Consider the following 56,300-nt stretch of genomic DNA (forward strand, 5'->3'; position numbering starts at 1 on the left):
TCTTTTGACTCTGGTGTGGTCTGGCCGAGACTATGTCCTCCGAAGGCGGATATAGTCTCGGCCAGACCAGACCAGAGTCCTGCGCCGAAGGCGCAGCTCAGGGGGTGTGGTGGAGGACAAGAGGACTCGAAATTTGGGAGAACCTTTGGTCCGGGCACTGTCCGGGCACTCTCCGAGCACTGTCCGGGCAGAAATCACGCTGCCGAGAGCAGTTCGGACAGCTGCGCGATGATGGCGGCAGGGGCTTGGGCGGCAAGAACTGCGGCCTTGGCTGGCCGGTTCGCAAAAGCTATGCAGGGTACGTCCGCGGCACGGGCAGCTATGACGTCAGAGGCTGAGTCGCCCAAGAAGACGCTATCTTTCGGTTTCGACTGAAGGGCGCTAAGGGCATCAAGAAGCAGGTGCGGTTGAGGCTTTAGCCGTGACACGTCGCCGCTCTCGCGCCCGAATACCCCTTGGACGCAGTCGATGAGCTCATGCTGGGTCAAGTACTGACGGACGGCTGCCGATGAGTTATTGCTGACGATCGCGATGCGCCGGCCGCTCTGTGCCGAACTGCGTATCAGCTCTTCGGAACCGGCGGTCGGGCGGGCGGACTGGACTGCTTCGACCTCGATCTGTCGAAACTGTAGATCGGTGGCGTTGGCCTGGTCTGGTCCCAGTGTCGCTGCGAACTGAAGAACATCGAAGGGGTCGTGTGTCGCCAGTACATCGTCAGGGATGCTGTGATCGAGATTGATCAATAGTCGTTGTGCCGCTTCACGGTTAGTGATTCCTGAGAACACGGCGCAGATCGGTCCATCGAAATCGAGCAGAAGAGTGTGCGCCTGTTGGAGGATGTCCGCGGCCCCGGTCACCGCTCGTAGTCCCGCGCGACCGTTGTCCAGATGCTGTTGAACCACATCTGAGACTCTTCGGCGAACTGACTGTCCTTGTTGTCTGGATGCTCTGCGTCCTTGCCGAACTCGAACAGGGTGGCGTCCTTGCCCATGAGATCCCAGATCGCAGTAGATTCGCCGTCGAGCTGAAGCTTGTGCTCACGGACCGGGTAGTAGCCGAAGAACGCGCGTGACCCGTTCAGCACGTAGAGCTTGAACAGGGGGACAGCAGGATAGGTCCGGACTTGTGCTGACGCGCTTGCCACGAGATCAAGTTCAGCAAGCTCGTTGACGGCATCCACAATCGCTAGAGCGTGTCGCTCCATGATGCGGGTCGCGCGACTCCTGAAGGCAGGGCTATCACTCAAGTCCTCGACCTTCGACGGAAGCGACCAGGGGATCGAGGCGTCAGGTACGAGCAATCGGACGGTCAGCGATTCGGGTCGTAGCCGTCCATGCCGGATCTTATCGATCGGTTCGGCGATAGCTCCGTGCAGCGTCTCACCGGAGAACCCTGCGAAATCGATTGTGACAGCGGCCTCTTCGAACGCACGCTCGATGTGAGGACGAAGTCCTACCGGTCGTTCAGTGCGTTCCCGGACATAGACGCCACTGCCCTGTCGTGAGACGACCAACCCCTCATCGCGAAGCACACGAATTGCCTGCTGCACGGTCATCCGGGCGACGCCGTACCGCTCGGCCAGATGAGGCCCCGATGGCAGTTTGTCGCCGGGGTTTAGCTTCCGAGTCAGGATGGCCGCACGCAGTATGTTCGCCACCTGAAGGTACGGCGGGCGGGGGTCATCGGGGTCGAGTGTGTCCATGGACCACACGATATATGCAGGCTACGCAACTTACCTAGCCAACCTAGTTCGATTTACTACTTTGAGCGGGTTGGTGCGCTACAGTGAACTTGGCTAGGCAAGCTAGGAAGCCTGGTCAAGTTGAGACTCCCCATCAGTTGGAGCTGACGGGGAGTCGGTACCGAAGCAGTGTCCGCTGCTTCGGCTTTCACTTCAGGCTCTGAAAGGCCACTGAAGCATGTCCAGTGTAGAACGCTGTGCCCTGGTGCCGAACCGGGCGCTATCAGCGGTGATATCGAATCCTGCGCCGTCTGTGCGCGCTCGTCGGGAACGGGGGTGGGTCCGGTGAGGATCAACGGGAAGCAGGTCGGGCCGCTGTCGAATGTCATTCAGTTTCCCGTCCCCGCGCAACCGCTCCCGGGGCCGGACGACCGGCGTCGCGCGGAGGTTGATGCTCAGCCGAAACCACAACGGAGGGAGCTGGTTCCGAACGAGCAGCTGTCGCTGTTGATGGAGTCGCTCGGGATCACCCCCACGGGCCTGGCGCATCGCATGCGCGCGGTGAGCGAGAGTGACGGCGGCCGCCCGGTGCATCTCAAGCACACCAATATCGTCGGGTATCGGGACGGGTTGCATGATCCGAAGCCGCGGACCCTCGATGTGATGCTGACGGCACTGTCGCTGAAAGCAGGTCGCCAGATCACTGCCGAGCAGATCGGTTACGCCGCACCGACACCGGCGGAGCTGCGGTCGAACACCTGGAAGCAACTCGACGAGTTCACGGTAGACGAACCGCATGTCGAAACACTCCGAACCAGGGCAATGGTTGCCGAGTCCGCCGCGCCGCGTCCAGGGCCGACGGCTGATCGGGAATCGGATGCGGCTAGGGCGGATCGGCTGCGGTTGATGCTTGCCATGGCTGAGGCCAGTGCCCCGCTGAAGGAGCGCGACATCCACGGCGATGGCGTTCGCGGCCTTTCGGTTGAGGCGCCGGCGCGTCCGGCGGTGGATCGGAGGCGGTCACGGTGAACGGCGACGCTGCCCGCGACACTGATGGCGGGACGGAGTTGAAACGGCTTCTGCGGGAGAAGCATTGGGATACGCACAAGGTGTTTCAGCGCGAGTACAACAGGGCTGCGAGGAAGATCAATCGCAACATGGGAGGGTTGGACGGTCCCGCGAAGGCGCAGTTCTACAAATGGCTCGCCGGTGACCTGAAAGGGCTGCCGCGGCCGGATCATTGCGCGGTCCTGGAAGCGATGTTGCCCGGCCATACCGCAGAGGATCTGTTCGCGCCCGCTGCTCCATCGCTCGGTGTCCAGAAAACTGGACAGAACCTGCCTGTCGCGCCGGAACGCCCGGTGTCGGTCGAAGCGATCGAAACACCCGCTACCGCACGATCTTTGGATCGAGAACTGCGGATCGCGGACCGCGTAGGTGTTCCAAATGGATCACCTGACCGATTGGTCGGTTCGACCGGTGATTCAAATGAATCACCTGACTCGGTGGTCGGTTCTGGTCGTGCCCGCGACCAGCAGGAAGTGACGGCCGCGATCGATGCGCGGGTGCGGTCACTGATGTCCTGGATCGGGGCCGATACCGCGCCCCTGAAGGAACGCGACATCCACCGCGACAACGTTCGCGGCCTTTCGGTTGACGCGCCGGCGCGTCCGGTCGTCGATCGGCGGCGGTCGCGATGAGCCACGACGAGGACCGCACCGGTGCGGACGCGTCGGGTCGGACGCGTCGATTGGGTCCGGGTACGGAGCTGAGAGCGCTTCTGAAGAAACGGCATTGGCAGACCCACAGCACGTTCCTGCGTGAGTACGACAAGGCAGCCGCGCGGCTCGACCCTGATTTGGTCGGGCGTGGTCCACTCAAGGCCCAGTTCTACCGGTGGCTGTCCGGTGAAATCAAAAGCCTTCCGTTCCCTGATCATTGCCGGGTTCTGGAGGAGATGCTGCCCGGCTACACCGTGGACGAACTGTTCGCACCCGCCACCCCGTTGGTCAGTGTCCAGAAAACTGGACAGCACCTGCCGGACGATCGGCGGCAGGTGGTTCACAGTGAACCACCTGAGCCATCCGACTCACGTGACTCGGTAGTCGGTTCTGCAGGTGAGTCAAATGAATCACCTGACCCGGTGGTCGGTTTCCGGGCGAGGTTGTCGCAGCAGGAAAAGACGGCGGCGATCGATGAGCGGCTCCGCTCGCTCATGAGCTGGATCGGGGATACCGCGCCTATCAAGGAGCGCGATCAGCACGCGCGACCCGTGCAACGTGACCGCCGAATGGTGGATCGGCGGATGTCGCGGTAGGGCACGCGCCCCGCACGAAGGGGGCGCACGCCCTGCCTGTGTGTGTGCCCCCCGTGTGCGAAATGTGCCCCCATATGTGCCCTGTTGTGCCCAGCACTGCGTGAGTTGTGCTGGAGCGCAGCATCTTTCAGTAATCGATCGAAGGGAATACCTGATGAATCGGAACAACGACGGCCCGGGTGGCCGCTACAAGGATCTGTCGGGCGCCGAGCGCGACACCATGATTCGCAGCCTGCGCGAGCTGGGCGAGGACTACCGGCAGATCGCCAAAAGGCTCGGTATCACCGCCCGCCACGTCGAGACCGTGCTCGGTGAAATCGCGGCCCTGCGGTCGGCCGGCCACCCCGATGCCGAGATCGGACGCCGTGTCGGGCTGCCACGCTCGACCGCGCAGCGGCTGCGTGGTGGAACCGAACCGCGGTCGGACCTGCGCAAGGCCACCGCGTTGACGCTGCTGTCCCAGCACGGCGGAATGCAACTCGACCTGCTCGGACAGTTCCTGGGGCAAGGTACGAACCACACCTACGTTCTGGTGCGGCAGTTGCGGGCCGACAATCTCGTTCGACCGCTGGAACAGGTGCAGGCGGGGGACAAATGGGTGGTCGCGACCGCGGCCACCGCGTCCCGGTTCCTGGGCTGGCCGGTGCAGAACTGGCGGCCCACTCTCGGGCGCGTGGAACATCATCGGGCGGTCGCGCAGGCCCGGCTGATGCTGGTCGGCACCGACCTAACGGCGTGGGTTTCCGAACGAGAGCTCTGGCACCGCGCACAGCGGGTATCGCACCAATCACGGTCCAAGAGAGCCGAATTCGAGACAGGTCGTGTGCACGTTCATGACGCCCTGTTCCGTGGGCGGCTCATGGGGACGCAGGGGTGGTGGGCGCTGGAGGTCGAACTCACGCGCAAATCAGCGGCCTCGATGGATCAGGCACTGCGCGGCGCGATCCGTGCGGCCCGCGATATGGAGCCCGAGGAACTGACGGGCCTGCTGTACCTGTGCCGCACCTCCCGCGTGAGTGATGGCGTGCACGCGGCCGCCGAGCGGCTCCCGCCCGAAATCCGAAGCCTCGACCTGGCCCTGGTCGTACGCGACCTCGACGCCGACTGGGGCCGCTACCTCGACAACCGCACGGCGAAAACCACTGCCCCCCAATCCGGTATCTCCTCCTTCAAGGACTTCTCATGATCAGATACTCACGGCTCACCCCGCGTAGCGTTCAAGCGCTGGTCGGGCTCACCGAAATGCGTGCCATGCAAACCGATGTTCTGGCCGAGTTCCTCGGCGTCGGTGTGGCCCAGACCTACCGGCTGGCAAGCCAACTCGCTGACGCCAACGCCGCCGAACGGCTTCCCTCGGTGCGAGGAGAGCCGACGTGGATCGTGCCCACCCGCGCGGCGGCAACCTGGGTGCTGGGGTGGCGACCGGGAGAGTGGCGGCCTCGATCGAATTCCGCTGTGCATTGCCGGGCGGTCGCTCGTACGCGTGTCGCACTCGGTGCGTGTGCGACAGATCAGTGGGTCAGTGACCGCGCGCTGCGACACGAACTGCCGGGTCCGGGCCTCTACCCCTACGACGGCATGTTGCTACGCGCCGCTATGACCCCGGTCGCGGTAAAGGTTGACACCAGCGCGCGCGTCACCGGTGCGCAGCTGACGCGACGGCTCAATCTCGTTGTGCGACAGGCGCGACAAGACGAATGCGCGGAGATCCTCTACGTCTGCGACGGCAACCTGAGCACCGACGACGTTGCGACAGCAGCACAGCAAACCCTCCCGGACATCCCTGACCTGGTTCTGCGCATCACTCGCCTCGGCACCCTCGTCTCCGGCAAACACCCTTACCTGCGGCCTGTTGACAGGTCATGCGACAGCCCGCGACAGCGTGCGACAGGCGGTGCGCACTGATGCGACAACCCACCCACCCCGTACGCACCGTGCGACAGGCCGATGGTGCGCACCGCGACACCTCCAACGCGCCGTGCGACAGCGCGTGCGCACCCTGCGACACCACCTGCGCACCACGCGACGGCGTGCGCACCGATACCCGAACCCGCTCTACCCGAGGAGATTCCATGTCCACCGACCGCTACCTCCAGGCCACCGACTGCGAAGCCATGACCGGTATCCCTGCCGCCACGTGGCGGTACTGGGCCTGGGCAGGCAAGGGCCCGAAAAGCTTCAAGCTCGGTCGCCGGCGCGTCTGGCGCGAGAGCGCCATCCATTCCTGGATCGCCGAGCAGGAAGCCGCGTCCGACCGCGGCGGGGTCTCCTGAAATGGGCGGGCGACGCAACCGCCGCAGTGGGGTAGAAGACCGCTGGTACAAGACCGTCACCACCACCGCCGAGGACGGCGTGAAGACCAGCGAGAGAGTCCCCTCGGCCAACCATGGGCGCGCCAAACGCTGGCGGGCCCGCTACGTCGACGACAACAGCCAAGAACACGCAAAGTCCTTCACCCGCAAAGCTGACGCCCAAGCCTGGCTCGATGATGCGACCAGCGCGCTCGTCACCGGCACCCATGTCGCTCCTTCGGCTGGTCGCGAAACCATCGGCGATCTAGGTCGCCGGTGGCTCAAAACCCAAGCCCATCTGAAGGACACCACGGCATTCAATCGGAGCCACACCTGGGGGCTCTACGTCGAGCCACGTTGGGGCAGCATCGAAATTCGCAACGTCCGAACAAGCGAAGTCCGTGCATGGGTCTCGGAGATGGTGGCTGCCCGGATGGGCGTGCCGACCATTGAGAACGCGGTGGGGGTGCTTCGGATGATCTGCGGGGCCGCCGTCGAAGACCGCCATATCGTCCGTAACCCCTGTGCCGGAGTGAAATTGCCGCGCCGTACGCACCGCGCCCGCGGCTATCTCACTCACGTTCAGGTCGAACAACTTGCGCGTGAGGTCTCCGAGGCACCCACAGCCATACGGCTTTTGGCGTACACCGGTTTGCGATGGGGTGAGATGGCCGCGCTGAAGGTCTCCAGTTTCGACATGCTTCGCCGCCGAGTGAACGTGTTGGAGGCCGTTGCCGAGGTTCAAGGCAGGATCGTTTGGTCAACCACGAAGAACCATGAGCGGCGTTCGGTGCCGTTCCCGAAGCTGTTGGCGGACGAACTTGCCTCGCTCATGAAAGGGAAGGATCGCGATGCACTTGTGTTCACCTCCCCAGAGGGCGCGGTGCTGAGAGTGTCTACCTATCGCAAACGGGTGTTCACGCCGGCGGTTTCTCGCCTCCGGAACCCAGGTCGGCATGTGGGTGGTGTCAGCCAGACTCGGGGCCACCGAGGAGACAGCAGCCCTCGTCTCGCTGTCTCCTTGATTGATGAGGGAGACAGGCAGGGAGACACCCGAGCGACAGAGCGTTTCCCATACATCAGCCCTCACGACCTCAGGCACACGGCAGCATCTCTGGCGATCAGCGCCGGCGCGAACCCAAAGGCGGTGCAGACCATGCTCGGTCACAAGTCCGCTGCGATGACCCTGGACACCTACGCCGACCTGTTTCCAGACGACCTTGAATCTGTTGCGGATGCTCTCGACACTGCCGCGCGGTCCGCACTTGCAAAAGCTGCGGACGCACTGCGGACGGGAACCGACGATCGTCAATCTGAATAGTTCCGAAATCGCAAACCGCCCGTGGTCTCTTCCGAGGTCACGGGCGGTTTTTCGTGATGTGGAGCTAAGGGGAATCGAACCCCTGACCTTCTCGATGCGAACGAGACGCGCTACCAACTGCGCTATAGCCCCGCGGGGACGTTTCCGGCCCGCGCTGGAGAACTTTAGCAGGTGGGTTGGGGAGTCGACGAATCGGCTGGTTGGAGAGGGTTTCTGTGGATGGAGGGGTGGGCAGGTGGCCGGCGGTCGGCTCATCGCCGACCGTTCGGGGCCCGAGGCAGCGCCGAATGGAGCCCTCAGATGGGCTCGCTGTAGGAGTCGAGTACTCGCAGGAACAGGTCGAGGCGGTATTCGCGTACTGCCGGGTTGTCCGGTTCCAGCAGGCACTGGCCCAGCGTGCCGTCGTGCACCGCGACCAGTGCCCGGCCAAGAGCCGCCGGATCCTGTACCCGTCGGCCGTTGCGGCGCATGAGTGCGACCACCACGGGGATGAGTGCGGCGGCGATCGCCTCCTCGCGTGCCACCATCACCTGACGTAACGCGGGATTGCGCAGGGCGTGCGCGGTGAATTCCGAGGTGATTCGAAACCACTTGTCATCCACCGGAACTGCCGTCAGCACCTGCTCGACCGCTCGCCGTGGATCGCCGCCCACTCCGCCGGGCGCATCGAGCACCGCTGCCGCCTCGGCCAGCATCGACGCCGATCGCTGTTCCCACATGGCCAGGAACAATTCCTCCAGCGAGGTGAAATTCGAGTAGAACGCGCCCCGCGTGAATCCGGCCCGCTCGCACACCTGTTCGACCGAACACCGACCGAATCCCTCCTCGGCGAAGGCCTCGAACGCCGCGTCCAGTAGCCGCTGCCGCGTCCCGGCCCGGCTGCGGCGTACCTTCACACCCCCGGCCGCCCCATCGGCAGCCGCCCCCTCCCGGTCGGATTCGTCATCGGCCCTGCTCACGCCCGCATCGTATCCGGTCCGGCGGCCCCGCCACCGAGAGTGCCGTGCCCCTGGCCGCTGCGCCCGCCCGCACTGTCGCCAGCGACCTTCGTGAGGGCCGAGTCCGGACAGTCGAATCGTGTCGCCGGGCTCGGTGACGGCTATCTCGCTGGATGCCGAAGCTGGACAGTCGAATCGTGTCGCCCGGCTCGGTGACTGTGGTCTCTCCGGACGCCGAGTCCGGCCGGCCGAGCCGAGCCGAGGTCGCCCGCTCCGCGACTGGTGACCTCATTGAATGTCAGACGTGAACAGCCGAATCGACCTGCCCGCCGCGGTCGGCCGGGTCTAGGGGCGGTGGACGGGGAGGCCGGCGGCGTGGGCGGCGTCGGTGAGGACCTGCTCGAGCATGGCTGGGGTGAGGCGGCCGGTGAAGGTGTTCTGCTGGGAGGGGTGGTAGGTGCCGAACAGGTGGAGGGGGGCGCGGCCGGGGACGGCTGGGGCCAGCTCGATTCGGGCGCCGTGGGTGAAGCGGGGCTTGGGTTTGGGTATGGCCCAGCCGGATTCGGCCAGGGCGGGCAGGAGGGCTTGCCAGCCCCAGCCGCCGAGGACGACGATCGCGCGGAGAGTGGGTGCCAGCAGGGTCAATTCGGTGGTCAGCCAGTGGCGGCAGGTATCGCGCTCGGTGGGGGTGGGCTTGTTGTCGGGTGGGGCGCAGTGGACCGGGGCGGTGACGCGGGTGCCGAGCAGTCGCAGACCGTCGTCGGCGGAGACGCTGGTGGGCTGGTTGGCGAGACCGGCGGCGTGCATGCAGGCGATGAGGACGTCGCCGCTGCGGTCGCCGGTGAACATGCGGCCGGTGCGATTACCGCCGTGCGCGGCCGGCGCCAGGCCCACGATCAGCAGGCGGGCGTCCGCGGGACCGAAGCCGGGAACAGGCTTGCCCCAGTAATTCTCGTCACTGAAAGCGGCCCGCTTCTCGTGTGCGACCTGCTCGCGCCATGCCACCAGCCGAGGGCAGGCGCGACACGCGGTAAGTTCCGCTTCTAGCTGGGCAATTGTGCGGCACACAGGGCCGACTCAACCACAAAGCCGCTCCGGCCGTGCGGCGGAGTACCGGTGTGGCGGGCCGGGCATACTGTGCGCCGGTAGCCGAAAGTTAGCGATAGGAACGAAAGTGGGCCACACGTGAGTGATCTCGTCGAACTCGGCACCCCTGTCGACGCGGCACAGAGTGTGGGAAACCTGCTGGGCGTGTTCGCATTCGGAGTGTCGGGCGCGCTGCTCGCCGTGCGTCGCCGCTTCGATGTGGTGGGCATCGCGGTGCTCGCGGTCGCCACCGCCACCGGCGGCGGTGTGATCCGCGATCTGGTGATCGGCCGCACCCCGCCGCTGGCCTTCGTCCAGGTGTCCTATGCCGGAGTCGCCTTGCTGGCCGCGGCCGTCATCTTCTTCTGGCATCCGCCGGTACGCCTGGTCCGCACGCCGCTGAATATCGCCGACGCCATCGGCCTCGGCATCTTCTGTGTGACCGGCACCGTGACCGCCTTCCAGCACGGCATGTCGGCGACCTCGGCGGCGGCGCTGGGCCTGGTGACCGCGGTGGGCGGCGGTGTGATCCGCGATGTCCTGGCCGGTGTCACCCCCAGCGTGCTCAGCGACGGCGAGTTGTACGCCGTGCCGGCCCTGCTCGGTTCCGTGGCGACGGCGCTGCTGCTGCACTACGGCCAATACACATATTGGACAGGCGGATTGGCTGGGGCGGGCGCGGTCGGCCTGCGCCTGATCGCGTTGTTCCGGCACTGGCACGCGCCGATGGCCCGCCCGCACCGCCGCCGCGACGGGTGAGCGACGCGCCCGCGCGCGGGGTAGACGAGCACCGCAGTCGTGTCGCCGGGTACGGTCCGGGCTGATTGATAGCATGGCGAAGGCTTGGCCGACTGGCTGTGAATCACACCTCGAGAGAGTTCCAATCAATGCAGTTCGAGATCGTCGAGCGGGACGAGACGTGGGTTGCCGGGTTGCCGGTGCGCAGTCCCAAACGTGCGCTCGGTGAACTGCGCGACCACGATCTGGAAGTGGCCTGGGCGGCGGTCCTGCACCAGGAACTCGGTGGTCCGCTGGCCTCGGCCTACACCGACTACGCGGCCGAGCTCGGCACCTACAACACCCAGATCGTCGGCTACCAGTGCGGCTCGCTCGACGAGGTGACCCGCGGCCACGTGGTGGCCCGCCTGCCGCGCGGCACCTACGCCCGCTTCTCCTCGGTCGGCAACTTCCCCCAGGTGATGACCGATCTGTGGACGCAGATCGCCTACGCGGAGGAACACAAGCAGATCAAGCGCATTCACACCGGCGACTTCGAGACCTACCCGCACGCGTACAAGATCGATTTGTACCTGGCGGTCGAGCCGTCATGACCTATTCGATCGTGGTCCGGCCCGGTGGGGTCTACGGCGGCCTGGTGGTTCCGCGGGTGCGCCCCAGTTTCAAGGTCTCCAACAGCGAGCTCATCGAGTTCCTGCGCGACCGCCTGCGTGACCGGGAGGGCGCCGAGCGCCCGCTGGCCACCGTCTACGTTCCCGACCCCGCCGGCAACTACAACGTGCTGGTCTCCTACGAGTACAAGGGTCCCGACGACGTCCCGGTCGGCGACGTCCTCATCCGCGTCCCCAAGGGCGTCTACGCCCGCTTCCGGCCCAATGGCGATTATCACGATCCGGCCGAGGACGTCTGGGCCCAGGTCGACGACGCGACCGCTTCCGCCGAGATCACCCGCGCCTACCGCGAGGAGATCGAGATCTGGCACGGCACCGCCGCACTGGAGCTTTTCATCTCCATCCTAGTGTGATTGCTGACTGTTAACCCAATGGGTACCAACCGGTCTTGTCGTTGAATTTCATGACTGATAGCAATGGTTTGACCGGGGGGATTACTCGAGCCACCTTTGGGTTTCGGGGCATTTGCCAGTTGCCTGGACAATTTCAGTTGGCTGACGGATACTCCCCTAGGCGCCCGCGTCCGACGGCGGTTGATGCATGACCGTTTCGCCTGGAAAGGCGGCAGTCGCGTGGGTCAGTGTTTAGTGGAGTGGAACTGTATGGCAGACGAACCGATCGTGCACGTCCCGTCGGAAGGTCCTGGTGACGGCATGCTCCGATTTCGGGAACCGCAAACGGGATACGCCATCCTGGCTGGTCCACCGGACGCGGATCCGGGCCTGTGGCGCCGGTACATGGACGGTGCGCTCGAGGCATATCGCCACTTCGGTTCCGAGGAAGCGCTCGATTACGACGAGGTGATCGATGGTCGTTCCACTTCCCTGTTCTTCGTGGTGCTCGATCCGCATGGCCGGGTCGTCGCGGGTGTGCGAGCCGAGGGGCCGCACAAGCATGTCGACGAGATGCGAGCCGTGGCGGGTTGGGCAGGGCAGGAGGGCGGCCCGGCCTTCCGCCATCTGGTCGCGGACCAGATTCCGCACGGTGTGATCGAATGCAAGGCGGGTTGGGCTGCTCGTGAATCCGAACACCGCCATGCCCTCGCCGATTGGATGGCCCGAGCGTGCGTGCATGCCGCATTGCTGCTGGGCGTCCGCTTTGTCAGTAGCCACTCACCTGAGCACGCGTTGCGGCTCTATCGCAGTAGTGGGGCGAATGTGGCCTGGCAGATTCCGCCGTCGTCTTATCCGGACGAGCGTTATCGCACTTTCGCGGTCTGGTGGGATATGGAGACGTACCACCTTGTCGCTACCGGATCGCAGGCACGTTTGCTCGAGGTCGAATTATCGGAATTGCGTGAAAATGATCTGCTGGCACCGGTTTTCTCGACCCCGACCAAAGGGTTCGCCTAATCATGATCGAAAATGGCGTTGCGGCTGGTGATTATCGACCGCTCCTGCTCGACGAATTCAATGTAGAGGATGCCTCGAAATTAGCTGAACTACTGTCGGATCCTTCGATCGAATCCCAAGACATCCGGGATTTGCTTCGGGCCGAGTTCGCGGGCCTGGTCGCTCCGCCGGAATTGTCCGAAGGTCCCGAATCGGACAGATGGGTTTATTACCCTTGGCGCCGCCGGATCATCGCGCTACCCGGCCCGGGGTTGTTGCGTACTGTTCGGCTGGACCGGAATCGCAACAACCTCACCCGCGCGGAACAGGACACCCTCCGTACCCAGGCGATCGGTGTCGTAGGTCAGAGCGTCGGGCACGCGGTTGCCCACATCCTGGCCATGGAGGGCAGCTGTGGTCTGCTGCGGTTGGCGGACTTCGACACCATCGAACTCTCCAATCTCAACCGTATCCCCGGCACATTGTTCGATGTCGGCGTGAATAAGGCCGTAGTCGCCGCCCGCCGGATCGCCGAACTTGACCCATACCTACCGGTGGAACTCTTCCCGGGCGGGCTCGACGACGGAAATATGGATGCCTTCCTTACCGGTCTGGACATCGTTGTCGAGGAATGCGATTCGTTCGACATCAAGCTCGCGGTGCGTGAAGGCGCTCGGCGGCATCGACTGCCGCTGGTCATGCATTCCAGCGACCGCGGCCTGCTGGATGTCGAGCGCTTCGATCTGGAGCCGGGGCGGGAGCCCTTCCACGGCTTGCTCGGTGGTGTCACGGCGGAAGAACTGCGGGGACTGTCCACGCGTGAGAAAGCGCCCTATGCCGTACGGGTTCTGGACGGCCGCAATCTTTCCGCGACGCTTGCAGCGAGCATGGTGGAGATCGGTGAGACCCTCAACAGCTGGCCACAGCTAGCGTCCGATGTACAAAGCGGTGGTTCCAATGTGGCGGCGGCAGTGCGGCGGATCGGGCTGGGGCAGAAGCTCCCATCGGGGCGTACCCGCATCGACATCGAGAAATGTCTGGACGAAATCGTAGATCCAGAGGCACGCGAGGACTTGGTATGGCTGGATGAGCCGGAGGGACCAGGACTGGAATCCGGCATCGCGGCCGTACTTGCGAGCGCGCAGCGGGCACCTTCGGGCGGCAATGCGCAGCCCTGGACATTGCGTGCCGACTCAGCGGAGCTGACGATCACCGTTGCGCCCGAACATTCTTCGATGATGGATATCGGCTACCGGGGAAGTGCGCTCGCGGTAGGGGCCGCGTTGTACAACGCACGTGCCGCCGCTGCTGCACAGGGCCTGCTCGGTGACAATGAATTGCGCGCGGGAGGCGCTGAACTGCTCACCGGTGTGCTGCGGCTGGGTTCGGGCACCGATTCACAACTTTCCAGCGACTATCCGGCGCTGCTCACGCGGCACACCAATCGGGCCGATGGGAACGGCGCGGCCATACCGACCGAGGTGCTGGACATGCTCGGCGAAACCGCGCATCGAGCGGGAGCGGCGCTGCACATGGTCACAGACCGCTGCGGTATCGATACCGCCGCACGGATCCTCGCCGAGTCCGAGCGGATCCGCTATCTGACTCCGGACATGCATAAGGAGATGATTTCCGAACTTCGCTGGCCCGGTGATGATCTACGGACGGGGATGGATCTGCGCACGCTGGGTCTCCAACCCGACGAGCTTGCCAAGCTCGAGATCGCCATACGCCCGGACGTGATGGCTCAGCTGCGGTCGTGGTCGGGAGGCAATGCGCTGGCGGAAGCCACGCGGGAGAAAGTGCGATCCAGCTCGGCGTTGGTTGTCCTGACCTTCCCGGGGCCGCCACTGGACGATCGGTCCGAGCTTGCCGCCTATGCCCGCGCCGGAGAGGCGCTGCAGCGCGTTTGGATCGCTGCCGAACGGAACGATCTCGCGGTTCAACCGGTCTCGCCAGTGTTTCTGTATGCGCGACGCCCCGAGGAGCTACATACGGTTTCCCCGGAGTTCGCCGATACACTAACGTCACTTCAAGGCAGCTTCCTGGAGCTGTTGGAAGTGCCTGGGCACGAAACGATGGCGTCGGTACTGCGTCTTGGGTATGCGGCGGAGCCCACTGTTCGCAGCAGGCGGCGTCCCACACCGGGTGCGAACACGCGCGGCGAGTGAGATCGGAGAGAAAGTGCCACGGCGAACGCTCGACTCACTGGTGACTCAGGTCGCCTCCGAGTTGATGGCGGTCGATGCGTCCACAATGACGGCCGCGAGTGAGCTGGTGCTGTCGTGGCTGGTGGAGCACTTCGATGTCGATTTCAGTTTTCTGCGCTTCACCGACGAGGTTCGGGAGTCGTCAGTACTTATCGCGGAATGGCCGCACCGTGCGATGCCCGCGAACGGAGATCCGCTGCAGGTGGCTCACCTCGACGATCCGCACTCGGTTCTGACGCGGTTCGGCGAAGCCACCGAACCGATCATCATACGGCCGGTCTCTGAATTCGCCGACTATCAGCGCCTGATCCAGCAAGCGTCGGGTATCGAGGCTGTCTCCGCTGCCGCCGTTCCTTTGGTTTCGCGCGGCCAGGCGACAGGGATCCTCGGCTTCATCAAAGAGGGCGACCGCGAGTGGAGTACTCGCGAACTCAATGTCCTCAAGGCGATCGCCGCGCTGTTCGCGCAGTTGCAGGCGCGCGTGGTGGCCGAGGAGCGGCTCCGCTATATCGCCATGCACGACGATCTGACCGGGCTGGCGAATCGGCGGGCGCTGCTCGAGCACATGGAGGAGCGGCTCAGACCCGGGCGGCCGGGGCCGGTGGCGGCGTTCTTCCTGGATCTGGATCGGCTGAAGGCGCTCAACGACTTTCTCGGGCACACGGCCGGGGACAATTTCATTCGTACGCTCGCCACGCGGTTGCGCGAGAATCTGGATCCGGGTGACGTGATCGCCCGCCTGGGTGGCGACGAGTTCGTGATCGTGCCGGCCAAGCCGATGGACGCGGCGGCGGCCGAGCGGGAGGCGAGCCGGATTCAGCAGCTCATCGCGCGGCGGGTGACCGTCGGCGAAGAGACGGTGAGCCGGGGCGCGAGCGTCGGCGTGGCGCTCGGTATTCCGGGCGAGACCACGGTGGCCGATGTGCTGCGGCGCGCGGATCACGCGCTGCTGTCGGCCAAGTCGAGCGGCGGCAACGGGGTCGCGGTGTTCACCGATGCCATGCGCGCGCAGTTCGAGCTGCAGGACGATGTGGAGTTGAATCTGCGCGGCGCGGTGTCGGACGGTTCGCTGGTGCTGCACTATCAGCCCGAGGTGGATCTGCGCACCGGCCGGGTGGTCGCGCTGGAGGCCCTGGTGCGCTGGCAGCATCCGACGCGCGGGCTGCTGCCGCCCGGTGCGTTCGTGGGTGTCGCGGAGGCCACCAACCTGGCGGGGGAGCTGGGTCGCTGGGTGATTCGCACGGCCGCCGAGCAGTTCGCGCAGTGGCGGCGGCGGGGAATGGCGTCGAATGTGGTGATCCGGATCAATGTGTCTCCGGTGCAGCTGGTTTCGCTGGATTTCGTGGAGACCATCGAGGGGATCCTGCGGCGGTACGGCATCGACGGGTCGTCGGTGTGCCTGGAGATCACCGAACATGTTGTGGTGCAGGATCTTGCGCGCACGCAGGTGACCCTGCGCGGGTTGAAGCGGATGGGCGTGCAGATCGCCATCGACGACTTCGGGACAGGGTATTCCTCGCTGTCGCACCTGAAGGCGCTGCCGGTGGACGCGGTGAAGATCGACCGGGGTTTCGTGCAGCGGCTGGGCGCCAGTGCCGATGATCTGGCGATCGTGAAATCGATTGTGGGGCTGGCGGGTTCGTTCGGTCTCGGGGTGGTCGGCGAGGGCGTCGAGACCACCGTGGCGGCGCGCACCCTGGTGGCGCTGGGCTGCTACCGCGCGCAGGGGTTCCTGATCGCGCGGCCCATGCCGGGCGGGGAGGTCGAGGAGCATCTGTCGGCCGGGCGGATCGCGCTGGATCTGGACCTGCCGGGGACCAGCCGGTCGGTGCTGCCGGGGCCGTCCTGAGTCGCGGTCCGGCGGTCCGGGGTCACGGTCCGGCGGTCCGGACGGGCACGACTCCCTAACGTCCCCGCGCCGCGCGCGGAATCCCGGACCAGGGTGCGTGCGCCCAGGAAAATAGGGGCGTAACGGGTAATCGCCCGGCTCGCGAACAGGATTGTTCGCGTAGTAGCGTGCGGTCTGACAGGGCTGTCGAAGTGAGGGATGGATCGACGTGCGTGATCGTAGCCTGAGGGGCAAGAAGACTTTGATTACCGGCGCGGCGAGCGGCATCGGCCGGGCGACGGCACTCGCGGCGGCCCGCAAGGGCGCGCGGCTGGTGCTCACCGACGTCAATGCCGAGGGGCTGGACGCGACCGTCGAAACCATCCGTTCCACCGGCGGCATCGTCGAGGTCGCCACCGCCCTCGACATCAGCGACTACGACGCCGTCACCGCCTTCGCGGAGAAGGTGCACGAGGAGCTCGGCTCGCTGGACGTGGTGATGAACATCGCCGGTATCTCCACCTGGGGGACGGTGGAGAACCTCGAGCACCGCCACTGGAAACGCCTGGTCGATGTGAACCTCATGGGCCCCATCCATGTCATCGAGAACTTCGTGCCGCCCATGATCGAGGCGAAACGCGGTGGTGCGCTGGTCAATGTGTCCTCGGCCGCCGGTCTGATGGCCTTCCCCTGGCATGCCGCCTACAGCGCCAGCAAATTCGGCCTGCGCGGCGTGTCGGAGGTGCTGCGCTTCGATCTGGCGCGCCACGACATCGATGTTCACCTGGTGGTGCCCGGCGCGGTCGACACGCCGCTGGTACAGACCGTGGACATCGTCGGCGTGGATCGCGACGACCCGCGAATCCAGGCCTGGATCAAGCGCTTCCAGCACCACGCCAAGTCCCCCGACCAGGTGGCCGAGGCGATCCTGCGCGGTGTCGAGAAGGGCACCTACCTGATCCACACCCAGTTCGACATCCGGTTCGGCTACTGGTGGTCCCGCAAGTTCGCCTGGCCCTACGAGTTCGCCATGCGCCGCGCCAACGACGTGTTCACCTCGTTCCTGCCGCGCAAGTAGTCACGCCTGGTCGGGCGTGGGGGCGCAGACGGCGTTGGTGCAGTTCTCGGCGGCGTGGGTGTCCAGCACGCGCGCGCCGGGGCCCTCGTCACCGAGGTGGTCGTGGGCATTGAAGATCTTGCAGACGCCCAGCGAGAGGCAGCCACAGCCGATGCAGCCGGTGAGGTTGTCGCGCAGCCGGATCAGCTGTTCGATGCGGTCGTCGAGGTCGGCGCGCCAGGTGGTGGAGAGGGTCTCCCAGTCGCGGCGGGTGGGGTTGCGGCCGTCGGGGAGGTTGTCGAGGGCGCGGCGGATCTCGGCCAGCGGAATGCCGACCCGCTGTGAGATGCGGATGAAGGCCACCCGGCGCAGGGTTTCCCGGGGGTAGCGGCGCTGATTCCCGCTGGTGCGGCGGGCCGTGATCAGGCCCTCTCGTTCGTAGAAATGCAAGGCGGACACCGAAACTCCGGCTCGCTGGGCGAGCTGACCGGGGGTCAGCTCCTTCGCCTGCCACGACGCGGTCTGCATACCTGAACATTACTCCAGGTTTTTTGCCGGTGCGACTCCAGGGTTCTCCCAGGGAGCGACTCGAGGCGCGAATTCCATGCCATCCGTGCCGCGGGGAACTACCGTCATGTCATGGGAACAAAGGCCGCACCCACGGCGCGACCGTTTTCCGTGACCTCGGAGGTCGGCGCGCTGCGCACGGTGCTGTTACACCGGCCGGGCGACGAGCTGCGCCGGCTCACTCCGCGCAACAACGACCAGTTGCTCTTCGACGCCATTCCCTGGGTCGAGCGTGCCCAGCAGGAACACGACATCTTCGCCGAGGTGTTGCGCGGGCGTGGCGTGGAGGTGCTGCTGCTGGCCGATGTGCTGACCGAGACCATCCAGGTCAGCGGCGCCGCGCGGATACAGGGCATCTCGGGTGCGGTGGACGCGCGGCGGCTCGGGCACCTACTCGCCGACGAACTGGCGGCCTACCTGCGCGGGGTGCCCGCGCCGGAACTGGCGCAGATCCTCATGTCCGGCATGACATTCGACGAGCTGCCCTTCGGGGCGGATGCCACCTCACTGGTGCGGCGCATGCACCACGGGCACGACTTCGTCATCGACCCGCTGCCCAATCTGCTGTTCACCCGGGACTCCTCCTTCTGGATCGGGCCGCGGGTGGCCATCACCTCGCTGGCGCTGCCGGCCCGCGCTCGCGAAACCTCGCTCACCGACCTGATTTACGCGTTCCACCCCCGCTTCCTGGGCGTGCGGCGGGCCTACGAATCGCACACCGCGCCGATCGAGGGCGGCGACGTGCTGTTGCTCGCGCCGGGCGTGGTGGCGGTCGGGGTGGGGGAGCGCACCACGGCGGCGGGCGCGGAAGCCTTGGCGCGCAGCCTGTTCGAGGACGACCTGGCGCGCACCGTGCTCGTGGTGCCGATCGCCCAGACCCGGGCGACCATGCATCTCGACACCGTCTGCACCATGGTGGACGTCGACGCGGTGGTCATGTACCCGGCCATCCAGGATGAGTTGTGCGCCTTCACCATTCGCAAGCAGGAGGGGCACGGGGTGAGCATCTCCGGCCCGGATCCCTTCCTGCGCGTGGCCGCCGAGGCCATGGGCATCGGCAAGCTGCGGGTGGTCGACACCGGGCTGGACGGCGTCACCGCCGAGCGGGAGCAGTGGGACGACGGCAACAACACCCTCGCCCTCGCCCCCGGCGTGGTGGTCGCCTACGAGCGCAACGAGAACACCAATGCGCGGCTCGAAGACGCCGGAATCGAGGTGCTGCGCATCCCCGGCTCCGAGTTGGGTTCCGGCCGTGGCGGTCCGCGCTGCCTGTCCTGCCCGCTGTCGCGTGACGAGGTGTGATGAAGCCATGCTGGACATCCCGGTCGACCACCACTCGACGGTCCCGCCCTACGAGCAGCTGCGCCAGGGCATCATTACCCGGGTCCGCTCCGGCGAACTGGCCGCCGGGACCAAGATTCCCACGGTCCGGGCGCTGGCGGCGACGCTGAAGCTGGCCCCGAACACCGTGGCCCGTGCCTACCGGGAGCTCGAGCAGGACGGCGTCCTCGAAACCCGCGGCCGCCTGGGCTCTTTCATCGCCTCCTCCGGCGACCCCACCCGAGATCTGGCCGGCCGCGCCGCCACCGAATACGTCGCGGTGATCCGCCGACTCGGCCTCGACGACGCGGCCGCCGTTCGCTATCTGCATGCGGCGCTCGGCGAAACTCCTACGGCCGGTTGACCCTTCGGGCTTTCAGCGCCAGCTCGGGAGCCACAGGTGGTCGTGCCAGTTGCCCGGGGTGATGGACTGGGCGGTCAGGATCGGCCAGAGCCAGATGAAATTGGCGATGACCAGGGCCAGGTAGAGGCTGACCAGTAGCAGGCCCAGGCCTTGTCGCTCACTGAGTGGTGTGAAGTGTTGCCAGCCGGGGGCTCCCGACAGCCGTCGCCCGATGGGTGGGGCGTGGCCGAGGATGTCGCCGAGCGCCAGCGCCACACCCATGGCCAGGAACGGGGCCAGCGGCACCGCGTAGAAGTAGTACATCTGGCGGTCGAGGTCCAGGAACCAGGGCAGGATGCCGGCACCGTAGCCGACCAGGACCGCCGCGTAGCGCCAGTCGCGGCGCACCGCGCTGCGCCACAGCGCCCACGCCAGCATGGGGAAGGCCACCCACCACAGCGCGGGGGTGCCGATCGCCATCACGGCCTTCACGCAGGTGGGCTGGCCGCACCCGGTCACATTGGTGTCGGCGTAGTAGTAGAGCATCGGCCGCAGGCCCATGGGCCAGGTCCACGGCTTGGATTCCCAGGGATGGTGATTGCCGGCGGAATTGGTGAGCTGCGAGTGGAAGGTGAGGACCTCGCCGCCGTAGTACCAGAGCCCGCGCAGTGCGCTCGGCACCCAGGAGAAGTCGCCGCCGCGTCCGACCTTCACCCCGACCGCGTACCGGTCGTAGCTGGTCTCGTTGGCGAACCAGCCCCAGAAGGAGGCCAGGTAAACGAACACCGGGATGACGGCGAGCGCGTAGACGGTGGGCCCGAGATCCCGTCTGGCCACGCCCCACCACGGCCGCTGCACCCGGTAGCCGCGCCGGGCCGAGAGATCGAAGGCCAGTGACAGCGCGGCGAAACCGATGATCCAGTACGCGCCGGACCACTTGGTGCCGCAGGCCAGCCCGAGCAGGACGCCCGCGCCGAAGCGCCACCAGCGCACCCCGAAGCGCGGCCCGTATGGGCTGTCGTCGATGCGGCCCTGCGCGGCCACCAGCGCGATGCGCGCCCGGATGTCGTCGCGGTCCACCACCAGGCAGCCGAAAGCCGCGGTCACGAACAGGGCCTGGAAGATATCGAGCATCCCGATGCGGGAGGACACGAAGGTGAGCCCGTCGCAGATGATCAGAATGCCCGCGAACGCGCCGATCAGCGTGGACCGGGTCATCCGCCGGACGATGCGGATCACCAGCAGCACGATCAGCGTTCCGGAGACGGCCGCGGTGAACCGCCACCCCCACGGGGAGTAGCCGAAGATGGCCTCGCCCAGCGCGATCATCTGCTTGCCCACCGGCGGGTGCACCACCAGCCCGTAGCCCGGGTTGTCCTCCACGCCGCCGCCGGTGAGCACCTGCCAGCCCTGCGGCGCGTAGTGCTTCTCGTCGAAGACGGGCGTGTGCAGATCGGTCGGATAGTTCAGGAACAGGAACCGGGTGATGGCGGCGATGGCTGTGAGGAACAGCGTGACCACCCACCCCCGAGCCCAGTCCGTGGGCCCGAAATCGGGTGAGGGCACCAGCGGAGCCGGACTCGACAGCGCCGCCGTCTCCGCCCCCACCGCTGCCGGTCGCACGTCGGTCACCTGGGTCACGCCGTCGATCGTAAGCGGTACCCGCCCCCGAGTCCCGCCGCGGTGAGGATGGAGGTTTGCGGTGCCGGTCGATCGCATCGATAGAGTCGGGGGCGAGTTGGCGGACCTTTCCAGGAGTAGGAGCACCATGAGCGCGGAGCCGAGTGCCGGCGGACGGCTGGTCTTGGCGGCCACTCCCATGGGCGATATCGGGGATGCCTCGCAGCGGCTGCGGGACGCGCTGGCGACCGCCGAGGTGGTGGCCGCCGAGGACACGCGCCGGACCCGGTCACTGGCCAAGGCCCTGGACATCGAGATCACCGGCCGGGTGGTGAGCTTCTACGACCACGTGGAGACCGCGCGGATCCCGATGCTGCTCGAGGAGATCGAGTCCGGCCGTACCGTACTGCTCGTCACCGATGCCGGGATGCCGTCGGTGAGCGATCCGGGCTATCGGATGGTGGCGGCCTGCGTGGAGCGCGGCCTCCCGATCACCTGTCTGCCGGGCCCGTCCGCGGTGACCACCGCGCTCGCGCTGTCCGGCCTCCCGGTCGACCGGTTCTGTTTCGACGGCTTCCCGCCCCGCAAGTCCGGTCAGCGCAAGGAGTGGCTGCGGACCCTCGCCGCGGAGCCGCGGGCCGTTGTGTTCTTCGAGGCCCCGCACCGTCTTGCGGACTGTCTGGCCGATGCCGTCGAGGTGCTCGGCCCGGCGCGCCGTGCCGCGGTGTGCCGCGAGCTCACCAAGACCTACGAGGAGGTCGTGCGCGGCACGCTGGCCGAGCTGGCCGCGTGGGCGGTCGAGGGCGCGCGGGGGGAGATCACCGTGGTTCTCGAAGGCGCGCAACCGGTTTCCGCCGAGCCCGCCGACCTGGTGGGCCAGGTGGAGGCGCTGATCGGTTCCGGGCTGCGGCTCAAGGACGCGTGCGCCGAGGTCTCCGCGGCCACGGGGGCCTCGCGCCGCGAACTCTACGACGCGGTGCTCGCCGCCCGGGCCGCCGAGTAACCGGGCAGGGCTCGGGTAGCCGGGCAGAGCTCGGGTAGCCGGGCAGGGCTCGGGACTGGCTCTCGAGTCTGATATCGCGGTGCGGGAATCACTCTCGGGTGTGAGGACCGTCGAGAATCGCGGTGCGACCATCGCGGGGTGATCTCGAATGAGGTGCGGCGGTCGGGAAGTATCGGCGTGATGGTCGGCGCCTACGTGGTGCTGGCGTTTCTGGCGTCCGGAGTTCTGCTTGCGGTGCAGGCGAATTCGGGGATCGACCGGGCGGCGCTGACGTTGGCGCAATTCGGGCCCGCGGTGGCGGTGGGGATCGTGGCCCTGGTGTGGCGGCAGCGCCTGGCCGCCCTGCTGCCCGTGCGGGTGTCGTGGGACGTGGTGCGCGGACATGGTGTGGCGGTGGTGGTTTCGTGTGCGGCCGTCGGCCTGTTGACCGCCGCGATGGCCTCCGACTCGATGAAGCTGCACGGTCCGGTGGCGGTGGGTGGGGTGCCCTTCGCGGTGTTCGTGCTGCTCCAGCTGGTGGGGGCGGCGGGGGAGGAGGCGGGCTGGCGCGGATTCCTGCAGCCGGTGCTGGAGTCGCGGTATGCCCGGCCGGTGGCGATCGGGATCACCGGGGTGGTCTGGGCGGTGTGGCATGTGCAGGCATTCGCGGCGGGACCGGCGGTGGCGGCGGCGTTTCTGGCGGCGGTGCTCGGATTCGCCTGTGTGCTGGGGTTTCTCGCGGTCGGCAGTTACCCGCAGCGGGTGCTGATCGGCGCCGTCGGGCACTGGCTGATCAATGTGGCGCTGTACTTGGTGATGGGTGACGACACGCTGGGCCTGCCGCAGCTGTACTACTACGCCGCAGCGGCGCTGATCGTCGGTGCGGCCGTGTGGATTTCGCGCCGGGGATCGGGCGTCCGCGCGGCCGGATGATCGGCAGGCGCGGCCGAGATTTGTGCACTCCGAGTGTATGCAGCGGCTGGGGTGGCCGATGGCGGGACCCGTCGACCCGGCCGCTGTTAGAGTGCCCGATCATGGTGCGCGAAACAGATGTCCCGGCAGGCGAATTGGCGATCGAGCCGTTCGTGCTGACCGATGACTTCTATCAGCACCCGCACGCCGCATACGACCTGCTGCGTACGCGCGGGCCCGCGCATTTCGTGCGTTTCCCGGACGGCGGCACCGGCTGGCTGATCACCGGCTACGAGGCGGCCAAGACGGCCTTCCTGGACCCTGCCATCAGCAAGGCTCTCAAATCCGAGGGTGCGCGCACAGCCCTGGCGGGTGATGGCGCGGGCGCCCAGGCGGCCGGCGCCATGTTCGGCGACATGATGCTCTTCTACGACCCGCCGCAGCACACCCGCCTGCGCGCCCTGGTGAACCGGGCCTTCAGCGGCCGTGCCGTGCGCGAATTGGCCTCACGCATCACCGAATTGGCCGACGCCCTGCTCGCCGACCTGGCCGTCGACGCCGCTGTCGATCAGGATCTGCTGGACCGCTACGCATTCCCGCTGCCCATGCTGGTCATCTGCGAACTGCTCGGTGTGCCCCAGGCGGATCGCGACGACTTCCGCGCCTGGTCCACCACCCTGGTCTCCAATGACGAGACCGTCGAGGCCCGTGGGGCCGCGGTGCAGCGGTTCCTCGCCTACATCGACCAGCTCATCAACGCCAAGCGCGACGAGCCCTCCGATGACCTGCTCTCCGAACTCATCTCGGCCAGCGAGGACGGCGACCGGCTCTCGCACCGCGAGCTGATCAGCATGGTGTTCCTGCTGCTGGTCGCGGGTTTCGAGACCACCGTGAACCTCATCTCGAACGCGGTCGCGATCCTGCTGACGGACAAGGACGTCCGGACCGCACTGGCCGACACCCCGGATCGGGTACCGGATTTCGTGGAGGAGGTGCTGCGCTACGAGTCACCGGCGAGCGAGGCCACCTTCCGCTACACCACCGTCCCGGTCACCCTGGGCGGCGTCGAAATCCCGGCCGGCCAGCGCCTTCTGGTGTCCATGGCCGCCGCCGACCGCGATCCGGCCCGCTTCGCCGATCCGCACCGCGTGGACCTGGACCGCACCGACAAGAACCATCTCGCCTTCGGCCACGGCGTCCATCGCTGTGTCGGCGCGCCCCTGGCGCGCATGGAGGGCGGGATCGCGCTGAGCCGTTTGCTCGCGGCCTACCCGGATCTGGAATTGGCCGCCGGCGCGGAACTGGTGTGGCGCAAATCCCTGATCGTGCGGGGTCTCACCGCCCTGCCGGTGCGGCTTCGCCCCTGAACCGGGCGTCGTCCCGTCGAGATGTGCGCACGACGAAGGGGGTTGTGCGCCCATCTCCGCGGGGCCGACACGCGCCGGCCGTATCGGTTTCCGCCGGTGGCGGGTCCGGCCCGGTTCACGGGTGCGCCGCGTTCAACGAGGAGCGTGGCGGCCCGGTCAGCGCAGCTGTGTGTCACGTGCGGTATCCGTGGCATGCAGTTGCGTCACCGGAGTACCGGTGCGCGACAGGAACATTCAGGGCGCGACCGGGGCCGGCTTCTGGAGGAAGTCGCCGACCTGCCCGATGGCCTCGGCCGCTTCCGGATGGAACGACCAATAGATCTGGAAGGCGTGCCCGTCGACCGGGTAGCTGTCGTGCCGGACCGCGACATCGGCCGCTCTCAGCCGCTCGACGAGCGCAGTGGTATTGCGCCCGAGGCCGTCGAACTCACCGGATTGCACCAGGGCCGGCGGTAGGCCGGTGAGATCGGCGCACATGGGGTTGGCCTCCGGATCGCTCACCGGGCGGCCCGCCAGGTAGGCGGTCTGGAAGCGCAAGTGCTGTTCGACATCGGCGGGCGGGTCGTCGGCGGGCGCGTAGAAGTCGACGGCGGGGCACAGCAGCACGGTCGCGCGCGGCATGGGCAGTCCGCACTCGCGGGCGTGCAGCAGCGCCGACAGGATCAGCATGGCCCCGGTCGAATCACCTACCAGCGCAATGCTTTCCGGTGGATTACCGCACTCCAGCAGCCAGCGGTAGACGGTGCACACATCGTCGCGGGCGGCTGGGAAGGGGTGCTCGGGGGCGAGCCGGTATTCGGGTACGAGTACCCGGGTGCGCCCGGCGTCGGCGACCGCGCCCGCCATGCCGCGATACCCGTAGGCCGAGCCCATCATGAAGCCGCCGCCGTGTGCGTAGACGGCGACGGTCTCGGAGTCCTCGGGGCGCGCGAGCTGGATGCCGGGCACCCCGCCGGCGTTCACCGGCTCCAGCAGCACGCCCTCCGGGATGGGGAACTGGGCGTGCATGACTTCGAAGGCCGACCGCATGGGCGCCAGATCGCCGTTGAAGGTCTCCTCCACCGGACTCCACAGCCGGTCCATGCGGGCCGAGAGCTCGCCGCCCGCCGCACGGGCCGCCGTCAGGGCGCTGTCCAGGCCGGCGAGCACGTCACGGGTTCGATCCAGCAGCGCCGTGCCCGCGGGAGTGAGGCCCACGCTGCGGGTATTGCGATGGAAGAGGTCACAGCCCACCAGCTTTTCCAGTGACCGGATGGTCCGGCTGAGCGCGGGCTGGGTGACGTAGAGCCGCTGCGCCGCGCGGCCGAAGTTCAATTCCTCGGCGACCGCGACGAAGGCGCGCAGGTGCCGGAGTTCCACGCCCTCGGGGGTCCGAGGCAGCGGCTCGACCATGCGCTCGAGTATGCCCGCCCCGCATTCATTCCGCTGCGGCATCGCTGTCTTGCGAACCCGGCAATTCCTTGGGCTTTCCGAAACTGCGACCGTGGACGCATGGGAAAAATTGTTGCAGGGCAGTACCTTTCACTGGACGGCGTGACCGAGAGCGGCTGGACCGGTCTCGCCCCGTCGATCTCACCGACCGATCCGCACACCGGGCCGTATTTCAACGACGCCGAGGTGCAGCAGGCCGTGGGCGCCATCATGGCGGGCAATGACGCCATGCTCCTGGGCCGCACCACCTACGAGGGCCTGAAACCCTTCTTCACCAGTCAGTCCGGCCCGTACTTCGACGCCGTCAACGCCATGTCCAAGTACGTGGTGTCCACGACGCTGGAGTCCACCGACTGGGCCAACACCACCATCCTGCGCGACAACCTGGCCAAGGAGATCGGCGCGCTCAAGGACCGGCATCAGCACATCGGCATCGGCGGCAGCGGCACCCTGGTGCGCTACCTGATCGCCGAGAACCTCCTCGATGAGCTGCACCTGCTGGTGTTTCCGCTGATCCTGGGCGGTCCGGGCGCGCGATTCTTCACCCCGGACCAGATGCCGGCCACCTTCACGCTCACCGACTGCCGTCCCCTGGACTGCGGTGTGGTGAACCTGGTCTACACCCGGCAGGAGGCCGCGGCATGAGCCGCCGCGTCACCGCCAACGTCTACCTGTCCCTCGACGGCGTGGTGGAAGCTCCGGAGAATTGGCACTTTCCGTACCACGACGACGCGACCCAGGAAGCGGTGATGGCAGGCCTGCGCGCCGCCGACACCCTGCTGCTGGGCCGCAAGACCTACGACATCTTCGCCGCCGCCTGGCCGGACCGGGAAGGCGAGATGGCCGACTGGTTCAACCTGACGCCGAGACTCGTGGTGTCATCGACGCTTCGGGATCCGGAGTGGAAGTACACCACCGTGCTCGCCCCCGACCGGCTCGTCGAGGAGCTCACCGAACTCAAGGAACAGCCGGGCCTCGCAATCGCCGTGCACGGCAGCATCACCCTGGTGCGGACGCTGCTCGAGCACGGGCTGCTGGACGACCTCGTCGTCATGCTGCACCCCATCGTCGTGGGCTCGGGCGCACGGATGTTCCCCGGCAACGGCCCCCGGCTCCCGTTACGACTCACCGCCGCGACCACTTTCGGCAGCGGCATCCAGGCCCTCACCTACACCAAGGACTGCTGATGGAACCCACCACAGGCTTCGTGGACTCCAAGGACGGCACCCGCATCGCCTACACCCGATACGGTTCGGGCCCGGCGGTCGTGCTCATCGACGGTGCGCTCGCCGCCCAGGAGTTCGGCCCCAACAAGTCACTCGCCGAGGCGCTTTCGAGCCGCTACACGGTCTACACCTACGACCGGCGCGGCCGGGGCGAGAGCGGCGACAACCGGCCGGTCGACATCGAGCGCGAATTCGAGGATCTCGACGCGGTCATCGACCTGGCCGGGGGCCCGGTGATGCTGTATGCCATCTCGTCGGGCGGCGGCCTGGTCCTGGACTACCTGCGCAGCGGCCGCACGGTGCGCAAGGTCGCGCTGTACGAGGTGCCGTTCGTGGTCGACGACAACACCCGCCCGCCGGCCCCGGCCGACTACGTCGAGCACCTGACTTCCCTGCTGGCCCAGGGCAAGAACGGTGCTGCGGTCAAGTACTTCATGCGAGCGGGAGTGTGTCTGCCCGCCCTCATGGTGGCCGCGTTCCCGCTCTTCCCGGGCTGGAGTCACCTCAAGACGGTGGCTCCGACCATGGCCTACGACATCCAGTACGTCCAAGCGTTCCAACGGGGCCGCAAGCTTCCGGCCGATCGCTGGGCCGGGCTCGACCTGCCGGTCACCGTGATCGCGGGCAGCAAGAGCCCCGCCTGGATGCGCAATGCCAATGCCGCCCTGGCCCAGGCGATTCCGGGTGCCTCGCACCGGGTTCTGCCCGGCCAGACTCACCTGGTCAAGGCGCCCGTGCTGGCACCCGCGCTGATCGACTTCTTCGGCTGAACCTTTCTCCGATTGCCCGGGGCCCACCAGTTGGCGGGCCCCATCAGCTTGACCAGGGCCGGAACCAGCAGCATGCGCACCAGGGTGGCGTCGATGACCAGCGCGATCACCATGCCCAGACCGAGGAAACGCATGGGCGTGAGCGGGGAGAGCGTGAACGCCCCGGTGATGAGTACGAGCAGCGTTGCGGCGGCGGTGATCACGCGGGCCGTCTGCACGGTACCGATGCGGACCGATTCCTCGGTGTCGGCACCGGCGTTGTGGGCCTCCACCATTCGCGAGAGCAGGAACACCTCGTAGTCGGTGGACAGCCCGAAGACCACGGCGATGATGAGCACCATCATGCCCGCCGACAGTGGCCCGACGCTGATGTGCAGTGCACCGGCCAGGTGGCCCTGATCGAAGATCCAGGTCAGCACCCCGAAGGTGGCCGTCAGGCTCAGGAACGCCATGAGCACGGCCTTGAGCGGCAACACGATCGAGCGGAAGGCCAGTGCCAGCATGAGCAGGGTCACCGCCACCATGACCACGATCATGAGCGGCAACCGGTCCAGGACGGCGGCGATGCTGTCGACGGTGCTGGCGCTCTCGCCGCCGACCCGGAGGTCGAGTCCGTCCAGGCGCAGGTCACGCAGGTCGCGCACGACGTCCTGGGCCCGCGGCGAGCGGTCCGGAGCGGCCAGCGCCGCGTGGATGACGGTTATGTTGTCGCGGGTGTCCAGCGCCGTCGCCTGGCGCACGCCCCGGACGCCGCCGATCTCTCGCAGGGCGGTGCTGATGGCGGTCGGAGTCGGTGCGCTGCCGTCGGTTTCGCGCAGCAAAATGGTCGCGCCACTGTTGGCGGCCGGGAAGTGCGCGCTCAATTCCTCCACGGCGGTGCGGGTTTCATTACCGGCGGGCAGTGCGGTGTGGTCGACATCGCCGAGCCGGACGCCGGACAGCGGTGCGGCGAGGACCAGCAGGATCGCACCGACCACGATGGCGACCGTGCCCGGCCGGCGCATGACGGCGGTGACGACCCGTCCCCAGAATCGTTGCGCCCGTTCCTCCGAGCGCTCGAAGGCGTCCGCGCGCCAGCTCCACTTACCGATGCGCGAGCCCAGCAGGGTGAGGATCGCGGGCAGCGCGGTCACCGACAGCAGCGCGGCCAGCCCGACCGCGGCGATGGCCCCGACGCCGAGTGAGCGCAGCACGGCCAGCGGGAACACGAAGGTGCCCGCGAACGCGCACATGAGCAGCAGCGCCGAGAACAGCACGGTGCGCCCGGCGGTCCGCAGGGTGCGGGTCACCGCCTCCTCGGTCGTGCGTCCCCGCCCCAGCTCCTCGCGGAACCGTCCGACGATGAAAAGCCCGTAGTCGATGGCCAATCCGAGCCCCAGCAGCGACACCACATTCATGGCGAACACGCTGACCTCGGTCATTCGCGCGATGATCCCGACCGCGCCCAGCGCCCCCACCACCGCCAGCGTGCCGATGAGCACCGGCAGCGCGGCGGCCACCACCCCGCCGAATACCAGCACCAGCACGATCGCGGTCAGCGGGATCGAAATCGATTCGGCCAGCACCAGATCGTGCCGCGACTGATCGCTGATGGTGTCGGCGAGCGCGCTGTATCCGGTCAGCTTGGTATCGACTCCCGGAATACGCAGTGCGGCCGCGATTTTCGGATACTCCGCGACCCGCTGATTGTCGTTCCCCGCCGAGAACACGACCGCCACCGCCTGTCGTCCATCGGACGACCGGAGGTACTGCGATCGCGGACTGCTCCAATAACTTTCGACCGGCCGATCCAACAGCGCCGGATCGATCTTGCCGATCGCCGCGGTCACTCTCGGCCCGATATCGGCCAGCGACTGCCCCTCGGGCGCGGTGTAGATGGCGATGACATCCGGGTTCTGCGGCCCCAGGCGTTCGGTCACCCAGGCATCCACCGACGCGGATTCACCATCGGGCACGACGAATCCCGCCGAACTCACCCGCTGCTGCAGCCCGGCCGCGAACAGCCCGCAGGCCAGTGCGAACAGCACCGCGATCACCAGCACGGTCTTGGGCCGGGCCACCACGACCCGCGCCCAGGCGGCCATGAGGCCATCTGATTCCGCGGTCTCGGCGACCTCGGCGGAACTGTCGACGACGGTCATGGGGCACTCCGATCCTTGTGTGCGAGTGGCCTATTGCCGCGGCCGGGCTCGGGTCGAGGAGAGGGTCAGGCGGTCGCGTCCGAATTCGTGGGCGTCAGTTCGCTTTCCAGCGTCCGGACGATGCGGTCCAGCAGGGCGTCCAGGCGTTCCGGAATGCCGTGTCCGTTGCGGACGGAGACGGTCAGCTCGGTGCGTCCGCCGCATTCGGTCATGCCCACGAGCAGCGGCATGGCGACGCTGTGCTGCGGCATGACCTTGATGGCGGTGGGGGCGAAGCCGGGGACCGCGAGTGCGTCGAGGTCGTAGCGGCCCATGTGGGAGACGGTGGCGGAGGCGAGGTTCCGGCCGGTACGCGAGCCGAGCAGGTTCAGCGCGCGCAGCAGCCCGCGCCCCGCCGCCTGCGGCAGGTATTTCAGCCCGCCGTTGTCCATCTGGTTGAGCTCGCGGTTCTCCTTCAGGCCCGCGCGCTTGATCTCGTTGAGCTGCTTCCAGTCCATGCCCGGCCGCACGTCCAGGAACAGCGGCAGCGCGAGATTCGCGGTGGACCGCAGTTCCGGGTCGTGGCGGCGGATGTCGACCGGGATCATGATGCGCGAGATCGGCCCGCCCTCCTCGGCGAGCAGCGCCGCCACCCGCATGAGCGCGCCCGGTCCGGTCGCGTGAATGGTGCGGGTGCGCAACAGGTGCCGGTGTTCGCCCGGGTCCTGCCGCCCGTGCCCGACCGCCGAGCGGAAGCGCGGCAGCATGAGCGTGGGCCGCCCGGGCGCGCCGACCTTGCGCACCAGTTCGGCGTCGGCGATCGGATCGGGCGCACCGACGGGTTCCTCACCGCGCAGCACCCGCAGCACATCGGTGGCCCACATGACCATGCCCATGCCGTCCATGACGCCGTGGAAGACCCGGAACACCAGGGTGGTCGGCCCCTGCTCGCCCTCGGGTAGGTCGGCAGTGAGCAGCAGCACCTCCACGGTGGCGTCCGGGGTCGGCCCGATCGGGCTGGTGAGCACCGGATCCGCCTCCAGCGCCGGATATTGCAGCGCGTGGTCCACCACCCGCACGCTCGGCGCGACCCCGCTGTCCACCCACTGCTTGCCGTCGCGCACCAGCCGCGCACCCGGATTGGCGTCGGCGGCGATGGCGACCGCACGCCGCAGCGCCTCCGGATCGATGCTGCCCTGGCCCTCCACCACCAGCTGCATCAGGAACGGCGGCGCCAGATCCCGCATGGGGAAGTAGATGAGCTCGGTGGGGGAGATGGGACGGCGGAACATGTGTGTACCCCTGCCTAGATCTTCTCGGTCAATGCCACGATGCCGCCCTGGGTTTCGAGCCAGGCCAGGAACCCGGTCAGCCCGGTCTCGCGGTCCACGATCGGCTGGTAGCCGAAATCCCGGGTGGCGGCCGAGGTGTCGTAGGTGGCGGTGCGGGTCATCAGCGCCACCACGTACCGCGTCAGCGGCGGCGACCACCGGGTGGCGACGAACGGCAGGCGCCAGACGGTTTCGATGGCGGCCACCGCGGCGGTGAGCACCCGCGGATTCGGCTGCCGGGTCGGCTTCGGATAGCCGAGGCCGGTGGCCACCTCGCCGAGGAAGCCCCACACGTCGGTCTGCTCGGCGTCGGCGATGAAATACGCCTTGCCGCCGACCTGCTCGGAGCGGGCCGCCAGGACGGCCGCCTCCGCGATGTTCTCCACATGGCACAGCGAGGCCATCACCTGCTTGCCGTAGGACAGGTCCGGCAGCGTGCCCGCGGCCGCCCGCCCGAGCAGCCGCACGATCGGCCCGGACCGGTCGCCGGCGCCCCAGATGGCGCGGGGCCGCAGCGCGCAGGCCGTGAATTCGGCGGTGTTGGAGGCCAGTACGGCGCGTTCGGCCGCGGCCTTGGTCTCCGAGTACACGTTCAGGTAGCGGCTCGGGTACGGCACCGATTCGTCGATGTCCACCTGATCGCCGCCGTCGCGGTCCATGAGCGCGCTGGGGCTGGAGATGAACACGAACCGCGAGGCCCCGTTGCGCTTGGCGGCGCGCAGCAGATTCTCGGTGGCCGTGACGTTCTCGGCCACGAACTGCGCCCGGGTGCCCCGGTCGTCGACCCGCGCCGCGCTGTGGAACACCACATCCACGCCCTTGGTGGCGCGTTCGAGCGACACCTGATCGGTGAGATCGCCGGTGACGATCTCGATCTCGTCGATGACCTCGTACAGGTCACGCAGATTGCTGGTGGGCCGGGCCAGGATGGCCACCTCGAAGCCGCCGTCCCGGAGCAGGCGGCGCACGATCGCCCCGCCCAGGAACCCGGATGCCCCCGTTACCAGTGCTTTCATGCGGCCTCCTGGGTTTTCCACCACGTGATTCCGAAGATCTGGGTCATGGCCGCCGTCTTGACCGGCGAGTGCTCGGTGCCCGCGGTCGCCTTCAGCGCGGCCGGGATCTGGGCCGCGTGCACCACGATGCTGAGGAAGGCGTCGATCCAGAACACCGCCCGCAGCAGCCGGTTGGCGGGGGCGCGATCGCCCGCCGCCAGCAGCAGCCCCAGGGCCAGGTAGAGCCATCCCAGTACCGGAATCGCCCGCAGCACAGTCACCTTCATCGTCCGTCGTCCTTTCCGAGCTGCTCCGCCGCCCAGACCGCGAGTTGTTCGCGGCCGATCTTGGCATTGTGTCGGATATCGACCGGGAACTTCGGATGGAACAGGAACGTGGAAACCGGTGCGGTGACATCGAATTCGTCGGCCCGCTGCCGCAACTGCGCCGTCAGCGCCGCGGTGTCCGTGCCGGGCGCGGCCTCCACGCAGAGCACGGGCAGCTGCGCGCCGCGGGTGCCCACGCCGACCAGCGCGGTGCGGACCACCCCGGGCAGTATGTTGAAGACCTGCTCCACCTGCACGGAGAACATGGGTCCGGCGGCGGTGTGCACGCGCTGGCTCTTGCGGCCGCAGAACCAGATCCGGCCCTCGCCGTCGATCCAGGCCAGGTCGCCGGTGCGATGCCACACCGTGTCGTCCTCGTGGATCTTGCCCGCCAGGTTCGCCGACTCGGGCCAGTAGTAGCGGGTGCTCACGTTCGGTCCCGACACCACCAGCTCGCCGATGCCGCGGGTGGCGACCAGCTCGGATTCGCGGGCCTCGGCCTGCGCCCAGGTCGGGATGGGATCGTCGGTGATGGCGACCAGCCGGGCCCGCACGCCCTCGGCCGGCCGCCCGACACAGGTGCCGTCGCCCAGGTGCGCGCGCTCCGCCAGACCGCCCAGCAGTTCCCGGGATTCGATGGTGGACATGGGCAGCGCCTCGGTGGAGCCGTACCCGGCGTACACCTCGGCGTCCTCGGCCAGCACCTGCCGCAGCCCGGCGATGCACCAGTCCGGGACGGGGGCGCCGCCGGAATAGATGCTGTGCAGGGTCGGCACCGGCGTCTTGTGCGTCTCCAGGTGCCGCAGGAGCGGAATCAGCACGGCCGGGGAGGCGAACATGGTCTTCACGCCGAACCGGTTGAGGGCGTCGACCACGTGCGCCGGATCGGTGGAGCCGACCTTGCTCGGCACCAGCGGCGGTAGTACGCACCGTGATCCGAGCAGCATGTCGAGAATGCCCACAAGCGGCAGCGTGATCAGCGAGGTGCCCGGTTCCACCCGGCCGCGCGCGGCGTGTACCTGCTCGACCATGGCGCTGAGATTGCCGTGCGTCATCTCCACGGCCTTGGCGGGTCCGGTGCTGCCGGTGGTGTAGGCGATGAGCAGCACCTCGTCCGCCGGCGCCGGCACCCGCTCGCGCAGGGTGAAGGCGTCGAACGGGGCCCGGTGCTCGCCGGCGGTCCGCCGCTCGGCGCGGGCGGCCAGCAGTTCCTCCAGTCGCGCCGCGACTTTCGCGCCGACCGGACCGGCCGCGCCGTCGGCGCGGAACCGGTTGCCGAGCCGGCCCGCGGTCGCCGGCGCGCCCCAGCTGCGCAGGGTCGGTCCGCTCCAGAACCAGCGCGGGCCGACGGTGAGAGTCACCCGCACGTTCCGGAAGTACTTGCCGAACAGCACTCGTGCCGCGTGCGCCTGCGGGATGCCGATGAATGCCTCGGCATTCGCGGCGCGCAGGCAGTTGAGCATCTTGCGCAGGCCCATGCCCGGATCGATGACCACCGGGATGGCGCCGATCTTCAACAGCCCCAGCATGATCGCGTACAGCTCCGGGCTGGGCAGCACCAGCACGATGGTGCGGGTGCCGCGGCCCACGCCCGCCGCGGCCAGGTGCAGGCCGATGGTGTCGGACCACTCGTCGAGCTCACGGTAGGTGAGATGGCGGTAGTCCGGGAGGCCGGAGGCGGTCTTCCCCGCCGGGTAGATCACCGCCTCACGGTCCGGATCGGCGGCCACCACCGCTCGGAAGCGGTCGATGGCCTGCCAATAGGTCGCGGTGGTCACGCCGCGGCTCCGGCGAGGGCCGGGAGCCGGTAGACGACCGCGGCGGCCGAGGGGCCCGCACCGGCCGCCACGAACAGCACATCGCGGTAGCCGGCCAGCGAATCCGCCTGGGCGGCCGCGTGATACGCCAGGGTGAGCGCGGCGGTGTGCGGGTCACCGTCGGTCAGGTCCGGGGTGAACACCGCGTCCGCGGCGATGCCGAGTTCGGCGGCCAGCCGGGCCGGGAAGTCGGCGCTCGGGGTGGCGGCGATGAGGGCCGTGGTGGTCTTGTCGATCGCACTGTCCGACAGCGCGGCGCGCGCGGCCTCGGCGGCGGTGGCCAGCAGCCGGTCCAGGTAGTCGGGTTCGCGCTCGACCGTCATGATGCCGCGGCCGCGATCGCCCATGGTCTCGGTGTCCACGTAGGACTCCAGGCCCGGAGCGCCCGCGGCGGCGCGGGTGTGCACCCGGCCGAAGCCCTCGGGTTCGCCGGTCTGCTCCAGCAGCAGCGCCGCACCCGCGGTGGCGTAGGGGAATTCGTCGTCGGCGGCGGAGCGCGTCAGCGACGGGTGGGTGTCGCCCGACACCACCAGCACGTGCTCGGCGCTACCGGTGGCCAGCACCGCCTGCGCCACCTGCACGGCATTGAGCACGCCGGTGCCGGCGTTCATCAGGTCGAAGGAGAACGACCGCGGGTCCTCCTTCACGTAGTCGAGCCCGATGCCCGCGGCCTTCTGGATCAGGGCCGACACGGCCGGCTCGACGGTATTGCTGTCGCGGAAGATGCCCGCGTTGATCATGACCCCGACCTGCCCGGGCTCGATGCCCGCGCTCTCCATGGCCCGCCGCGCGGCCCGGCCGCTGAGCTCGACAATGCTGAAAGTGTCGGTGTCCCGGCTGATTCCGGTGGACTTGATGCGCACACCCATGGCAGTACCTCAGACCTTCAGCGACGAGATGGTGGTGGACAGGAAGCCGCCGACGACGCCGGAGGCCGCCGGAATCATCAGGATCTTCGACCCGGCCGCCAGGTTCTGCTGGCTGAGCTGATCGTGCAGCACGATGAAATGCGAAGTGCTGGAGGTGTTTCCGTACTTCTCGATGACATTCAGGTCCGGCGGCATGGGGTGGCCGAACTCGCGCTCGGCGATCGCGTTCATGAACGGAATCGCGGCCGCGCCGAACTGGTGGTGGATGATGTAGTCGAAACCCTCGTCGGCGAAGGTGATCCCGTTCGCCTCCATGAAGTTGCGCTGGGTGTCGGTCCACAGCAGGAACCGCGCCTCGTTGTGCATCTTCCGGTTGTCGGTGTAGAGCGCCACGCCATTGGACTTGTCGCTGGGCATGCCCAGGCACAGGTGTGAGAACTCCGAGGCGGTGGTGAGCTCGATGTAGTGGATCTTGTCGTTGTCGTCCACGGCCTCGTCGAGCACCACGGCCGCACCGGAATCGCCGACGGTCAGCGACGCGAATTGCAGATCGTATTTACTGGAAATCTCGTTCACGGCCGTTTCGGCAATAGGCGTAATGGCCTCGCCGCTGACCACGATGCCGCGTTTCACCGCGCCGCTGCGAATCATTCGGTCGAGAATGTAGACGCCACTCATCATGCCCGCGCAGGCATTCGAGAGATCGAAGGCGATGACATCCTCGCGAGCGCCGATGGCGCGGCCGATGGCACCGGCGAAGGACGGCTCCATGTACATCTTGGTGCCCTCCCTACTGCGCGTGATGGAGGTCGAGATGATGATGTCGAGATCGCCTGCGGCATAGGATGACCTGGACAGACAGTCCTCGACAGCCTTCATGGCCAGGGCGAAGGAGTCCTCGAGCGTCTCCGGGCGGGTGTCGCGGAAACGGCGTTCCTTGACGCCCGTGATTCGTTCGAGATCGAACTCCGGGACCTCCTTCAATTGGGAGAGCAGTTCGGTTGTGGTAACACGCTTCTCGGGCAGATAGGCGCCGATGGACTCGAATCGAGATTGCGGCACAGGGGACTCCTGGAACTGGGAGGCTGAAACCTCGTGGAAGAGAGTGAAATGTGTGTTCGTCAAGCTCGGATGAACTGAGGCTACCCGAGGGTAACTAGCTTGGGGAACTGAGGCGTTCCGTGTGGCTGTCTGGGACGAAACGTGAACGCACGCTTAGTGTTACGCGCGGTGCCGCAAAATTTCCGCACCCAGCCTGGCCGCCCGCGACCTGGCTGAAGTGGGGGTTCGCCGAAAGCCGGGCGCTGTGGTCATCGCCTGGCGATCGTCCCTTATGTGTCATCGGTATGGCCCGGGGATGACGAACCGAGCTTCTCGCTGTGAGTGAGTTCACCCGGCCACGTCACACCCGCGCGCTCCGGTGGCCCCGACCCGAAAACTGTCTGAGCGACAGGGGATTTCGCGACGAGGCGTAGCGAATCAGGTCTGTGCGGGCAGACCCAGCACCGCGACCACGAACTCCACGAACAGCGGCGCCAATTCGGGCACCCGATGTGCTCCCTCGGCCACGATGACCCGGCGGGTGCGTTCGCCGATGGCATCCGGAATCAGCGCGAACAGCTCGTCGGCGATGACCGGCAGGCTCGGATCGGTCGCGCGCGCCTGGGCGTAGAAGACCCGGTACAGATCCGCGAACCGATCCACCGACAGGTCCCGCAGCGCCACCGACTCCTGATCCACCTTGAACGCCTCGACGAGCATCAGCCGCGCGAAATCCGGTTCGGAGGCCACGGTTTCGCAGAAGGTGACCACGATCGACTCGATGCGCTCGTACGCGCCGGCGTCGGTGGGCAGCTGGGCCAGCTCGTCGGCGATGCGGGTCGCGATGATGTCGGAGGCGGTGCGCACCGCCTCGATGAAGCAGTGCTCCTTATTGCTGAAGTGCTCGTAGAAGGTGCTGCGCGAGACCCGGGCGCGCGCCACGATATCGGTGAGTGTGGTGGCGTGGTAGCCCCTGGCCTCGACGCATTCCACCATGGCCTCGAGTAGCCGGCCGCGCTGCGAGGTGAGGACGGCGTCCCGGGCGGCACGGTGCCGTTCGTCGAAGTTGGTGCGCTGCAACGTCCCCTGTGGTGCGCGAGCCGTCATGTGGACCTGCCTGTCGCGCATCCATTCCCTCTCTCACTGAACCGCGTTCGCTTCAGATGGTCATTATCGGTGGGCGCCCGGATCGGGGGTGTCCCGGGATTGCGGTCGGGTGACCTCAGTCGCCTCCGGGTACCTCGGGCGCTACGGCCGCGGCAGCCGCAATGCCGGGAAGGTGAAGGCGCGCAGATCCGGAATCCGTTGCAGCAGTTGGTAATCCATCCACGCTCGATCAGCCGCCGGGTGCGCTCGGCAGCGTCGTCCCGCTATACCCCTTGATCTCCACGCACTCGCCGATCCCCTCCAGTAGCCGGCCGCGCTGCGAGATCGGCAGCGCTTCCCGATTCGCCCGATGTCGATCGGAGTGCCCGTTCCGGTGCGACAAAAGGCCATTCCTCGTGTCGCTGGGCCGCATATGCACATCGTTGCATTGGCGGATCGGCCGTCGCCGTCCGTGTGGATCTCTGCCCAGGTCCGGGGTCGCTGTCGGGTGCCGCGGTCCGTACGCTGGCTGGACCGGAAAACTGGATCCTCACTGGCTACTTCGGTAGATATTTAGCTGAAGGATTGCTGGATGGATAGGCGGACAGATGCTCGACGCGCTCACACCGATTCCGGAGCAGCCGCTGCTCGGAATGTACCTGCGGCACCGCCGGGAGAATCAGGGCCTCACCCAGGAGGAGACCGCTCGGCGGATGTTCGTCAGCGTCTCGCTCTACCGGAAGCTGGAGAGCGGGGAGCGCACGGTCTCGCCGGACCGGCTCGAGGACTGGTGTGCCGCCATGGACGTACCGATGTGGATGCTCGAGAAGGTGGTCTCGCTGGCCCTGCCCAGGGTGTCCACCTTCGCGCGCGGCACCTGGCCGCCCCAGCTGCGCCAGGAGGACCTCGACCATCTCGAGGCCCTGCCCTATCCGGCGTACTTCCACCGCTTCCCCGAATACGAGGTGCTGGCGGCCAATCGGGCTGCCAGCGGGGCGTTTCCGTGGTTGGCCCCCGCGGCGCCCGGCGCCGAGCGCCCGGTCAATGTCATCGAGCAGTTCCTGACCATCCCGGAAGCTCGCGAGTTGCTGGTCAACTGGGACACCATCGTGCACCGCCTGGTTTTCGGCCTGCGCGTCCTCTCGCCCGGCGTGGTCGCCCCCGAGCGCCTGGCCCAGATCATCGAAACCTGCAGCGTCAACCCGGAATTCGCGCGCATGTGGAACACCCCGATGGAAGAAGACCTGTTCAATGACTCGCTCGTGCAGGTCCGCAACCCGGCCACCGGCGAGATCATGAGCCTGACCATGCGTTCCTACAACGCCTTTCACCCGCAGAACTGCTCCTACCAGCTGTTCATGCTCACGCCGCGGTCGCCCGGGACCGCCACCATCGACCCGTGCGCGGTCCCCTGACCGGGCTCCGGCTGCTGTTCGGAGCGGGAGAGAGAACGGGGAACAGTCGATGTCGGCCGACACCGTCGGCCCCCTCGTGAACAGCTGATCCGGCCCGCTGGTCAGTGCGGGTGCCCCAAATCGTGCTACTGCCCCAGGTTGACCGGCGCGGTAACCGGACCGGATGCTGGGACGGCGAGATCAGTCGCTGCCCGATCCGGTTCCGTGGATCGGGCAGCGGCGTGTTCGGCGCCGCATTCCCGTTCCGGCGATGGTGGAGTTCGGAGGGGAATCTCCACCCGCGGTCGGCGGGTGTGACTCGGTGCCCGCCCGCCGGAGGGCGGCGGGCGGCACCGGTTCTTACTTCGGTTCGACGTACTTCGGGAAGACCACGGCCGGTTCCGGCAGGGCGGTGCCCGGGCGGAGCGGGGTGGCGAGGTCCGCGAAGTTGCGGTCGGTGACGCCGAGCAGGTCCAGGATCTTCCCGGCCGAGCCGGGGATCACCGGCTGGACCAGGATCGAGACGATGCGCAGCACCTCCATGGTCACGTAGAGGATGGTGCCCTCGCGGGCGGTGTCCTCCGGGGTGCCGGCCTTGGCCAGGGTCCAGGGCGCCTGGGCGGAGAAGTAGCGGTTGGTCTCACCGAGGGTGAGCCACAGCTGCTCCAGACCCAGATGGATCTGCTGCTGGTCGAACTCTGCCCGGACCTTCTCCAGCAGGTCGCCCGCGCGCTCCAGCAGGGCCTTGTCGTCCTCGGTGAACTCGCCCGGGTTCGGGACGACGCCGCCGAAGTCGCGGGCCACCATCTTCAGGCAGCGCTGGGCCAGGTTGCCGTACTCGTTGGCCAGATCCGCATTGATGCGGCCGACGATGGCCTCGTGGCTGTAGGAGCCGTCCTGGCCGTAGGAGATCTCACGCAGCAGGAAGAAGCGCACGGCGTCCAGGCCGAAGGTGTCGACCAGGTCCATGGGATCGACCACATTGCCGACCGACTTGGACATCTTCTCGCCCTTGTAGTTGACGAAGCCGTGCACGAAAACCCGCTTCGGGAGCTCGATTCCGGCGCTCATCAGGAAGGCGGGCCAGTACACGGTGTGGAACCGCGAGATGTCCTTGCCGATGATGTGCAGGTCCGCGGGCCAATACCGCTGGAACGACGCCGAATCGGTGTCGGGGAAGCCCGCGCCGGTCAGGTAGTTGGTGAGCGCGTCCACCCAGACGTACATGACGTGCTCGGGGTGACCCGGCACCGGCACACCCCAGTCGAAGGTGGTGCGGGAGATGGACAGATCCTTCAGGCCCGCCTTCACATACGAGACGATCTCGTTGCGCCGGGTCGCGGGCGCGATGAACTCCGGCTGGGTCTCGTACAGTTCGAGCAGCTTGTCCTGATAGTTGGACAGGCGGAAGAAGTAGTTCGACTCCTCGGTCCACTCCACCGGGGTCTTGGTGTCGGTGGAGATGCGGGTGCCGTCCTCGAGGAGGGTGGTCTCCTCCTCGGTGTAGAACGCCTCGTCGCGCACCGAGTACCAGCCGGCGTAGGTGTCGAGGTAGATGTCCCCGGCTTCGACCATGCGCTCCCAGATCGCGACCGACGCGGCCAGGTGGTCCTCGTCGGTGGTGCGGATGAAGCGGTCGAAGGAGATGTCGAGCGCCTTGTCCATGTTCTCGAAGACGTCGGAGTTGCGCGAGGCGTACTCCTGCTCCGCGAGACCGGCGGCCTTGGCGGCCTGCTGCACCTTCTGGCCGTGCTCGTCGGTGCCGGTCATGTAGAACACATCGAAGCCGTCCAGCCGTTTGAAGCGGGCCAGGGCATCGGACGAGATGTACTCGTAGGCGTGCCCGATGTGCGGTGCGCCGTTCGGGTACGCGATGGCCGTGGTGACGTAAAAGGCGGGGCGATCGGATGCGCTCATGGTGTGTCTACTCTATCTGCGTGTCCTACGTCGCTCGCGTGAATATCCCCATGGCTGGTGCCGCCCGTCTTTCTTTCGGGGGATGGGCATGACCAGTCGCCGACCTGCACCTGAGCCGCCCGAGCCGCTGTCGCCGCTCATCGACGCGCACACCCACATCGATGCCTGCGGGGCCACCGATCCGGAATCGGTTGCGGCCCTGGTGGAGCGGGCCCGCGCGGCGGGTGTGCGGGAGCTGGTGACGGTTGCCGACGACCTCGAGGCCGCGCGCTTCGCGGTCCGCGCCGCGCACTGGGACGACCGGGTCTACGCCGCGGTCGCGCTGCACCCGACCCGCGCCAACCACCTCGACGACGCCGCCAAGGCCGAGCTCGAGCAGCTGGCCGCCGATCCGCGGGTGGTCGCGGTGGGGGAGACCGGGCTGGACTACTACTGGCCCGGCAAGCTGGACGGCTGCGCCGAGATCGAGGATCAGGTCGAGGGCTTCCGCTGGCACATCGACCTGGCCAAGCGGCTGGGCAAGCCGCTCATGATCCACAACCGGGAGGCCGATCACGACCTGCTGGCGGTGCTGCTGGACGAGGGCGCGCCGGAAACCGTGATCTTCCACTGCTTCTCCTCCGACGCGAACATGGCGATGGCCTGTGTGGAGGAGGGCTATGTGCTCAGTTTCTCGGGCACGGTCAGTTTCAAGAACGCGCACGAATTGCGCGAGGCCGCGAAACTCGTTCCGGACGAACTGATTCTGGTCGAAACGGATGCGCCGTTCCTGACTCCGCATCCGTTCCGGGGTGCGCAGAACGAGTCGTACATGCTGCCGTACACGCTGCGCGCGCTGGCCGAACTGCGCGAACAGGATCCGGTGCAGCTGGCCAAGATCACCACCGCCAATGCCCGCCGGGTCTACGGAATCTGAGCTACTGTTCCGCCTCTCCGGGATTTCAGCGCCCGGCTCCGGTGCCGTCGCGGGTACCGCACGCGTGCCGGCGGTCGGGTGGTGAACCTATTTCGGTCGTACCCGGCGAGTTACCCTCAGCGCTGCGAAATCAGTTGTCGCTGTCGGGGATCGGACACCGGGCTCTGGGTCGCCGGATGTGCCGCAGCTCACTATGATCTAGCGCGATCGTGATTTACCTGCGGTTCGATATCGGGTCGTAATTTTCGTCCCCGCAGTTCCACCGGGAGTGGTTGTCAATCCCGGACCCCCTCGTTATCGTACTGTGACCATGCCGGGATTTCCGATGCACGCATTGACGAAGATCAACTCGTCGCGTTCCCCGATGCTGTACGGGGCTATCGCGGCGATGCTCGTCACGCTCATCTTCGGCGCCGGCGTTGCCATCATGAGCAAGAAGCAGATCACCTTCGTCATCGATGGCAAGCAGTTCGCCGAATCCACCATGCGCGGGGACGTCCGCGGCGCGCTCAAGGACGCCGGGTACGCGATCACCAACCGCGATGACGTATCCCCTTCCGCCGGAGCGCATATCAGCGACGGATCCACTATCACGCTGAACCGGGCCCGTGAGGTCTCGCTCATCGTCGACGGCACGCCCTCCAAGGCGTGGACCACCGCGCTCACCGTGGCCGAGGCGGTCACCAAGCTCAACCTGCCCGGCGACGTCTTCACCTCGCCCGCGCGCCCGACCCCGCTGCCACTAGAGGGCGCGCAACTGCTCATCACCAATCCGCGCACCGTCGAACTCAGCGACAACGGCGCGCCCGCCTCGCTGGTCCGCCTCGCCGCCCCGACCATCGGAGAGCTGCTCCAGACGCAGGGCCGCCCACTGGTCAATCAGGACTCCGTGGAACCGGTCGCGAGCACCCCGCTCACCGACGGGATGAAGATCACCGTCACCCGCAAGATCGTGGAGAACCGCACCGAGCGGGTGCCGCTGGATCCGCCGGAGAACATCATCGAGGATCAGACGCTCAATATGAGCCGAACGATCGTCGAGAATCCGGGCGTACCCGGCACGCAGGACGTGACTTTCGCGGTCTCCATCGTGAACGGCCATGAGGCGGGCAAGGATCCGATCAAGTTCACCGTGATCGTGCCCGCGCAGCCCAAGACCGTGCGCAAGGGCGCCAAGCCCGGCACCGAGGTTCCGGACGTGCAGAACGGCACCACCTGGGATGCCCTGGCCAAATGCGAATCCGGCGGCAACTGGGCCATCAATACGGGCAACGGCTTCTTCGGGGGCATCCAGTTCGACCAGAACACCTGGGAACGTCAGGGCGGCACCCGCTACGCCCCGCGCGCCGACCTCGCGACCCGCGAGGAACAGATCGCCATCGCCGAAGTGACGCGCGCCCGCCAGGGTTGGGGAGCGTGGCCGGCCTGCACCTCGCGGCTCGGCATCGGTTAGAAGGGCTGTCCCGACAGCGTGGACAGCAGCTGGAACGGCATGCTGAGGAACATCAACCCGACATAGAGCGGGTAGCGGATCGGATCACCGTTGAGGTAGCCCTCGGCCAGCCAGCTCATCAGGTCTGCGGAACCCATGTCGCATCTCCCTTGCGTAGTGGTCACTGCCACCGGGCATGTCGGCAACGCGAGTCCTGTTGTTACCGAACGGAAGTATCGGCCGCCCGGGTGATCGGCGCTCGACGCCAACGCGCAGGGTCACCGGAAAGTGGATTCGAGGTGGTCGACGAGGTCGGGGGTGGAGGCCGGGCGGCGGGCGAAGCCCAGGTAGCCGTCGGGACGGATGACGAAGGCCGATCCGTGGCCCGCGCGGTAGGCCCGGGCGAATTCGCCTGCGGTGTCGCGGATCAGCGGGAGGCTGGTCGCGGCCGCGCCGGCCCGGGGAGCGGCGATCAGGTAGGCGTCCAGGTGGCCGTGGGCCGTGGCGGTCGCGGTGACGGCCAGCTGTTCCAGGTCGCGGAGGTCGTGATCGGTGGTGGTGTCGTCCGCGTAGAGCAGCAGGGTGTGGGCGGTGCCGTCGATGAGGGGCAGCAGCCGGAAGTCGAAGGCGACGGCGTCGCGGGTCAGGCCGCGGGCGTCGGGGGCGCGGGCGCCCGCGAGCGGGGCGGGCTCGCCGGGCGGGGACAGCGCGACGATCGGGCTGCCGGCGTAGTCGATGAGCAGCTGGGCCTCCCGGCGCAGGACGTAGCCGGGGTCGGTGGAGTCCGCCCCGATGCCCTCGCGGGCGCTGCGGACCGTGCGGCCGACGACCTCCTCGCCCACCGGGCGGCGTTCGGCATCGTAGGAGTCGAGCAGGGTGGCGGAGGCGTCGCCGGTGAGCGCCAGGGCCAGTTTCCAGGCCAGATTGTGGGCGTCCTGGATGCCGGTGTTCATGCCCTGGGCGCCGGTGGGCGGGTGGATATGGGCGGCGTCGCCCGCCACGAAAACCCTTCCGCGACTGTAGGAATCGACGATGCGGTGGCTGATCCGGAAGACCGAGGACCAGCGCAGGTTCGACACCTGCGTCGGCTCGGGGGCGAGGCGGTCGACGACCGCTTGCAGATCGGGTAGATCGGGCGTCCACCCGGTGGTGAAGCCGTGCTCGACGTCGTCGTCGCCGGTCGCCCGGTCGGGTGTCCGGCCGTCGGGGAGGAGCATGGAGACGCGGTACCGGTGCCGGCCGGGGAGCGGGATGCAGACCAGCAGATCGTCGGTGACGCCGTCGGTCTGGTGGCTCGCGCGGATGTTGTAGCCGCGTGGCATCGACCAGCTCAGTTCCACGTCCCCCAGCATGTAGTGCTCGGTGAAGGCCGCGCCCTCGAAGGAGAGACCCAGCGCCTTGCGGATCGTGCTGTGCGCGCCGTCGCAGCCGACGAGATAGCTTGCCCGCGTGGTCTTCTCACCCGTTTCGCTCGCGAGTGTCACGGTGACCCCGTCGGCGTCCTGCTCGAAAGCCGCGACCCGCGTACCGCGTTCGACGGCGCCGCCCAGCGCGGCGAGCCGGTCCCGCAGAATTCGCTCGGTCTCGTACTGCGGCAGGCCGACGAATCCGAACGGCACATCCGGCGGCAGCGTCAGCTCGATGCGCGGGCCCGGCTCGCCATTGACGAAGGCCAGTTGCCCGTGCAGTTGGATGGCCGCGTCCAGGATCCGGCGCAGCACCCCCATCTGCTCGAACACTTCCAGCGCATGCGGTTGGATGCCAACGGCTTTCGCGTACTGCGGAGGTGCCGGCAACGGGTCGGCGATCCGGCACGGCACGCCGCGGCGGCGCAGTTCGATCGCCGCGGTCAGGCCGACCGGTCCGGCGCCCGCGATGATTACCGCGGTGTCGTCCATGGCGTCGAACCTGTCGGTGATACGGACGCCGCGGGGTTGTTCGTGGCCGAATTACGTTGCGCCGGATCGTGTCCGGGCACCGCGCCGGAGCCGTAGAAGGTGGGCAGCATGCCCTTCACCAGTACCAGCGCCGACCCTTCGCCGGAGGGGACGGCCGCCAGGTTGGTGGCGACCACGATGGTGAGGCCGGAGTCCGGGTCCGACGCCATGTAGGTCATGTAGCCCGGGATCTGGCCGTCGTGCCCGAACTGATGCTCACCGAATCGCACGATGCCCAGGCCGTAGCCGGCCATGGCCGGATTCGCCGGATCGATCGGCTGGATACTGTCCATCCGCATCTTCTGGAGCTTGGCGTCGAGCAGTTTGCCGTCGACGAGCGCCTTCGTATACGTGGTCATATCGTCGACCGTCGAGATCGCCGCACCCGCGGTCCAGGTCCACGACGGGCTCGAGGTCGTCTGGTTGCCCGGTTTCAGCGTGCCCGCCAGCGCCGCGGCCTGCTGACCCGGCGGCAGCGCGAAGGTGTCGATGGTGGAGACCATGGTGCCGAAGGCGTAGCCCTGCGGATGCGGATCCGGCATCGAGGAGTCCGCCGGCGCGGGGAACGACGTGTGCTTCAATCCGAGCGGTTCGAAGATGCGCTGCCGGAAGTTGTCGGCCACAGGCATATTCGTGACCTTCTGGATGACCAGCCCCAGCAGGATGGTGTTGGTGTTGCAGTACTCGAATCTCTCGCCCGGCTGGAAATCGACCGGGTGCGCGAACGCGATGGCCAGCAATTCCTCCGGGGTCCACACCTTCTGCGGATCCTTGTCGATCGCGGCGCTGAAGTCGTAGTCGAAGGTGTAGTTGTAGAGGCCGCTGCGCATTTCGGCGAGCTGGGTGAGGGTGATGCGGTCCCCGTTCGGCACGCCCGGCCAGTACTTGCCGATCGGATCGTCGAGCGACAGCTTGCCCTCCTGGGCGAGCTGCATGAGGACCGTCACCGTCATGGTCTTGGTATTGCTGCCGATCCTGAAGTGGTCGTCCACCGTCATCGGATCGTCCTTGCCGATGGTCCCGGTCCCGAAGGTGGCGGTCCAGTCGCCGTCCTTGGGCGACTTGACCACCACCACCGCTCCCGGAATGGCGTTGTCCTTCATCAGTTCGGTGATGATGGGCCGCAACGTCGCGGCGTATCCGGGTTCCTTGGACCCCGTATCGTTCGACGACCCACACCCTGCCGCGATCGTCAACGCCACGGCTGCGATGAGCACGCCGAAACTCCGCCGGTATCCCATAACTCTCCGTCCGGTCCGCTGGAACGTGGTTATGAAGCTGCTGAAGCGCTTGTCAGCCTAACTCCGTACCAACCGGTCGCGAATGGAAATGGGCGGTGTCCCTACATCAGTGCGCCACCATCGACGCGGAGTTCGGTGCCGGTCATGTAGCGGCCGTCATCGGAGGCGGCCATGGCGACGACACCCGCGATGTCCTCGGGCTTGCCGAGCGCGCCGCCCTCGATCCATCCGGGCAGCCGCGCCATGAGCGTCCAGTCGGCGTCGGCGGGCAGTTCCAGGCCGGAGGTGATGCCGGTGCTGATGCCGCCGGGCACGATATTGACCGCGCGCAGGCCCTTTTTCACGTATTCCAGCGCGATGGAGTGGGTGAGCGCGTTGACGCCCGCCTTCGACGCGGAGTACGCGGCCATATAGGGATTGGACCCGAAGGCCGAGGTGGAGGAGAAGTTCACGATCACGCCGTGCCCGGATTCGATGAGTGCGGGCAGCGCGGCCTGGATCATGAGGAAGGTACCGGTCAGGTTGACCGAGATGACCCTGTTCCAGTCCTCGAGGGGCATGTCGTGGGTGTGCGCGGCGCGCAGGATGCCCGCGGCGTTCACCAGAACGTCCAGGCCGCCGAGGAATTCGAGGGCCTCGGCGGTGACGGCGCGGACCGCCACCGGGTCGGAGATGTCGAGGGTGAGGGTGCGCAGGCGTTCGCGCTGATCGGCGGGGACGGCGTCGACGGTGGCGGCCAGTCCGGCCTCGTTCACATCGGCGGCGACCAGGTGGGCTCCTTCTTCGAGCAGTCGCAGGGCCACGCCCTGTCCGATGCCCGATCCCGCTCCGGTGACAAGTACTCGGCGGCCTTCGTATCTGCGCGACATGGCGAGAAATTAGAACAAGTTTCAAGGCGCGTCAATGGGGGGCCCGACATCGTCTCGATCAGCTGATTGCCAGAACTTTCTCATACTGGTCATACGTTCAAATAGTTAAACTCGGGCCCCGAACGGAATGGTCATAGGGTCGGAACTGATGGAGGATTCATGCGATCGGTTGGTTGGCGTACACGGATTTTCACCGCGGCCATTGCGTCGGCGGGCACGCTGGCGGCCCTGCCGGGAACCGCGGCCCACGCCGAGACGGCCGGCAACACCTTCGCCACCACCGCGCTACCGGACGGCTTCCGCGGCCTGCCGAACGGCACCATCATCGACTACTGGACCACCCGCTCCAACGGCGAACCGGTGAAAGCCAGTGGCGCGCTGTTCGTTCCGTCCGGTCCCGCGCCCGCGGGCGGCTGGCCGATCATGGCCTACGACCACGGCACCTCCGGTATGGGGCCGGGCTGCGGCGGGCAGACCGACGACTCGAAGGTGAGCCGGCCGCGGGAAGACCAGGTGCTGCAGTACTTCGTGAACAAGGGCTTCGCCGTGGTCGCGCCGGACTATCTCGGCCTGGGCCGCTTCGACACCGGCCCGCACCCGTACCTGGAGATCAGCACCGAGGCCGGTGCCACCATCGACCTGGTCAAGGCGGCCCGCGCCACGAATCCGGCGCTCTCACGCACCTGGGCGGTGACCGGCTTGTCACAGGGCGGTCAGGCGGCGCTGGGCACCGCGCACCTGCAGGTGTCACAGACCCCCGACCTCGACTTCCGCGGCGCCATCGCGGTCGACCCGGAATCGGACCTGGAGAAGATCGCCCCGTTCGTCGGCCCCTGGGTGCCGGAGATCCCCGGTCAGGGCGGGACCGCGGTCAACGCGTTCGTGGTCAGCATGCTGGCCGGGCTGCGCGCCACCCACCCCGAGGTCGATGTCGACAGCTATCTCACCCCGCGCGGGAAGCAGGCCGTGGATGCGTCGCAGACCCTGTGCCTGCCGGACATCATGAAGGTGGTCGACGGCATGGGCGTCGGTGACATGCTGTCGCGGCGGCTCGATACCCCGGAATTCCAGGCCGCCATGAACGAGTACATGGTCGTGCCGGTCAACGGCTACAACGCGCCGATCCTGCTGCTGCTCAACACCAATGACACCACCGTGCCGTCCCCGCTGCACGCGGCGCTGGCCGCGCAGTTCCGCGCCAATGGCGTGGACTTCCAGACGGTGGTCGGCACCGGCACCCACGTCCAGTTGAACCCGCAGATGTGGGATGCCATCGGTGCGTTCAGCGATCGGATCCTGACCACGCCCACCGTGCCGTGACGATGGTCGCGTGATCCCGTCGGGGGGCTCGGGGTGAAAACCCCGGGCCCCCAACGACTTACTTCGGGAACCAGCCGAAATCGGGTTCGCAGGTGACGTCCTGGTCCGGGCGGACACCGGTGGCGAGGTAGGTGTTCACGATGTTGTTCAGGCACGGGCTCAGGTCCGGCCGGAACGCGCCGTGAATCCTGGTGTCCGCCAGTGTCACCAGACGGGACCCGGTCAGATCCGCGTGCAGCGCAAGCGCTTCCGAGTATGCGGTGCGGGTGTCGTGAACATTGGCCAGGATCAGCACCGGGGTCGCATTGTGGATCTCGGTGGGCGGTTCCACCGGGTCCGGCCAGAAGGCGCAGGCGGTGATGTTGTTGGCGAATGCCCCGAACACCGGCTGCGTCGGCCGCGCGGCCTCGACATTGCCGTAGTACCAGGCGGGATCGCGCGGCGCGGCCTTGTCGCCGCACAAGATGGCGGCCATGCCGGCAGCCTCCAGCGGCACCACGGCGACGATCTTGGCCTTCAGCGCGTCCATGTCGATGGGGCCGCCCGCCACGCCCGATGCCACCATGGTGAGCACCTCGGCGAGATTGGGGTTCAGTTGCGGGTTCGGCAGCAGCGCCAGCAGCATCATGGGAATGGTGTGCTCGTCGACCAGGTACCCGCTGCCGTAGATCTCGTGACCCGCGGACCGCCGGATGAGGTCCTCGACCCAGGCGCGCACCGCCTCCGGGGTGCTGCCGAAGTGGTACTGATCGTCGTGGCGGGCCGCCCATTTCGCCCAGTCGTCGAGGGCGTACTCGTTGATCGCGCCCATGTCCTGGTAGAGCCCGACGTAGTAGCGGTCCGGGTCGACGGCACTGTCGAAGACCATGCGGTCGGTGTGGTCGCCGAACATCTGGGTGTAGACCGCGCCCAGGTAGGTGCCGTAGGACGCGCCGAAGTAGTTGAGTTTCTTTTCACCGAGCAGGCTTCGGATGACGTCCATGTCACGCGCGGTATTGCGAGTCGTGATCTTGCGGGCCTTCTCCGGGTCGGTGGCCACGCACGCGGTGGCCAGCGCTGCGGCCACGGCGGTGTCGCGGGCATAGCCGAACACGTCGAATCCGGCGGAGAAGAGCATGGTGGGCACCGGAATCGTGCAATTGACGGCGTCGGAGCGGCCGATGCCGCGCGGGTCCATGCCGATCAGGTCGTACTGCGCGCGGACGTCCGCGGTCATGGCCTTCTGGGTGTTGACCGTCATCGCCAGGCCGGCGCCGCCCGGACCGCCCGGATTGGTGACCAGGATGCCGCGCCGGCGCGCCGGATCGGTGGCGGCGATGCGGGAGATCGCGACAGTGAGCGTGCGACCGTCGGGATTGTTGTAGTCGAGCGGGACCAGGACGCCCGCGCACCGCGCGCCGGCGGTGTCGAGGGCCGCGTTGTCGCACGGCTTCCACTCCAGTGTCTGGTGGTAGAAGCGGTCCAGTCCCGGGGCCGTGTCCGCATTCGCCGGTCCCGCGGGCAGCGTGACCGCCGCGGTCAGCAGCGTCGCGCCCAGGACGAGCCGTCGAATCCGCCGAGCGGGCATGCACTCTCCTTCACGGTTGTGTTCCCAGGGGGCGACGCTACTCGGATACCTGGTGAAAGACCGTGCGACATGGCGGATTTGGTCCGGCGCGCGCGGCCGCCACGCCCGCACGAGCGACATGGCAAATGCATAGCTAACTCCAGTGTTAGACTCCGCGCGCCATCGCCCCCGCGGTGTGACCGGGTGCCGGATGATTCACGCAGCTTGATAGGTTTTCCAGAATGTCCGAACCCGAAGTCGCCGGTCGTGGAAAAGCCGCCCTGCTGGGGCCCGCCGAAGTGCGTGAGCTGGCCGAGCGTTTCGGCGTCCGCCCGACCAAGCAGCTCGGGCAGAATTTCGTCCACGACGCCAACACCATGCGCCGCATCGTCGCCACCGCGGGCGTCCACCGCGACGACACCGTGCTCGAGGTCGGTCCCGGCCTGGGCTCGCTGACCCTGGCGCTGCTCGACGTGGTCGACCGGGTCATCGCCGTCGAGATCGACCCGACCCTCGCGGCCCACCTGCCGCAGACCGCCGCCGCCCGCGCCCCCGAGCTCGCCGATCGGCTGACCGTCGTCCCCATGGACGCCATGAAGGTCACCCACGCCGACCTGCCCGCCGCGCCGACCGCGCTGGTGGCCAACCTGCCCTACAACGTGGCCGTACCGGTGTTGCTGCACCTGCTGGCCGAATTCCCCAGCATCCGAACCACTCTCGTCATGGTGCAGCTGGAAGTGGCCGACCGCCTCGCCGCCACCCCCGGCGGCCGCATCTACGGCGTGCCCAGCGTCAAGGCCGGCTTCTTCGGGACGGTCCGCCGCGCCGGAACCGTTGGCCGCCAGATCTTCTGGCCCGTACCCCAGGTCGAATCGGGACTGGTCCGCATCGACCGCTTCCCCGAATCCCCCTGGCCCCAGGACGAATCCTTCCGCCGGCGCGTCTACGCCGTCATCGACGCCGCCTTCGCCCAGCGCCGCAAGACCCTCCGCGCCGCCCTCGCGGGCTGGGCCGGTTCCGCCGCCGAAGCCGAAAAGCGTCTCATCGCAGCCGGAATCGCGCCCACCGCCCGCGGTGAAACCCTCGACACGGCCGCCTACGTCCGCCTCGCCCAGCACGAATGAGCCGAAGACTCGGGTGATCAGTCCGTCGGCGCGGTCGAGCGCACTTCCATCACATGTCCACGGGTGACCGCGCCGGCCGAAGCGGTCGACGCGGTCACGCGGAAGATCGACGTGCGGGATTCTTCGCGGTTTGCCGGCAGCGTGCGGTTATGGCACCCGGTCTGTCCGGGTGTGCTGGGTCGTGATCAGATCGGTGCGGGGACGTCGATGGTCAGCTCGGATGGGCTGGGGTTCGTGCTCACCTGGGCGGAAACCCGGCCCGAGCCTTCGAGGGTGAAGAAGGCGGCGTGCCAGCCGTAATGGCTGTCGTACTCGGTGGTTTTCGTCTCGGTCGTGCTCGTGCCGTTGTCCAGGTTCTGCATGGTGACGGTGGTGGAGACTTCGCAGCTTCCGGGCGATGCCAGCAACGAGTCGAGGGTATTGGTGTCGGGGGTGAAGTTCACCGTCACCGTGGCCGAGCTGTCGACGAAGCTATCGCCGGTTTGACCCTGATTGGCCGACAGCTGGGCGTCGGCCGTGCCCGAGCACCCCGGCGTGGAACCGGTGACCTGAGCCGAATCGAAATTCACCGGGTCCGCAGTCGCTGGACCGGCCGGTACCAAGAATGCCAACAACGGCAGGATCGGTGCTGCCGCGATCTTCAGTGCGCCTCGCTTCATGACTCTCGTCCTTCCTCACGTATACCGCGGGGATAAGGCAACTGGTCGGCAAACCGCCACTCCACGCTACTCGCCAATCGTGGTATCCGGCTCTCCGGGGCTTCGGCGCTCACACTGGGGGCATGGAGATCACGTCGGCTGTAGGGGCGGTTCTCGGGGCCTTCGGGCTCTCGGGGGCGGCGGGATTGAATGCTTGGCTGCCGCTACTGGTGGTGGGGGTCGCGGATCGGGCCGGGTGGATCGATCTGGGGAGCTCGTACGGGTGGTTGTCGTCGACCCCGGCGTTGATCGGTATCGCGGTGCTGTTGGTGCTCGATCTCGTGGGGGACAAGATCCCGGCCTTGGATTCGGTGTTGCACGGTGTCGGGACGCTCGTGGCTCCGGTGTCGGGGGCGATCCTGTTCACGGCCGAGACCAGTCTGTCCTCGCATCTGCCGCCCGCGGTCGCCGCCGTCCTGGGCGCCGTCACCGCGGGCAGCGTCCATGCCGGTCGGACGGTGGCGCGACCGCTGGTCACGGGAACGACTGCGGGCGTGGGGAATCCAGTGGTTTCCACCGTCGAGGACGGAGTCTCACTGACTCTCACGATTTTGGCGCTGGTGGTACCGGTGGTCGCCTTCATCGTGCTGCTGATCGTGCTGATCGGGCTGGGCCGGTTGGCATTCCGGGCGGTTCGACGGCTGCGCGGCAGGCGCGGCTCGAGCAAGCTCGAGCCGCGCTAGGCGGCGGGTCAGGCCGAGATGGACAGGCCCTGGAGCAAGGTGGTGGGGCCGGCGCCGTCGCTGTCGCTGCGGGTGGTGATGGTGAGCTGGACCAGGTACTGGCCGTTCTCGGACTCGACGATGATGTAGCGGTTGTAGGCCCAGAGGGTGAGCTGCTCGACGTTGTAGGTGCCGGTGATGCCGGCGGACGGCCAGCCCTCGAAGTCGGTGGTGTCGGTTTCGAGGTCCTCCCAGCCGGGGAGCCGGCGGGCGTCGTCGAAGGCGTGGGTGAGCAGTTCGCGGGCATCGACGGGCGGGGTGAACGTGGCGACCAGGACGACCGCGTTGTCGGCCCAGCCGTTCACCGGGGTCTGGGTCCAGACACCGTAGGAGCCGGGGAACATGCTCGGCGGAACCTGCTGCCAGCCTTCGGGAATGCCGACGGCGACCTTGGGGGCGCCGGGAGCTGCGGGGTCGACCGGGGCGGCCTCGATCTGGGCGGCGGCCAGGTATTCGGCGATGGTGGTCAACGGGGCTCCTCGCGAGGGGACGGCGGTGGTCACCCGCCATTCAACACGATGCGACAGGGCCGCCCGGATCCGGTGATCGGGGCGGCCCTGTCGGTATCGCGGGACTAGCGATCGGTGTCCCTCATCCGCGAAAGCGGCGCAGTCGCAGGCTGTTGCTGACCACGAACACGCTGGACAGCGCCATGGCGGCGCCGGCGAGCATCGGGTTCAGCAGGCCGGCGGCGGCCAGCGGGATGGCGGCCACGTTGTAACCGAAGGCCCAGAACAGATTTCCCTTGATCGTCCGCAGCGTGGCCCGCGACAGCTTGATCGATGTCGGCACCGCGCGCAGGTCGTCACGCACCAGGGTGAGATCGGCGGCCTGGATGGCGACGTCGGTCCCGGTGCCCATGGCCAGGCCCAGATCGGCCTGGGCCAGGGCGGCCGCGTCATTGACGCCGTCGCCCACCATGGCGACCACCTTGCCCTCGTACTGCAGCTGCTTGACCACGTCCAGCTTGTCGCTGGGCAGCACCTCTGCGATGACCTGCTCGATGCCCACCTGATCCGCGACCGTGCGGGCGGTGGCCGCATTGTCGCCGGTCAGCAGCACCGGGGTGAGGCCGAGCGCCTTCATCTCCGAGATCGCCCGGGCGCTGGTGGGTTTCACCGCGTCGGCGATGACCAGCACGCCGCGCGCCTGCCCGTCCCAGGCCACCAGAATGGCCGTCCTGCCCGCCCGCTCGGCCCGGATCTTGGCGTCCGCCAAGGACTCCGGCAGCGCGATGGACCAGTCCTCGAGCAACTCGACGCGTCCGATGACCACCGCCCGCTCGCCGACCAGACCCTGCACACCCTTGCCGCCGTGGCTGACGAACTGCTCCACCTGCTCGGTGTCGAGTCCGCGCTCGGCCGCACCGGCGACCACGGCCCTGGCGACCGGGTGCTCGGAGCCGTGCTCGACGGCCGCGGCCACCGACAGCAGCTCGTCGGCATCCACGCCGGCGCCCGGAATCGCCTCGGCGAGCGTCATCTTGCCGGTGGTGACGGTGCCGGTCTTGTCCAGCACCACGGTGTCGATGCGCCGCGTCGACTCCAGCACCTGCGGGCCCTTGATCAGGATGCCCAGCTGCGCGCCGCGTCCGGTGCCCACGAGCAGAGCCGTGGGCGTGGCCAAGCCGAGGGCGCACGGGCAGGCGATGATCAGCACGGCCACCGCCGCGCCGAAGGCGGTCGCCACGGCCGCCCCGGTGCCGAGCCAGAAGCCCAGCGCCGCCACCGCGATCGCGATGACGATCGGCACGAACACGCCCGCCACCTGATCGGCCAGCCGCTGCACGGGAGCCTTGCCGTTCTGTGCCTCCTCCACCAGCGCCGCCATCTGCGCCAGCTGGGTGTCCGCGCCGACCCGGGTGGCGCGCACGGTCAGCAGGCCGCCCGCGTTCACGGTCGCGCCCACCACCTGATCACCGGGACCCACCTCGACCGGCACCGATTCGCCGGTCAGCATGCTCATGTCGAGCGCCGAACTGCCGCTCACCACCACACCGTCGGTGGCGACCTTCTCGCCGGGACGAACCAGGAACTCCTCGCCGACCCGCAGATCGCCGATGGGGATGCGGGTTTCGACACCGGCCCGCAGCACCGACACGTCCTTCGCGCCCAGCTCCAGCAGCGCCCGCAGCGCGGATCCCGCCTTCTCCTTGGACCGGGTCTCGAAATAGCGGCCCGCCAGAATCGCGGTGATCAGCGTCGCCGCCACCTCGAAGTACAGCGCCGACGACGAGTCGCCGCGCTCGATGGCCAGGCTGAACGGGTGCTTCATGCCGGGCATGCCGGCCGTGCCCCAGAACAGCGCGTACACCGACCAGCCGAAGGCGGCCAGCGTGCCCAGCGAGATCAGCGTGTCCATGGTGGCCGCGCCGTGCTTGGCGTTCACCCACGCGGCCCGGTGGAACTGCGACCCGCCCCACACCACGATGGGCGCGGTCAGGGTCAGCGACAGCCACTGCCAGTTGGTGAACTGCAGCAGCGGGAACATGCCCATGGCGACCACGGGCACGGCCAGCGCCAGCGTCACCAACAGCCTGTGCCGCAACTGATCCGCCGCCGACGGGGCCGAATCGGATTCGGCCGCCTCGGTTTTCACCGGTTCGGTGTGGTGCACGGCGGCGGTGTAGCCGGTGTCGACGACCTTGGCGATCAGATCATCGGTCGTCACCGACTCCGGGAAGCTGACCTTCGCCTTCTCGGTCGCGTAGTTCACGGACGCGGTGACGCCGTCCATGCGGTTGAGCTTCTTCTCGATCCGGGCCGCGCAGGAGGCGCAGGTCATCCCACCGATATCGAGTTCGATCGAACGCTCGGGCGCCGGGGCGCTCATGAGTGACCTCCTCCGTGGTGGGCGGGCGCATCCGAATCGGATGCGGCAGTGGATGCTTCGTCGGTGAATTCCGCGGTGTGCACCGCGCCGCCGTGCTGGAAGTCCAGGTACAGGCGGTAGTTGCCGTCACTCGGTGCTTCGGCGTGGAAGACGACATCGGGGCCGGGTGCGGTCTTGCCGACCTCGCCCTCGGGGTGGACGTGCAGGTAGGCCAGGTCCGTGGCCCGCAGCGCTACCAGGTGAGCGTACGCGCCCAGATAGGGCTGCAGATCGGTCACCGGCTTGCCGTCGCGGGTGACGGCGAAGGTGAGTTCGCTGCCCGCGGTGGTCAGGTCACCGTCGAGGGTGACACGGTAGCCGTCCACCTCGGCGGTCTTCGCGACCGGCGGCAGTGGCTTGCCGGTCACGTTCCCCGCGACCGCGATGGTGCGGCTGAGCACCAGTTCGCCGGGCCCGCCGGCGGGGGAGAAGTCGGCGAACACGCGGTAGCTGCCGGGTTCGGCCCACTTCCAGTCGATGGACCAGGTGCCGTCGGCCGCCCGGGTCGGATGCACGTGCCGGAACTGGCTCGCGTCCGAGCGGACCACGATCAGGTGCAGGTCCTTCTCGTGCAGGTCGTCGTAGCGGGTGACGGCGCCCTGCGGTCCGGTGATCCGGAATTGCAGTGTGCCTTGCTGATCGGGGGCGGCGGGAGCGCTGATATCGCCGAGGGTGTAGCCGGAGAGGCTGTCCTGCAGGCCCGTCGCCGCGGCGGCTTCGT

53 protein-coding genes and 1 tRNA gene (1 of these 54 running past the window's edge) are annotated in these 56,300 nt (G+C 67.6%); 28 read left to right on the forward strand and 26 right to left on the reverse strand.

What is annotated here, in order from left to right:
* Window positions 1-194 precede the first annotated feature (194 nt).
* Window positions 195-857, reverse strand: a complete 663-nt coding sequence (locus ACWEKS_RS19490; protein ID WP_452341386.1) for an HAD family hydrolase — start codon at window positions 855-857, stop codon at window positions 195-197.
* Window positions 854-1,702 (reverse strand): GntR family transcriptional regulator, encoded by an 849-nt coding sequence (locus ACWEKS_RS19495; RefSeq protein WP_452341387.1) that lies wholly within the window; start codon window positions 1,700-1,702, stop codon window positions 854-856. Before ACWEKS_RS19495 ends, ACWEKS_RS19490 begins: the two co-directional genes overlap by 4 nt.
* A gap of 324 nt (window positions 1,703-2,026) precedes the next feature.
* On the opposite strand from ACWEKS_RS19495, the gene ACWEKS_RS19500 reads away from it, so the two are divergent.
* The 7 genes from ACWEKS_RS19500 to ACWEKS_RS19530 all read left to right on the forward strand — a co-directional run bounded on the left by ACWEKS_RS19500 (window position 2,027) and on the right by ACWEKS_RS19530 (window position 7,610).
* Window positions 2,027-2,710 (forward strand): hypothetical protein, encoded by a 684-nt coding sequence (locus ACWEKS_RS19500; protein ID WP_452341388.1) that lies wholly within the window; start codon window positions 2,027-2,029, stop codon window positions 2,708-2,710.
* Window positions 2,707-3,381, forward strand: coding sequence for a hypothetical protein (locus tag ACWEKS_RS19505; protein WP_452341389.1), 675 nt, complete (start codon window positions 2,707-2,709; stop codon window positions 3,379-3,381). The genes ACWEKS_RS19500 and ACWEKS_RS19505 overlap by 4 nt, the downstream gene beginning before the upstream one ends.
* Window positions 3,378-3,998 (forward strand): hypothetical protein, encoded by a 621-nt coding sequence (locus tag ACWEKS_RS19510; RefSeq protein ID WP_452341390.1) that lies wholly within the window; start codon window positions 3,378-3,380, stop codon window positions 3,996-3,998. Before ACWEKS_RS19505 ends, ACWEKS_RS19510 begins: the two co-directional genes overlap by 4 nt.
* A 154-nt stretch (window positions 3,999-4,152) precedes the next feature.
* Window positions 4,153-5,184, forward strand: coding sequence for a hypothetical protein (locus ACWEKS_RS19515; RefSeq protein ID WP_452341391.1), 1,032 nt, complete (start codon window positions 4,153-4,155; stop codon window positions 5,182-5,184).
* Window positions 5,181-5,903 carry a hypothetical protein gene (locus tag ACWEKS_RS19520; RefSeq protein WP_452341392.1) on the forward strand — a complete coding sequence of 241 codons (723 nt, stop codon included), beginning with the start codon at window positions 5,181-5,183 and terminating at the stop codon, window positions 5,901-5,903. The genes ACWEKS_RS19515 and ACWEKS_RS19520 overlap by 4 nt, the downstream gene beginning before the upstream one ends.
* Window positions 5,904-6,070: 167 nt before the next feature.
* A complete protein-coding gene (locus ACWEKS_RS19525; protein ID WP_452341393.1) occupies window positions 6,071-6,271 on the forward strand; it encodes a helix-turn-helix transcriptional regulator in 201 nt (66 codons plus the stop codon).
* A 1-nt stretch (window position 6,272) separates the two neighbouring features.
* Window positions 6,273-7,610: a tyrosine-type recombinase/integrase gene (locus ACWEKS_RS19530; RefSeq protein ID WP_452341394.1), complete on the forward strand. Its 1,338-nt coding sequence runs from the start codon at window positions 6,273-6,275 to the stop codon at window positions 7,608-7,610.
* Between the two features lie 59 nt (window positions 7,611-7,669).
* Here ACWEKS_RS19530 and ACWEKS_RS19535 read toward each other — a convergent pair.
* From ACWEKS_RS19535 to ACWEKS_RS19545, 3 genes are all read right to left on the reverse strand, one after another.
* A tRNA-Ala gene (locus tag ACWEKS_RS19535) sits at window positions 7,670-7,742 on the reverse strand.
* Window positions 7,743-7,906: 164 nt separating this feature from the next.
* Window positions 7,907-8,506: a TetR/AcrR family transcriptional regulator gene (locus tag ACWEKS_RS19540; protein ID WP_452341538.1), complete on the reverse strand. Its 600-nt coding sequence runs from the start codon at window positions 8,504-8,506 to the stop codon at window positions 7,907-7,909.
* Between the two features lie 387 nt (window positions 8,507-8,893).
* Window positions 8,894-9,616 carry a uracil-DNA glycosylase gene (locus tag ACWEKS_RS19545; protein WP_452341395.1) on the reverse strand — a complete coding sequence of 241 codons (723 nt, stop codon included), beginning with the start codon at window positions 9,614-9,616 and terminating at the stop codon, window positions 8,894-8,896.
* A gap of 117 nt (window positions 9,617-9,733) precedes the next feature.
* Here ACWEKS_RS19545 and ACWEKS_RS19550 point away from each other — a divergent pair, with 117 nt between their 5' ends.
* The 7 genes from ACWEKS_RS19550 to ACWEKS_RS19580 all read left to right on the forward strand — a co-directional run bounded on the left by ACWEKS_RS19550 (window position 9,734) and on the right by ACWEKS_RS19580 (window position 17,490).
* Entirely contained in the window at window positions 9,734-10,393 is a 660-nt protein-coding gene (locus ACWEKS_RS19550) for a trimeric intracellular cation channel family protein (RefSeq protein ID WP_379387400.1), read from the forward strand.
* A gap of 128 nt (window positions 10,394-10,521) precedes the next feature.
* The gene (locus ACWEKS_RS19555; RefSeq protein WP_040861458.1) at window positions 10,522-10,965 is read left to right on the forward strand and encodes a GyrI-like domain-containing protein; all 444 of its coding nucleotides are present in this window, start codon (window positions 10,522-10,524) and stop codon (window positions 10,963-10,965) included.
* Window positions 10,962-11,396: a GyrI-like domain-containing protein gene (locus ACWEKS_RS19560; protein WP_452341396.1), complete on the forward strand. Its 435-nt coding sequence runs from the start codon at window positions 10,962-10,964 to the stop codon at window positions 11,394-11,396. Before ACWEKS_RS19555 ends, ACWEKS_RS19560 begins: the two co-directional genes overlap by 4 nt.
* A gap of 384 nt (window positions 11,397-11,780) precedes the next feature.
* Window positions 11,781-12,395, forward strand: a complete 615-nt coding sequence (locus tag ACWEKS_RS19565) for a hypothetical protein (RefSeq protein WP_452341397.1) — start codon at window positions 11,781-11,783, stop codon at window positions 12,393-12,395.
* 2 nt (window positions 12,396-12,397) lie between these two features.
* Window positions 12,398-14,545, forward strand: coding sequence for an Rv1355c family protein (locus ACWEKS_RS19570; protein ID WP_452341398.1), 2,148 nt, complete (start codon window positions 12,398-12,400; stop codon window positions 14,543-14,545).
* Window positions 14,546-14,630: 85 nt separating this feature from the next.
* Complete coding sequence (locus tag ACWEKS_RS19575) at window positions 14,631-16,433, forward strand: putative bifunctional diguanylate cyclase/phosphodiesterase (protein ID WP_452341399.1); 1,803 nt, start codon at window positions 14,631-14,633, stop codon at window positions 16,431-16,433.
* Between the two features lie 208 nt (window positions 16,434-16,641).
* On the forward strand, window positions 16,642-17,490 hold the full coding sequence (locus tag ACWEKS_RS19580) for an SDR family oxidoreductase (protein ID WP_452341400.1): 849 nt from the start codon (window positions 16,642-16,644) through the stop codon (window positions 17,488-17,490).
* Here ACWEKS_RS19580 and soxR read toward each other — a convergent pair whose 3' ends face one another.
* Entirely contained in the window at window positions 17,491-17,997 is a 507-nt protein-coding gene (gene soxR, locus ACWEKS_RS19585; RefSeq protein WP_452341401.1) for a redox-sensitive transcriptional activator SoxR, read from the reverse strand.
* 111 nt (window positions 17,998-18,108) lie between these two features.
* Between soxR and arcA the strand changes: the two genes are divergently transcribed.
* Together arcA and ACWEKS_RS19595 are read left to right on the forward strand one after the other, a co-directional pair.
* On the forward strand, window positions 18,109-19,338 hold the full coding sequence (gene arcA, locus ACWEKS_RS19590; protein WP_379387408.1) for an arginine deiminase: 1,230 nt from the start codon (window positions 18,109-18,111) through the stop codon (window positions 19,336-19,338).
* 7 nt (window positions 19,339-19,345) lie between these two features.
* On the forward strand, window positions 19,346-19,720 hold the full coding sequence (locus ACWEKS_RS19595; protein WP_452341402.1) for a GntR family transcriptional regulator: 375 nt from the start codon (window positions 19,346-19,348) through the stop codon (window positions 19,718-19,720).
* Window positions 19,721-19,732: 12 nt separating this feature from the next.
* Here ACWEKS_RS19595 and ACWEKS_RS19600 read toward each other — a convergent pair whose 3' ends face one another.
* Complete coding sequence (locus ACWEKS_RS19600) at window positions 19,733-21,340, reverse strand: dolichyl-phosphate-mannose--protein mannosyltransferase (RefSeq protein WP_379387410.1); 1,608 nt, start codon at window positions 21,338-21,340, stop codon at window positions 19,733-19,735.
* Window positions 21,341-21,467: 127 nt separating this feature from the next.
* Here ACWEKS_RS19600 and rsmI point away from each other — a divergent pair, with 127 nt between their 5' ends.
* From rsmI to ACWEKS_RS19615, 3 genes are all read left to right on the forward strand, one after another.
* The gene (rsmI, locus tag ACWEKS_RS19605; protein WP_452341403.1) at window positions 21,468-22,322 is read left to right on the forward strand and encodes a 16S rRNA (cytidine(1402)-2'-O)-methyltransferase; all 855 of its coding nucleotides are present in this window, start codon (window positions 21,468-21,470) and stop codon (window positions 22,320-22,322) included.
* Between the two features lie 138 nt (window positions 22,323-22,460).
* On the forward strand, window positions 22,461-23,234 hold the full coding sequence (locus ACWEKS_RS19610; RefSeq protein ID WP_452341404.1) for a CPBP family intramembrane glutamic endopeptidase: 774 nt from the start codon (window positions 22,461-22,463) through the stop codon (window positions 23,232-23,234).
* A 101-nt stretch (window positions 23,235-23,335) separates the two neighbouring features.
* Window positions 23,336-24,580, forward strand: a complete 1,245-nt coding sequence (locus ACWEKS_RS19615) for a cytochrome P450 family protein (RefSeq protein ID WP_452341405.1) — start codon at window positions 23,336-23,338, stop codon at window positions 24,578-24,580.
* Window positions 24,581-24,814: 234 nt separating this feature from the next.
* On the opposite strand, the gene ACWEKS_RS19620 is transcribed toward ACWEKS_RS19615, so the two are convergent.
* Window positions 24,815-25,972 carry an alpha/beta hydrolase fold domain-containing protein gene (locus tag ACWEKS_RS19620; protein WP_452341406.1) on the reverse strand — a complete coding sequence of 386 codons (1,158 nt, stop codon included), beginning with the start codon at window positions 25,970-25,972 and terminating at the stop codon, window positions 24,815-24,817.
* A 99-nt stretch (window positions 25,973-26,071) separates the two neighbouring features.
* On the opposite strand from ACWEKS_RS19620, the gene ACWEKS_RS19625 reads away from it, so the two are divergent.
* From ACWEKS_RS19625 to ACWEKS_RS19635, 3 genes are read left to right on the forward strand one after another with little or no spacing between them, the layout of a single operon-like run.
* Complete coding sequence (locus ACWEKS_RS19625; protein WP_452341407.1) at window positions 26,072-26,656, forward strand: dihydrofolate reductase family protein; 585 nt, start codon at window positions 26,072-26,074, stop codon at window positions 26,654-26,656.
* Window positions 26,653-27,198 carry a dihydrofolate reductase family protein gene (locus ACWEKS_RS19630; RefSeq protein ID WP_452341408.1) on the forward strand — a complete coding sequence of 182 codons (546 nt, stop codon included), beginning with the start codon at window positions 26,653-26,655 and terminating at the stop codon, window positions 27,196-27,198. Before ACWEKS_RS19625 ends, ACWEKS_RS19630 begins: the two co-directional genes overlap by 4 nt.
* Window positions 27,198-28,007, forward strand: a complete 810-nt coding sequence (locus tag ACWEKS_RS19635; RefSeq protein ID WP_452341409.1) for an alpha/beta fold hydrolase — start codon at window positions 27,198-27,200, stop codon at window positions 28,005-28,007. The genes ACWEKS_RS19630 and ACWEKS_RS19635 overlap by 1 nt, the downstream gene beginning before the upstream one ends.
* On the opposite strand, the gene ACWEKS_RS19640 is transcribed toward ACWEKS_RS19635, so the two are convergent.
* From ACWEKS_RS19640 to ACWEKS_RS19675, 8 genes are all read right to left on the reverse strand, one after another.
* On the reverse strand, window positions 27,953-30,091 hold the full coding sequence (locus ACWEKS_RS19640; RefSeq protein WP_452341539.1) for an MMPL family transporter: 2,139 nt from the start codon (window positions 30,089-30,091) through the stop codon (window positions 27,953-27,955). The genes ACWEKS_RS19635 and ACWEKS_RS19640 overlap by 55 nt on opposite strands.
* Window positions 30,092-30,213: 122 nt before the next feature.
* Window positions 30,214-31,419, reverse strand: a complete 1,206-nt coding sequence (locus tag ACWEKS_RS19645) for a peptide synthetase (RefSeq protein ID WP_452341410.1) — start codon at window positions 31,417-31,419, stop codon at window positions 30,214-30,216.
* 14 nt (window positions 31,420-31,433) lie between these two features.
* The gene (locus ACWEKS_RS19650) at window positions 31,434-32,474 is read right to left on the reverse strand and encodes an NAD-dependent epimerase/dehydratase family protein (protein WP_452341411.1); all 1,041 of its coding nucleotides are present in this window, start codon (window positions 32,472-32,474) and stop codon (window positions 31,434-31,436) included.
* On the reverse strand, window positions 32,471-32,740 hold the full coding sequence (locus ACWEKS_RS19655) for a hypothetical protein (protein WP_364622935.1): 270 nt from the start codon (window positions 32,738-32,740) through the stop codon (window positions 32,471-32,473). Before ACWEKS_RS19655 ends, ACWEKS_RS19650 begins: the two co-directional genes overlap by 4 nt.
* Entirely contained in the window at window positions 32,737-34,557 is a 1,821-nt protein-coding gene (locus ACWEKS_RS19660) for a fatty acid CoA ligase family protein (RefSeq protein WP_452341412.1), read from the reverse strand. The genes ACWEKS_RS19655 and ACWEKS_RS19660 overlap by 4 nt, the downstream gene beginning before the upstream one ends.
* Window positions 34,554-35,465: a hypothetical protein gene (locus ACWEKS_RS19665; RefSeq protein ID WP_452341413.1), complete on the reverse strand. Its 912-nt coding sequence runs from the start codon at window positions 35,463-35,465 to the stop codon at window positions 34,554-34,556. Before ACWEKS_RS19665 ends, ACWEKS_RS19660 begins: the two co-directional genes overlap by 4 nt.
* 9 nt (window positions 35,466-35,474) lie before the next feature.
* Window positions 35,475-36,527, reverse strand: coding sequence for a 3-oxoacyl-ACP synthase III family protein (locus tag ACWEKS_RS19670; protein ID WP_452341414.1), 1,053 nt, complete (start codon window positions 36,525-36,527; stop codon window positions 35,475-35,477).
* 417 nt (window positions 36,528-36,944) lie between these two features.
* Window positions 36,945-37,634, reverse strand: a complete 690-nt coding sequence (locus tag ACWEKS_RS19675) for a TetR/AcrR family transcriptional regulator (RefSeq protein ID WP_379397497.1) — start codon at window positions 37,632-37,634, stop codon at window positions 36,945-36,947.
* Between the two features lie 566 nt (window positions 37,635-38,200).
* Here ACWEKS_RS19675 and ACWEKS_RS19680 point away from each other — a divergent pair.
* Entirely contained in the window at window positions 38,201-39,007 is an 807-nt protein-coding gene (locus tag ACWEKS_RS19680) for an MmyB family transcriptional regulator (RefSeq protein ID WP_452341415.1), read from the forward strand.
* Between the two features lie 339 nt (window positions 39,008-39,346).
* Here the strand turns inward: ACWEKS_RS19680 and metG are convergent, their stop codons facing one another.
* Window positions 39,347-40,903, reverse strand: a complete 1,557-nt coding sequence (metG, locus tag ACWEKS_RS19685; protein ID WP_452341416.1) for a methionine--tRNA ligase — start codon at window positions 40,901-40,903, stop codon at window positions 39,347-39,349.
* An 88-nt stretch (window positions 40,904-40,991) separates the two neighbouring features.
* Between metG and ACWEKS_RS19690 the strand changes: the two genes are divergently transcribed.
* Window positions 40,992-41,819: a TatD family hydrolase gene (locus ACWEKS_RS19690; protein WP_452341417.1), complete on the forward strand. Its 828-nt coding sequence runs from the start codon at window positions 40,992-40,994 to the stop codon at window positions 41,817-41,819.
* A 325-nt stretch (window positions 41,820-42,144) separates the two neighbouring features.
* Entirely contained in the window at window positions 42,145-43,272 is a 1,128-nt protein-coding gene (locus ACWEKS_RS19695) for a transglycosylase family protein (protein WP_452341418.1), read from the forward strand.
* Here ACWEKS_RS19695 and ACWEKS_RS19700 read toward each other — a convergent pair.
* The 4 genes from ACWEKS_RS19700 to ACWEKS_RS19715 form a co-directional block, all read right to left on the reverse strand.
* The gene (locus ACWEKS_RS19700) at window positions 43,269-43,409 is read right to left on the reverse strand and encodes a hypothetical protein (protein ID WP_354836094.1); all 141 of its coding nucleotides are present in this window, start codon (window positions 43,407-43,409) and stop codon (window positions 43,269-43,271) included. The two genes, ACWEKS_RS19695 and ACWEKS_RS19700, sit on opposite strands and share 4 nt — an antisense overlap.
* Window positions 43,410-43,529: 120 nt before the next feature.
* Complete coding sequence (locus tag ACWEKS_RS19705; protein WP_452341419.1) at window positions 43,530-45,149, reverse strand: FAD-dependent monooxygenase; 1,620 nt, start codon at window positions 45,147-45,149, stop codon at window positions 43,530-43,532.
* On the reverse strand, window positions 45,131-46,405 hold the full coding sequence (locus tag ACWEKS_RS19710) for a serine hydrolase domain-containing protein (protein WP_452341420.1): 1,275 nt from the start codon (window positions 46,403-46,405) through the stop codon (window positions 45,131-45,133). The genes ACWEKS_RS19705 and ACWEKS_RS19710 overlap by 19 nt, the downstream gene beginning before the upstream one ends.
* A gap of 125 nt (window positions 46,406-46,530) precedes the next feature.
* Window positions 46,531-47,298 carry an SDR family NAD(P)-dependent oxidoreductase gene (locus tag ACWEKS_RS19715; protein ID WP_379397513.1) on the reverse strand — a complete coding sequence of 256 codons (768 nt, stop codon included), beginning with the start codon at window positions 47,296-47,298 and terminating at the stop codon, window positions 46,531-46,533.
* A gap of 159 nt (window positions 47,299-47,457) precedes the next feature.
* Here ACWEKS_RS19715 and ACWEKS_RS19720 point away from each other — a divergent pair, with 159 nt between their 5' ends.
* Window positions 47,458-48,618, forward strand: coding sequence for an alpha/beta hydrolase family protein (locus ACWEKS_RS19720; RefSeq protein ID WP_452341421.1), 1,161 nt, complete (start codon window positions 47,458-47,460; stop codon window positions 48,616-48,618).
* A gap of 58 nt (window positions 48,619-48,676) precedes the next feature.
* Here the strand turns inward: ACWEKS_RS19720 and ACWEKS_RS19725 are convergent, their stop codons facing one another.
* A complete protein-coding gene (locus ACWEKS_RS19725) occupies window positions 48,677-50,185 on the reverse strand; it encodes an alpha/beta fold hydrolase (protein WP_452341422.1) in 1,509 nt (502 codons plus the stop codon).
* Between the two features lie 221 nt (window positions 50,186-50,406).
* Here ACWEKS_RS19725 and rsmA point away from each other — a divergent pair, with 221 nt between their 5' ends.
* Window positions 50,407-51,288 (forward strand): 16S rRNA (adenine(1518)-N(6)/adenine(1519)-N(6))-dimethyltransferase RsmA, encoded by an 882-nt coding sequence (gene rsmA, locus ACWEKS_RS19730; RefSeq protein ID WP_452341423.1) that lies wholly within the window; start codon window positions 50,407-50,409, stop codon window positions 51,286-51,288.
* A 185-nt stretch (window positions 51,289-51,473) separates the two neighbouring features.
* On the opposite strand, the gene ACWEKS_RS19735 is transcribed toward rsmA, so the two are convergent.
* Window positions 51,474-51,947, reverse strand: coding sequence for a hypothetical protein (locus ACWEKS_RS19735; RefSeq protein WP_452341424.1), 474 nt, complete (start codon window positions 51,945-51,947; stop codon window positions 51,474-51,476).
* Window positions 51,948-52,069: 122 nt separating this feature from the next.
* On the opposite strand from ACWEKS_RS19735, the gene ACWEKS_RS19740 reads away from it, so the two are divergent.
* On the forward strand, window positions 52,070-52,669 hold the full coding sequence (locus ACWEKS_RS19740) for a DUF4126 domain-containing protein (RefSeq protein WP_452341425.1): 600 nt from the start codon (window positions 52,070-52,072) through the stop codon (window positions 52,667-52,669).
* Between the two features lie 8 nt (window positions 52,670-52,677).
* Here ACWEKS_RS19740 and ACWEKS_RS19745 read toward each other — a convergent pair whose 3' ends face one another.
* From ACWEKS_RS19745 to ACWEKS_RS19755, 3 genes are all read right to left on the reverse strand, one after another.
* Window positions 52,678-53,178 carry an LpqN/LpqT family lipoprotein gene (locus ACWEKS_RS19745; RefSeq protein ID WP_354836076.1) on the reverse strand — a complete coding sequence of 167 codons (501 nt, stop codon included), beginning with the start codon at window positions 53,176-53,178 and terminating at the stop codon, window positions 52,678-52,680.
* 121 nt (window positions 53,179-53,299) lie between these two features.
* Complete coding sequence (locus tag ACWEKS_RS19750; RefSeq protein ID WP_452341426.1) at window positions 53,300-55,540, reverse strand: heavy metal translocating P-type ATPase; 2,241 nt, start codon at window positions 55,538-55,540, stop codon at window positions 53,300-53,302.
* On the reverse strand, window positions 55,537-56,300 hold the 3' portion of the coding sequence (locus tag ACWEKS_RS19755) for a hypothetical protein (RefSeq protein ID WP_452341427.1). 136 nt of this gene lie beyond the right edge of the window; 764 of the gene's 900 nt are visible here — the last part of the coding sequence; the start codon falls outside the window, past its right edge — the gene reads right to left on this strand; it ends in the stop codon at window positions 55,537-55,539. The genes ACWEKS_RS19750 and ACWEKS_RS19755 overlap by 4 nt, the downstream gene beginning before the upstream one ends.

The organism is Nocardia sp. NPDC004711 (genome assembly GCF_053601595.1).

Bases quoted from the DNA above. Each gene is read 5' to 3' on its own strand.
- ACWEKS_RS19495 (WP_452341387.1), bottom strand. From the start codon at position 1,702: ATGGACACACTCGACCCCGATGACCCCCGCCCGCCGTACCTTCAGGTG.
- ACWEKS_RS19510 (WP_452341390.1), top strand. From the start codon at position 3,378: ATGAGCCACGACGAGGACCGCACCGGTGCGGACGCGTCGGGTCGGACG.
- ACWEKS_RS19515 (WP_452341391.1), top strand. From the start codon at position 4,153: ATGAATCGGAACAACGACGGCCCGGGTGGCCGCTACAAGGATCTGTCG.
- ACWEKS_RS19520 (WP_452341392.1), top strand. From the start codon at position 5,181: ATGATCAGATACTCACGGCTCACCCCGCGTAGCGTTCAAGCGCTGGTC.
- ACWEKS_RS19525 (WP_452341393.1), top strand. From the start codon at position 6,071: ATGTCCACCGACCGCTACCTCCAGGCCACCGACTGCGAAGCCATGACC.
- ACWEKS_RS19530 (WP_452341394.1), top strand. From the start codon at position 6,273: ATGGGCGGGCGACGCAACCGCCGCAGTGGGGTAGAAGACCGCTGGTAC.
- ACWEKS_RS19555 (WP_040861458.1), top strand. From the start codon at position 10,522: ATGCAGTTCGAGATCGTCGAGCGGGACGAGACGTGGGTTGCCGGGTTG.
- ACWEKS_RS19560 (WP_452341396.1), top strand. From the start codon at position 10,962: ATGACCTATTCGATCGTGGTCCGGCCCGGTGGGGTCTACGGCGGCCTG.
- ACWEKS_RS19565 (WP_452341397.1), top strand. From the start codon at position 11,781: ATGGACGGTGCGCTCGAGGCATATCGCCACTTCGGTTCCGAGGAAGCG.
- ACWEKS_RS19570 (WP_452341398.1), top strand. From the start codon at position 12,398: ATGATCGAAAATGGCGTTGCGGCTGGTGATTATCGACCGCTCCTGCTC.
- ACWEKS_RS19575 (WP_452341399.1), top strand. From the start codon at position 14,631: ATGACGGCCGCGAGTGAGCTGGTGCTGTCGTGGCTGGTGGAGCACTTC.
- soxR (WP_452341401.1), bottom strand. From the start codon at position 17,997: ATGCAGACCGCGTCGTGGCAGGCGAAGGAGCTGACCCCCGGTCAGCTC.
- arcA (WP_379387408.1), top strand. From the start codon at position 18,109: ATGGGAACAAAGGCCGCACCCACGGCGCGACCGTTTTCCGTGACCTCG.
- ACWEKS_RS19595 (WP_452341402.1), top strand. From the start codon at position 19,346: ATGCTGGACATCCCGGTCGACCACCACTCGACGGTCCCGCCCTACGAG.
- rsmI (WP_452341403.1), top strand. From the start codon at position 21,468: ATGAGCGCGGAGCCGAGTGCCGGCGGACGGCTGGTCTTGGCGGCCACT.
- ACWEKS_RS19615 (WP_452341405.1), top strand. From the start codon at position 23,336: ATGGTGCGCGAAACAGATGTCCCGGCAGGCGAATTGGCGATCGAGCCG.
- ACWEKS_RS19620 (WP_452341406.1), bottom strand. From the start codon at position 25,972: ATGGTCGAGCCGCTGCCTCGGACCCCCGAGGGCGTGGAACTCCGGCAC.
- ACWEKS_RS19625 (WP_452341407.1), top strand. From the start codon at position 26,072: ATGGGAAAAATTGTTGCAGGGCAGTACCTTTCACTGGACGGCGTGACC.
- ACWEKS_RS19630 (WP_452341408.1), top strand. From the start codon at position 26,653: ATGAGCCGCCGCGTCACCGCCAACGTCTACCTGTCCCTCGACGGCGTG.
- ACWEKS_RS19635 (WP_452341409.1), top strand. From the start codon at position 27,198: ATGGAACCCACCACAGGCTTCGTGGACTCCAAGGACGGCACCCGCATC.
- ACWEKS_RS19640 (WP_452341539.1), bottom strand. From the start codon at position 30,091: ATGGCCGCCTGGGCGCGGGTCGTGGTGGCCCGGCCCAAGACCGTGCTG.
- ACWEKS_RS19645 (WP_452341410.1), bottom strand. From the start codon at position 31,419: ATGTTCCGCCGTCCCATCTCCCCCACCGAGCTCATCTACTTCCCCATG.
- ACWEKS_RS19650 (WP_452341411.1), bottom strand. From the start codon at position 32,474: ATGAAAGCACTGGTAACGGGGGCATCCGGGTTCCTGGGCGGGGCGATC.
- ACWEKS_RS19655 (WP_364622935.1), bottom strand. From the start codon at position 32,740: ATGAAGGTGACTGTGCTGCGGGCGATTCCGGTACTGGGATGGCTCTAC.
- ACWEKS_RS19665 (WP_452341413.1), bottom strand. From the start codon at position 35,465: ATGGGTGTGCGCATCAAGTCCACCGGAATCAGCCGGGACACCGACACT.
- ACWEKS_RS19675 (WP_379397497.1), bottom strand. From the start codon at position 37,634: ATGCGCGACAGGCAGGTCCACATGACGGCTCGCGCACCACAGGGGACG.
- ACWEKS_RS19680 (WP_452341415.1), top strand. From the start codon at position 38,201: ATGCTCGACGCGCTCACACCGATTCCGGAGCAGCCGCTGCTCGGAATG.
- metG (WP_452341416.1), bottom strand. From the start codon at position 40,903: ATGAGCGCATCCGATCGCCCCGCCTTTTACGTCACCACGGCCATCGCG.
- ACWEKS_RS19690 (WP_452341417.1), top strand. From the start codon at position 40,992: ATGACCAGTCGCCGACCTGCACCTGAGCCGCCCGAGCCGCTGTCGCCG.
- ACWEKS_RS19695 (WP_452341418.1), top strand. From the start codon at position 42,145: ATGCACGCATTGACGAAGATCAACTCGTCGCGTTCCCCGATGCTGTAC.
- ACWEKS_RS19700 (WP_354836094.1), bottom strand. From the start codon at position 43,409: ATGGGTTCCGCAGACCTGATGAGCTGGCTGGCCGAGGGCTACCTCAAC.
- ACWEKS_RS19705 (WP_452341419.1), bottom strand. From the start codon at position 45,149: ATGGACGACACCGCGGTAATCATCGCGGGCGCCGGACCGGTCGGCCTG.
- ACWEKS_RS19715 (WP_379397513.1), bottom strand. From the start codon at position 47,298: ATGTCGCGCAGATACGAAGGCCGCCGAGTACTTGTCACCGGAGCGGGA.
- ACWEKS_RS19720 (WP_452341421.1), top strand. From the start codon at position 47,458: ATGCGATCGGTTGGTTGGCGTACACGGATTTTCACCGCGGCCATTGCG.
- ACWEKS_RS19725 (WP_452341422.1), bottom strand. From the start codon at position 50,185: ATGCCCGCTCGGCGGATTCGACGGCTCGTCCTGGGCGCGACGCTGCTG.
- rsmA (WP_452341423.1), top strand. From the start codon at position 50,407: ATGTCCGAACCCGAAGTCGCCGGTCGTGGAAAAGCCGCCCTGCTGGGG.
- ACWEKS_RS19735 (WP_452341424.1), bottom strand. From the start codon at position 51,947: ATGAAGCGAGGCGCACTGAAGATCGCGGCAGCACCGATCCTGCCGTTG.
- ACWEKS_RS19740 (WP_452341425.1), top strand. From the start codon at position 52,070: ATGGAGATCACGTCGGCTGTAGGGGCGGTTCTCGGGGCCTTCGGGCTC.
- ACWEKS_RS19750 (WP_452341426.1), bottom strand. From the start codon at position 55,540: ATGAGCGCCCCGGCGCCCGAGCGTTCGATCGAACTCGATATCGGTGGG.